Origin of the sequence: Psychroflexus sediminis (genome assembly GCF_900099815.1) — a bacterium.
Lineage (GTDB): Bacteria > Bacteroidota > Bacteroidia > Flavobacteriales > Flavobacteriaceae > Psychroflexus > Psychroflexus sediminis.
In genome coordinates this window covers 171,082-228,752 of record NZ_FNCW01000004.1, presented here as the reverse complement: position 1 = coordinate 228,752, position 57,671 = coordinate 171,082, and the positions used below count along the sequence as shown (strand labels likewise).

General features: G+C 38.7%; 49 protein-coding genes, 1 tRNA gene and 1 pseudogene (2 of these 51 only partly in view). 20 read left to right on the top strand and 31 right to left on the bottom strand.

Going from position 1 to position 57,671, the window contains the following annotated elements:
* Positions 1 to 781: the 3' portion of an Fpg/Nei family DNA glycosylase gene (locus BLP81_RS05515; RefSeq protein ID WP_093366741.1), read on the top strand. 2 nt of this gene lie to the left of the window's left edge; the window shows 781 of its 783 coding nt (coding positions 3-783); its start codon straddles the left edge of the window (only 1 of its three bases is visible, at position 1); the stop codon is at positions 779 to 781.
* A 231-nt stretch (positions 782 to 1,012) separates the two neighbouring features.
* Complete coding sequence (locus BLP81_RS05510) at positions 1,013 to 1,885, top strand: DUF808 domain-containing protein (protein ID WP_093366738.1); 873 nt, start codon at positions 1,013 to 1,015, stop codon at positions 1,883 to 1,885.
* 119 nt (positions 1,886 to 2,004) lie between these two features.
* On the opposite strand, the gene BLP81_RS05505 is transcribed toward BLP81_RS05510, so the two are convergent.
* The 3 genes from BLP81_RS05505 to BLP81_RS05495 are packed head-to-tail and all read right to left on the bottom strand — an operon-like array spanning position 2,005 to position 6,183.
* The gene (locus tag BLP81_RS05505; RefSeq protein ID WP_093366735.1) at positions 2,005 to 4,365 is read right to left on the bottom strand and encodes a DUF2309 domain-containing protein; all 2,361 of its coding nucleotides are present in this window, start codon (positions 4,363 to 4,365) and stop codon (positions 2,005 to 2,007) included.
* A gap of 4 nt (positions 4,366 to 4,369) precedes the next feature.
* Positions 4,370 to 5,833, bottom strand: a complete 1,464-nt coding sequence (locus BLP81_RS05500) for a proton-conducting transporter transmembrane domain-containing protein (RefSeq protein WP_093366732.1) — start codon at positions 5,831 to 5,833, stop codon at positions 4,370 to 4,372.
* Positions 5,834 to 5,880: 47 nt separating this feature from the next.
* Positions 5,881 to 6,183: a hypothetical protein gene (locus tag BLP81_RS05495; RefSeq protein WP_093366729.1), complete on the bottom strand. Its 303-nt coding sequence runs from the start codon at positions 6,181 to 6,183 to the stop codon at positions 5,881 to 5,883.
* 93 nt (positions 6,184 to 6,276) lie between these two features.
* On the opposite strand from BLP81_RS05495, the gene BLP81_RS05490 reads away from it, so the two are divergent.
* Together BLP81_RS05490 and BLP81_RS05485 are read left to right on the top strand one after the other, a co-directional pair.
* Entirely contained in the window at positions 6,277 to 7,203 is a 927-nt protein-coding gene (locus BLP81_RS05490) for a LysR family transcriptional regulator (RefSeq protein WP_093366726.1), read from the top strand.
* 61 nt (positions 7,204 to 7,264) lie between these two features.
* Positions 7,265 to 7,996 (top strand): flavodoxin family protein, encoded by a 732-nt coding sequence (locus BLP81_RS05485; protein WP_093366723.1) that lies wholly within the window; start codon positions 7,265 to 7,267, stop codon positions 7,994 to 7,996.
* On the opposite strand, the gene BLP81_RS05480 is transcribed toward BLP81_RS05485, so the two are convergent.
* The 6 genes from BLP81_RS05480 to BLP81_RS05455 all read right to left on the bottom strand — a co-directional run bounded on the left by BLP81_RS05480 (position 7,993) and on the right by BLP81_RS05455 (position 12,681).
* A complete protein-coding gene (locus tag BLP81_RS05480; protein WP_093366720.1) occupies positions 7,993 to 8,664 on the bottom strand; it encodes a haloacid dehalogenase type II in 672 nt (223 codons plus the stop codon). The two genes, BLP81_RS05485 and BLP81_RS05480, sit on opposite strands and share 4 nt — an antisense overlap.
* 10 nt (positions 8,665 to 8,674) lie before the next feature.
* Positions 8,675 to 9,463, bottom strand: coding sequence for an SDR family NAD(P)-dependent oxidoreductase (locus BLP81_RS05475; RefSeq protein ID WP_093366717.1), 789 nt, complete (start codon positions 9,461 to 9,463; stop codon positions 8,675 to 8,677).
* A gap of 161 nt (positions 9,464 to 9,624) precedes the next feature.
* The gene (locus BLP81_RS05470; RefSeq protein WP_093366714.1) at positions 9,625 to 10,455 is read right to left on the bottom strand and encodes an OmpA/MotB family protein; all 831 of its coding nucleotides are present in this window, start codon (positions 10,453 to 10,455) and stop codon (positions 9,625 to 9,627) included.
* 289 nt (positions 10,456 to 10,744) lie between these two features.
* The gene (locus BLP81_RS05465) at positions 10,745 to 11,200 is read right to left on the bottom strand and encodes a DUF2267 domain-containing protein (RefSeq protein ID WP_093366711.1); all 456 of its coding nucleotides are present in this window, start codon (positions 11,198 to 11,200) and stop codon (positions 10,745 to 10,747) included.
* A 237-nt stretch (positions 11,201 to 11,437) separates the two neighbouring features.
* Positions 11,438 to 12,112: a TIGR04283 family arsenosugar biosynthesis glycosyltransferase gene (locus BLP81_RS05460; RefSeq protein WP_093366708.1), complete on the bottom strand. Its 675-nt coding sequence runs from the start codon at positions 12,110 to 12,112 to the stop codon at positions 11,438 to 11,440.
* 68 nt (positions 12,113 to 12,180) lie between these two features.
* The gene (locus BLP81_RS05455) at positions 12,181 to 12,681 is read right to left on the bottom strand and encodes a DUF456 domain-containing protein (RefSeq protein WP_093366705.1); all 501 of its coding nucleotides are present in this window, start codon (positions 12,679 to 12,681) and stop codon (positions 12,181 to 12,183) included.
* A 76-nt stretch (positions 12,682 to 12,757) separates the two neighbouring features.
* Here BLP81_RS05455 and hemW point away from each other — a divergent pair, with 76 nt between their 5' ends.
* The 3 genes from hemW (at position 12,758) to BLP81_RS05440 (ending at position 16,311) form a co-directional block, all read left to right on the top strand.
* Positions 12,758 to 13,903, top strand: coding sequence for a radical SAM family heme chaperone HemW (gene hemW / locus BLP81_RS05450; RefSeq protein WP_093366702.1), 1,146 nt, complete (start codon positions 12,758 to 12,760; stop codon positions 13,901 to 13,903).
* Positions 13,904 to 14,091: 188 nt separating this feature from the next.
* Complete coding sequence (locus BLP81_RS05445; protein ID WP_093366700.1) at positions 14,092 to 14,460, top strand: MmcQ/YjbR family DNA-binding protein; 369 nt, start codon at positions 14,092 to 14,094, stop codon at positions 14,458 to 14,460.
* Between the two features lie 78 nt (positions 14,461 to 14,538).
* A complete protein-coding gene (locus BLP81_RS05440) occupies positions 14,539 to 16,311 on the top strand; it encodes a MutS-related protein (protein ID WP_093366697.1) in 1,773 nt (590 codons plus the stop codon).
* Position 16,312: 1 nt separating this feature from the next.
* On the opposite strand, the gene ruvC is transcribed toward BLP81_RS05440, so the two are convergent.
* Positions 16,313 to 16,867, bottom strand: coding sequence for a crossover junction endodeoxyribonuclease RuvC (gene ruvC, locus BLP81_RS05435; RefSeq protein WP_093366694.1), 555 nt, complete (start codon positions 16,865 to 16,867; stop codon positions 16,313 to 16,315).
* 28 nt (positions 16,868 to 16,895) lie between these two features.
* Between ruvC and BLP81_RS05430 the strand changes: the two genes are divergently transcribed.
* Both BLP81_RS05430 and BLP81_RS05425 read left to right on the top strand, forming a co-directional pair.
* Entirely contained in the window at positions 16,896 to 17,840 is a 945-nt protein-coding gene (locus tag BLP81_RS05430) for a hypothetical protein (RefSeq protein ID WP_245686417.1), read from the top strand.
* The gene (locus BLP81_RS05425) at positions 17,837 to 18,997 is read left to right on the top strand and encodes a glycosyltransferase (protein ID WP_093366691.1); all 1,161 of its coding nucleotides are present in this window, start codon (positions 17,837 to 17,839) and stop codon (positions 18,995 to 18,997) included. The genes BLP81_RS05430 and BLP81_RS05425 overlap by 4 nt, the downstream gene beginning before the upstream one ends.
* Before the next feature lies 1 nt (position 18,998).
* Here BLP81_RS05425 and BLP81_RS13620 read toward each other — a convergent pair whose 3' ends face one another.
* Positions 18,999 to 19,382: a hypothetical protein gene (locus BLP81_RS13620; RefSeq protein ID WP_245686416.1), complete on the bottom strand. Its 384-nt coding sequence runs from the start codon at positions 19,380 to 19,382 to the stop codon at positions 18,999 to 19,001.
* 111 nt (positions 19,383 to 19,493) lie between these two features.
* Positions 19,494 to 20,738 (bottom strand): glycosyltransferase, encoded by a 1,245-nt coding sequence (locus BLP81_RS05415; protein ID WP_093366686.1) that lies wholly within the window; start codon positions 20,736 to 20,738, stop codon positions 19,494 to 19,496.
* A gap of 132 nt (positions 20,739 to 20,870) precedes the next feature.
* Between BLP81_RS05415 and BLP81_RS05410 the strand changes: the two are divergent.
* Both BLP81_RS05410 and BLP81_RS05405 read left to right on the top strand, forming a co-directional pair.
* Positions 20,871 to 21,394: pseudogene (locus BLP81_RS05410) on the top strand (sigma-70 family RNA polymerase sigma factor).
* Between the two features lie 3 nt (positions 21,395 to 21,397).
* Entirely contained in the window at positions 21,398 to 21,646 is a 249-nt protein-coding gene (locus tag BLP81_RS05405) for a hypothetical protein (protein ID WP_093366683.1), read from the top strand.
* On the opposite strand, the gene BLP81_RS05400 is transcribed toward BLP81_RS05405, so the two are convergent.
* Positions 21,641 to 23,623 (bottom strand): putative porin, encoded by a 1,983-nt coding sequence (locus tag BLP81_RS05400; protein WP_093366681.1) that lies wholly within the window; start codon positions 23,621 to 23,623, stop codon positions 21,641 to 21,643. The genes BLP81_RS05405 and BLP81_RS05400 overlap by 6 nt on opposite strands.
* A 113-nt stretch (positions 23,624 to 23,736) precedes the next feature.
* Here BLP81_RS05400 and BLP81_RS05395 point away from each other — a divergent pair, with 113 nt between their 5' ends.
* Positions 23,737 to 24,336, top strand: coding sequence for a ribonuclease HII (locus tag BLP81_RS05395; RefSeq protein ID WP_093366677.1), 600 nt, complete (start codon positions 23,737 to 23,739; stop codon positions 24,334 to 24,336).
* 68 nt (positions 24,337 to 24,404) lie between these two features.
* A complete protein-coding gene (locus BLP81_RS05390) occupies positions 24,405 to 26,858 on the top strand; it encodes a hypothetical protein (protein ID WP_093366673.1) in 2,454 nt (817 codons plus the stop codon).
* Here BLP81_RS05390 and lipB read toward each other — a convergent pair.
* A complete protein-coding gene (lipB, locus tag BLP81_RS05385) occupies positions 26,855 to 27,559 on the bottom strand; it encodes a lipoyl(octanoyl) transferase LipB (RefSeq protein WP_093366670.1) in 705 nt (234 codons plus the stop codon). The two genes, BLP81_RS05390 and lipB, sit on opposite strands and share 4 nt — an antisense overlap.
* Positions 27,560 to 27,759: 200 nt before the next feature.
* Between lipB and lysS the strand changes: the two genes are divergently transcribed.
* Positions 27,760 to 29,451 (top strand): lysine--tRNA ligase, encoded by a 1,692-nt coding sequence (gene lysS / locus BLP81_RS05380; protein WP_093366667.1) that lies wholly within the window; start codon positions 27,760 to 27,762, stop codon positions 29,449 to 29,451.
* Between the two features lie 309 nt (positions 29,452 to 29,760).
* Here lysS and BLP81_RS05375 read toward each other — a convergent pair whose 3' ends face one another.
* Both BLP81_RS05375 and BLP81_RS05370 read right to left on the bottom strand, forming a co-directional pair.
* Positions 29,761 to 30,381 carry a polysaccharide deacetylase family protein gene (locus BLP81_RS05375; RefSeq protein ID WP_245686415.1) on the bottom strand — a complete coding sequence of 207 codons (621 nt, stop codon included), beginning with the start codon at positions 30,379 to 30,381 and terminating at the stop codon, positions 29,761 to 29,763.
* A 6-nt stretch (positions 30,382 to 30,387) separates the two neighbouring features.
* Positions 30,388 to 33,696, bottom strand: coding sequence for a glycosyltransferase family 117 protein (locus BLP81_RS05370; protein WP_093366663.1), 3,309 nt, complete (start codon positions 33,694 to 33,696; stop codon positions 30,388 to 30,390).
* A gap of 177 nt (positions 33,697 to 33,873) precedes the next feature.
* On the opposite strand from BLP81_RS05370, the gene BLP81_RS05365 reads away from it, so the two are divergent.
* Positions 33,874 to 33,946: transfer RNA gene (locus tag BLP81_RS05365), tRNA-Gln, on the top strand.
* 508 nt (positions 33,947 to 34,454) lie between these two features.
* Here the strand turns inward: BLP81_RS05365 and BLP81_RS05360 are convergent.
* The 4 genes from BLP81_RS05360 to rimP form a co-directional block, all read right to left on the bottom strand.
* On the bottom strand, positions 34,455 to 35,486 hold the full coding sequence (locus BLP81_RS05360) for an endonuclease/exonuclease/phosphatase family protein (protein ID WP_093366660.1): 1,032 nt from the start codon (positions 35,484 to 35,486) through the stop codon (positions 34,455 to 34,457).
* 249 nt (positions 35,487 to 35,735) lie between these two features.
* Positions 35,736 to 38,522, bottom strand: coding sequence for a translation initiation factor IF-2 (gene infB, locus BLP81_RS05355; protein ID WP_093366657.1), 2,787 nt, complete (start codon positions 38,520 to 38,522; stop codon positions 35,736 to 35,738).
* A 55-nt stretch (positions 38,523 to 38,577) separates the two neighbouring features.
* A complete protein-coding gene (gene nusA, locus BLP81_RS05350; RefSeq protein WP_093366654.1) occupies positions 38,578 to 39,813 on the bottom strand; it encodes a transcription termination factor NusA in 1,236 nt (411 codons plus the stop codon).
* Positions 39,814 to 39,820: 7 nt separating this feature from the next.
* On the bottom strand, positions 39,821 to 40,294 hold the full coding sequence (gene rimP / locus BLP81_RS05345) for a ribosome assembly cofactor RimP (protein WP_093366651.1): 474 nt from the start codon (positions 40,292 to 40,294) through the stop codon (positions 39,821 to 39,823).
* Between the two features lie 141 nt (positions 40,295 to 40,435).
* Between rimP and BLP81_RS05340 the strand changes: the two genes are divergently transcribed.
* A complete protein-coding gene (locus tag BLP81_RS05340; protein ID WP_093366648.1) occupies positions 40,436 to 41,272 on the top strand; it encodes a universal stress protein in 837 nt (278 codons plus the stop codon).
* 1 nt (position 41,273) lies between these two features.
* On the opposite strand, the gene BLP81_RS05335 is transcribed toward BLP81_RS05340, so the two are convergent.
* From BLP81_RS05335 to BLP81_RS05315, 5 genes are all read right to left on the bottom strand, one after another.
* A complete protein-coding gene (locus tag BLP81_RS05335; protein ID WP_143002813.1) occupies positions 41,274 to 42,725 on the bottom strand; it encodes an AsmA family protein in 1,452 nt (483 codons plus the stop codon).
* Positions 42,726 to 42,781: 56 nt separating this feature from the next.
* Positions 42,782 to 43,573 carry a universal stress protein gene (locus BLP81_RS05330; protein WP_093366643.1) on the bottom strand — a complete coding sequence of 264 codons (792 nt, stop codon included), beginning with the start codon at positions 43,571 to 43,573 and terminating at the stop codon, positions 42,782 to 42,784.
* A gap of 96 nt (positions 43,574 to 43,669) precedes the next feature.
* Positions 43,670 to 44,707, bottom strand: coding sequence for a response regulator (locus BLP81_RS05325; protein WP_093366640.1), 1,038 nt, complete (start codon positions 44,705 to 44,707; stop codon positions 43,670 to 43,672).
* Entirely contained in the window at positions 44,700 to 45,956 is a 1,257-nt protein-coding gene (locus BLP81_RS05320) for a PAS domain-containing sensor histidine kinase (RefSeq protein WP_093366637.1), read from the bottom strand. Before BLP81_RS05320 ends, BLP81_RS05325 begins: the two co-directional genes overlap by 8 nt.
* A gap of 16 nt (positions 45,957 to 45,972) precedes the next feature.
* The gene (locus tag BLP81_RS05315; protein WP_093366634.1) at positions 45,973 to 46,500 is read right to left on the bottom strand and encodes a hypothetical protein; all 528 of its coding nucleotides are present in this window, start codon (positions 46,498 to 46,500) and stop codon (positions 45,973 to 45,975) included.
* 74 nt (positions 46,501 to 46,574) lie between these two features.
* Between BLP81_RS05315 and era the strand changes: the two genes are divergently transcribed.
* Positions 46,575 to 47,492, top strand: coding sequence for a GTPase Era (gene era, locus BLP81_RS05310; RefSeq protein WP_262501425.1), 918 nt, complete (start codon positions 46,575 to 46,577; stop codon positions 47,490 to 47,492).
* Here era and BLP81_RS05305 read toward each other — a convergent pair.
* Positions 47,489 to 47,998 carry a hypothetical protein gene (locus tag BLP81_RS05305; protein ID WP_093366631.1) on the bottom strand — a complete coding sequence of 170 codons (510 nt, stop codon included), beginning with the start codon at positions 47,996 to 47,998 and terminating at the stop codon, positions 47,489 to 47,491. The genes era and BLP81_RS05305 overlap by 4 nt on opposite strands.
* A gap of 112 nt (positions 47,999 to 48,110) precedes the next feature.
* Here BLP81_RS05305 and der point away from each other — a divergent pair, with 112 nt between their 5' ends.
* On the top strand, positions 48,111 to 49,415 hold the full coding sequence (gene der, locus BLP81_RS05300) for a ribosome biogenesis GTPase Der (protein ID WP_093366628.1): 1,305 nt from the start codon (positions 48,111 to 48,113) through the stop codon (positions 49,413 to 49,415).
* 87 nt (positions 49,416 to 49,502) lie between these two features.
* Complete coding sequence (locus BLP81_RS05295) at positions 49,503 to 52,268, top strand: outer membrane beta-barrel family protein (protein ID WP_245686414.1); 2,766 nt, start codon at positions 49,503 to 49,505, stop codon at positions 52,266 to 52,268.
* Positions 52,269 to 52,411: 143 nt separating this feature from the next.
* Here the strand turns inward: BLP81_RS05295 and BLP81_RS05290 are convergent, their stop codons facing one another.
* From BLP81_RS05290 to BLP81_RS05270, 5 genes are read right to left on the bottom strand one after another with little or no spacing between them, the layout of a single operon-like run.
* A complete protein-coding gene (locus BLP81_RS05290; RefSeq protein WP_093366625.1) occupies positions 52,412 to 53,230 on the bottom strand; it encodes a TPM domain-containing protein in 819 nt (272 codons plus the stop codon).
* A gap of 3 nt (positions 53,231 to 53,233) precedes the next feature.
* Positions 53,234 to 53,668 (bottom strand): TPM domain-containing protein, encoded by a 435-nt coding sequence (locus BLP81_RS05285; protein ID WP_093366624.1) that lies wholly within the window; start codon positions 53,666 to 53,668, stop codon positions 53,234 to 53,236.
* Positions 53,669 to 53,680: 12 nt separating this feature from the next.
* Entirely contained in the window at positions 53,681 to 54,280 is a 600-nt protein-coding gene (locus BLP81_RS05280; RefSeq protein ID WP_093366621.1) for a LemA family protein, read from the bottom strand.
* Positions 54,281 to 54,295: 15 nt separating this feature from the next.
* On the bottom strand, positions 54,296 to 54,625 hold the full coding sequence (locus BLP81_RS05275; RefSeq protein WP_093366618.1) for a MerR family transcriptional regulator: 330 nt from the start codon (positions 54,623 to 54,625) through the stop codon (positions 54,296 to 54,298).
* On the bottom strand, positions 54,625 to 55,599 hold the full coding sequence (locus tag BLP81_RS05270) for a M23 family metallopeptidase (RefSeq protein ID WP_093366615.1): 975 nt from the start codon (positions 55,597 to 55,599) through the stop codon (positions 54,625 to 54,627). The genes BLP81_RS05275 and BLP81_RS05270 overlap by 1 nt, the downstream gene beginning before the upstream one ends.
* Positions 55,600 to 55,709: 110 nt before the next feature.
* Here BLP81_RS05270 and alaS point away from each other — a divergent pair, with 110 nt between their 5' ends.
* Positions 55,710 to 57,671 carry the 5' portion of an alanine--tRNA ligase gene (gene alaS / locus BLP81_RS05265; protein WP_093366612.1) on the top strand. 669 nt of this gene lie beyond the right edge of the window, so only the first 1,962 of its 2,631 coding nucleotides appear in the window; it begins with the start codon at positions 55,710 to 55,712; the stop codon falls past the right edge of the window.

Here is a 57,671-nt window from a genome sequence, read left to right as displayed (position 1 = left end):
GCCCGAACTACCAGAAGTAGAGAATTATAAAATTTATATAGACAGCACCGCTCTCCATCAGCGCATCACAGCGATGGATTGCCGGGACCAAAGATTGCTGAAGCAATCCAAATCTGATTTTGACTCACACCTGATCAATCAAGAATTTAAAGCAACACAACGCATTGGCAAATATTTGTTTGTGGAGACTACAGGTGAAAAAATTCTAGTCATACACTTTGGAATGACAGGCAGGCCAAATTATTATAAGAGTGAAGATGATCGTCCCCAATATGCTCACATTCAGTTAACTTTTGAAAATGGCTTTCATTTTGCCTTTGAGAACAAACGCAAGTTTGGCTGGTGGGACCTCACCAGTTCTGTCGCAGAATTTAAAGCAGAACACAATCTAAGCGATGATGCCAGAAATCTGAAGCTCGACGATTTTAAAGACTCTCTGGAAAACCGGAAGACCGATATCAAAAAGATTCTGATGGATCAAAGCGTGGCAGCTGGTGTAGGCAACTGGATGGCTGATGAAATATTATACCAGGCCAAAATGCATCCTACCAAAAAAGTGGAAGATTTGACTCCTGAAGATATAGAGCGTGTATTCGATTGCATGAAAACCGTGATTGAAGTGGCCATTGAAAACGACGCCCATTACAGCGACTTTCCGGAACATTTCCTGATGCACTTTAGAAAAGAAGGAGCGACCTGTTTTCATACCGGAGCCGACATCAAAAAAATAAAAGTAGGAGGGAGGACCACCTACTTCTCTCCCCAATGGCAGGAGCTCTAGGCTAGAAGATCCCTGGTTTCGAAATAAAAGTTTTGCTTAGATGTTCAGTTCCTCGCCGCTTAAATGTGTTTTCGGTAGTCTTAACTGGTATAGCTCAGATATCGATGCAGGTAGATTATGATAAGACTGGTCCTATAAAAGGGGTTTCATCAGAAGTAATTTTTGTGATAACCTGATTAATCAAGTTTTGCAGGAAGCCTTATCTTGCTGTTTCAATATTAAAACTCAGGTATGGCTTCAGGATTTTTTGCGCTATTGGACGATGTGGCTACATTGATGGATGATGTGGCAGCAATGGGAAAAATCGCTGGAAAGAAAACAGCAGGCTTGCTGGGTGACGATTTGGCTGTGAATGCTGAAAAAGCTTCAGGATTTATTTCTGCTCGGGAATTGCCTGTCATCTGGGAAATTACCAAAGGCTCATTTCTCAATAAGTTGATTATTCTGCCCTTAGCATTTTTATTAAATGCTTTTTTGCCTTCAGCCATAAGTATTATTCTTATCGTTGGCGGATTGTACCTTGCTTACGAGGGCGCCGAAAAGATTTATGAATATTTTGTTCCTCACTCCAATAAGAATGAAACTCCAAAGTTTCAAAAACTTTCGAAACAACAAATCTTAAGTCTGGAAAAAGAAAAGATAAAATCGGCGATTCTTACTGATTTTATTCTCTCTGTTGAAATCGTGATCATAGCTCTGGGGAGTATTGCCGATCAAGACGACTTACTTATTCAAATTCTTACGGTATCTCTTATAGCCCTGATTGCGACTGTAGGTGTTTACGGCCTGGTTGCGCTTATTGTCAGGATGGATGAATTCGGGGCTAAGCTGGTCTCCTTAAATAACAGTTTTTCAGATAAAATCGGTCGCTTTTTAATCAGTGCCTTGCCTGTAGTTATCAAAAGCCTGACGGTCATTGGGACTATTGCTTTATTATTGGTTTCAGGAGGAATTTTCACACATAATATTCATTTCATCCACGATCTTCTGGCAGGTTTGCCTTCACTTCTGGCAGAGTTTTTAGTTGGACTTGTGGTGGGGTTTATCGTTTTACTCGTTATCAACCTGGCCAGTAAACTTTGGAAAAAAGTTTCTGCTCTCTAGGAACCTGGTTTTTCGAAGTCTTGGTTAAACTCTAAAGGCGGAAACTTTAAAAAATTTCCGCCGATAAATAGCTAAAAATAAAAAACGGGCTTAGGATGAAGCCTTTAAGTGGGAAGTGATTACTGCATTCCAACTAATTTCTTTTCAACTCCTTTTTCAGTAGCTTTCCAGGTAAAATTCTGCTCGTATCGCTTGATCGTGTTAGAATCGCCAGGATCGATGACCAGGAGATAAATCCATTCGTTATCCAGCAGGGATTTAAGGTTCGCGTTCTTTTGTAAGATACCGTTAATTCTTTCTAAGGGAGCATGAATATAAACCGATAATCTCAAGGGTTGGTGATAGGCTTTTTGATCGGTTTCGTTGACAGATTGCAGCGGTAATCCTCTTTTTAAGTCACCTCCATTTCCCTGCATAACGCCAAATCGTCCCGTGACGTTATGCGTGATTTTGGAGCCTCCGCCGTAGTTGTCGTTATCCACCGAAGAGAAGTAGTAATGGTTATTGATCCACTGGGTCACTACCATAGGTCCCTGCATGATGCCTTCCAGCGCTTTGCCTTCCGAGTCCATTTCCCAGTCGTAAGAATGCAGGAAGCAATTTCCTTGCAGGTTGATGCTTTTTGACAAAGATCTGGGGCCGACGATAAATCCTGCATTTTTGGCAAGTCCCCATTCGGGTCTGGTTTCAGACCAGTCATTGGTTTTTATATGCGCTGCTTTAATGCTGTCTTCTGATTTTCCCAGACGTTCCGTGGTAGCTGAACCCTGAGCCTGATGCAGATTTGCTTTCAGGTTTGCCAGTTGCGCTTTGTGAGTCTCCGGCAATTCAGAATCGAAAATGAGGATTTCATCTGTTGTGGTGTTATGTTCTGCTCCCATAAAGAATGTAGAATCCGGTATGAGTATGTCGTGTTCTTTGAGAGCTCGTTTTACCTCTGGAAGATTGGCGAGTTTGGCTAGCATTCTGGCATTATGCCTGCCGGGACTGGCGGCACAGGCCCCGCAATCTAAACTGGACCCAAATGGATTGTTGGCAGAGTGGCTGCCGTGGCCTACAAAAAGGACTAAAGGGGAAAAATTTTTCCATCCCATCAGGTCAAAGGCAGATTTCACGATAGCTGTTTTTTCTTCCAGACTGATTTGATCTGAAGAGGAAGTATCGCTTACAGAATGTATGTGTGGACTGAAATAGCGCTCAAAAGATCGTTTTTCTACTTGTCTGGGATTGTAAAGTTTTTCCGGGAGAACGGTTCTTAGAAAAAGTGAAATTCCGTAAAAGAAGCCAGAGCCTTCTACATACCCGAAAGCAGAAGGAAGCATATGCTTCATGCGCTTTAAGAAATAATGCGTAAACTTTTCCTTTTCCTGGCGTTTGTGATATTGAGCGGCTTCTAAGTGTTTTTCTTTTTTTGGTTCTTCCGAAACCTTATAAGACGAAGCTACAATCGGCGGACATGATTTTTTGATGATGCCATCGCTTAGATTTTCATAGTCCATAGCAATTCCAAAAAAACCAGCATATCCGAAGGTTTCATAATTTCCTTTTGATTCGACATGCCTTCTTATCAATTCAGACCGGGTATCGATGCAAAAAACCAGTTGCGCATCTGGAGTTTCGCTGGCACTGACTGATGGACGGGTCGCTTCAGAAATTTTTAAAATCTGATCCAATTCTTTGGATAATTTATTCTGCCAACTTTTTTCCCAGGCCTTCAGCCAGAGGTATTGGAGGTTTCTTTCTTTGCTCTCCCCGTTTTCAATGGCCTTACCCGGACGTATTTCGAAATTCAAATGTTTAGTCATCCACAGCCTTACTGCTAGATAATCTTCCAAACTTATTTTGAATTTCTTTTGCCATTCCGAATTGGTTTCAGCTCTATTCTTGATGTAACCGGTCCAGCCTGGTAAGGCTGATAGGTGATATTCGAAAATCTTAATTTGATCTGCTTCAGAAAAGTCGCTTACTAAATCACTTATCAATTCTACACTCTCATCGGGGAATGCTACAGAAGATTTTAAATTGAGTTCCTGATCATACTTAGCCAGTGTTTTCCACGCCTTATAGAATCCTTTTTCTTTATTGGGCATGCTCCATTCTGCAAGACCTTCATCCATAAAAGCCATCAACCATTTGATGACAAGTCTATCGACCTCATGCGAAGGATTTTTAAACTCAGGAGATGAGGTTTGCATTTGGGCTAGGCTCTCTTCCGGAGAAAGTCCTATTCCATTTTTTTTGAAAAGCGCATCGATTTCAAGCCGGTCTATCTCTTCTTGTTCCCAGGCATTTATAAAGGTAGAAACCTGAGGGAGTAGTTGCCCGCCAACCAGTTGCTCTACTTCCGAAATTGCTTGTTTAAAATGTCTATTCTCATAACCGGTCAGCGGATTGGATGTCACGAAAGCGTAGAGGGGCCATGTTTTGCCAATCACATGGGAAGCTGAATCGATTTTTTGAAGAATGTGGTCTCGTTTCATAGACTTATTTTTTGTAGTAATGAATGGTTTTTTTATAAGGTTGTGACAGATTCAAGAGTTTGACATAGAGCCAGGGCGATTTGCGATGCACCCCCAGTTTCATGATAAAAAACCCGATCAAAAAGATAACTCCAAAGACAATTTGAAGTGTATCCAGGCTATGCGGAACCTGAATCATAGGCATTTCAGACATCAAAATTGTGATCCCGTTGAAAAGAAGAGCGTAAACACTTATTCCAACAATGAATAGGACAGCAGAAGCCACAAGTTTTTCTATGTAACTAAAACTTTTCTCTTTTACGATGTTATAAGTGGCTTGGCCTACGGTTATCGCTACAATTAAGGTAAGAAAGATACTGCTGTCGGTGGTATTGGTTTTGCCAGTGAGGTACGAAAATAAAAACGCTCCCAAAACCCCAAAGAGTAATACTGCAACAGCTTGTAAAAAGGTGATTTTTATGCGTGGAGATTCCTGTGGTGAACTTTGCATGACCTGTTCTCCCGAAGATAAGAAGAGGTAGGCTTTATAAAACCCGTGCAGGATCAGGTGAGCAATCGCCGCATTAAAAAAACCTAGTCCGCATTGCATAATCATAAATCCCATCTGGGCAATGGTGGAGCAAGCCAGCTTGTGCTTTACATTAACTTGTATCAATTTTTGAAATTGAGCAAGTATTGCAGTAATACCTCCTATGATAAATAAAATCCAAAGGGTATTGGACAGGATAAGCAAGGGCGCAAATAAGGTAAGCAATAGTCCTGAACCATTCACAAAACCTGCATGCATAAGGGCAGATGCCGGAGTAGGTGAAGTCATTGCCGAGAGCAGCCACCTGTGAAAAGGAAAAATAGCAGATTGAATGGTAGCTGCAATAATGATCAGTACGGTAGAGATGATTAAGATAGAATTACTAAATTCGTCAGTGATCATTAAGCCTTGTAATGTAAATTGATCGCTATCATAGCAGAGCAAGAGAATCCCGATGGTTAATACCAAAGCGCCAGATATAAAATATCTCAAAGAAAAAGTTTCCGCTTGTCTTGCTTCTCCCCAGGTTTTATTGACACCAATCAATTTTGCCATAAAATAGCCCATGGCAAACCATGAAATAAGCAAAGGCAGAATGTGATTTGATGCCACGAATAACATAACTGAAAGCGTAAAGCAAATGCTAAAAAGCGAGAAGCGTTTTTGGTACTGGAAACCGGTGAGGTAATTTTTGGAATAACTGCTTACAATCGAACTAAAGAAAAGTACAGTTGTCCAAATCAACAGTGTAAATCCATTTATTCTAAAAATGTCTAAATATTCCCAGTTGGGTGCAAATACCTGATAAAAAATTAAAGCTAAAATGCTTGCCGTTAGTAAAAACCAATGAAGTTTAGAAGAGATTCTGGAAACTAGAGGAATACCATTAGGTTGCTCTTCAGTTTGGTTTTCAAGGGTGGATAGAGTATAACTTTCCATAGTAAGTTTTTAAATTTGTTTGCATAAAGCCTGGCTTAGCTTTATGCTTAATCTATCGAATTCAAGGTTATAATGCCGTTTATGCTTATTTTTTTGCCCTCCTTTCTAATTTCGGAGATATAGCGATCAACAGCCTCTTTCTCTTTTTCTAATGCTTGAATTCTAGTGATAAACGGTTTAGAGTCATTGTTGTGATTTTGTTCCCAGTGCTGTAGGTTTTCAATTTTGTGATAGTTTATTTTCTGATCGATTAAGGCATTTAAAATATCCGAAGCCTGAGTGGGAGTAAACTCGCCGTCTACTAATTTTACCTTTTTGTTTTTGGTTGTCAATGTTTGATTTGCCTCCATAGTGAAAAATGATTTTGATTTGTGATGCAAATATTATAAATTAGATTCATAAATTTTTATTTATATAATTAATGCAATTCATTAAAATAAATTATGAATTATACTTTGCACCAGTTGCTCATATTTTCGGAAATAGCAAATTCTAAGAGCATTACAAGAACAGCTGAAAAGCTTCACTTAACTCAGCCAGCAGTATCTATACAGCTTAAAAACTTCCAGGACCAATTCTCGATTCCTTTAACTGAAATTGTTGGGAGGCAACTTTTCGTTACGGATTTTGGCAATGAAATTGCTGAAGCGGCCAAAAAAATCCTTGAAGAAGTAGAAGCCATTAATTATAAAACCAATGCTTTTAAGGGAAAATTATCGGGTAGAATCAAAATTTCTGTTGCTTCAACAGGGAAATATGTCATGCCTTTTTTCTTATCAGAATTCATGAATAAACATGCAGGTGTCGATCTCATCATGGATGTGACCAATAAAACTAAAGTGGTCAGAAGCATGGAAAAAAATGAAGTTGATTTTGCACTGATTTCTGTACTGCCCAAAAAGCTTAAAGTGAGTAGCCTTGAGCTGATGCAAAATCAGCTTTTTCTCGTAGCTGGACGACACTTATCTCAAGAACAACTTGCAAATAAAGAACAACTTTTGACTCAGCTACCCCTTATTTTTAGAGAAGAAGGGTCTGCCACGCGAAAAGCCATGGAAAATTATATTTCGAAGCATAATTTCCAGGTGAGAAAGAAAATGGAACTAACCTCCAACGAAGCTGTAAAACAAGCGGTAATGGCTGGCTTGGGAATTTCTATAATGCCGCTAATAGGAATTAAAAATGAACTCAAAGAAAAAGATCTCCAAATTGTACCTGTCCATAACCTACCCCTTTCAAGCACCTGGCAGGTGGTATGGTTGAAGTCGAAAAAACTGACACCTGTAGCCAAGGCGTTTTTAGACCACCTGGAACTTGAAAAGGAAAAAATTGCACAGGAGCATTTCTCCTGGATCGAGACCTATAATTAATCGTTTTAGGGTTTTAAGTATTAATTGATTAATTTTAGTACAAATCTGAACCTCTCTTCTCATGAATAGTTCATTTAAAGATGTAAAAGCCGTATTTTTAAACTGCACTTTAAAAAAGTCGCCCAGAAAAAGCCATACCCGCTCATTGATGAATATCTCTATAGACCTCATGAAAAAAGAAGGGGTAGAGGTGGAAATCATAAGACCTGTAGATTATCATTTGCCTGTTGGAGTTCAACCCGACATGGTAGAAGAAGGAGAGAAGCGTGATGATTGGCCGTCGCTTTATGAGAAGATTATAAGTGCAGATATTTTAGTACTGGGAACACCCATTTGGTTGGGTGAACGCTCTTCTGTGGCCTCCAAAGTGATCGAGCGCTTATATGCCATGTCCGGCTATCATAACGATAAAGGGCAGTATGTGTATTATGGGAAAGTTGGTGGCTGCCTTATCACGGGTAATGAAGATGGCGTGAAGCATTGTTCCATGGGGATATTGTTTGCTCTACAACACTTAGGCTATAGCATTCCTCCTCAGGCTGATGCGGGCTGGATAGGCGAAGTAGGACCTGGTCCAAGTTATGGGGATACAGAGTGGGGTGGCGAAAAACTGGATGAACCTGCAGGTGTAAATACTGAATTTACCAATAGAAACACCACCTTTATGACCTATAATTTGTTGCATCTCGCCAATATGCTTAAATCCAATGGAGGTTATCCAGCTTATGGAAACTCTCGTAAAGACTGGGATGCAGGCAAACGATGGAATTTTGAAAACCCAGAATATCGCTAAGCATCAACAGTGAGTTTCATATAAAGTTCCGTAAAATCTTTACAAATGAGCGGGGGTTTTTTACCTTTCGGATAGGGAAATTTACCAGGCCTTTTTATAAAAGCCGTTTGCATTCCTAGCTGTTGAGCTCCGGCAATATCCCAGGCATGTGCTGCAACAAGCATGGACTCTTCAGGGCTTGTTTTTTCCTTCTTTAAAACATGATGATAAGCATCTGGATGGGGTTTGAATTTCCTTACAGATTCGACACTATAAAAGCCATCAAATAGGGATTCCAATCCGGAATAATTCATCTGTTGTTCTAAAGTTTCCCGGCCGCCATTAGTTAGAGCAACAAGCCTAAAACCTTTAGATTTCAATTTTTCCAAAGCTTCTTTAACTTCAGGGTGAGGTTTTAATTCTTTGATGAGGTGTAATGTGAGTTTTAGATCTTCCTCTGAAATAGATTTTGAATGCTTCTGTGAGGTCATCGTTAAAGCAGCCGCTCCTATTTCACCAAAATCTGAATACTTATCTGTCAAAGTTTCAACCATTGCCATTTGGATCAATATTGAAAACCAGTCTTCGTAGGCATTTGGGTTCCCTAGTAATTTAGTAATGCCTTCTTTCATAGGTGAAAGATCCAGCAGGGTTTCATTCACATCGAAAATAAGCAGCTGTGGTGTCATAATTTTTGAATTACATGGCTCTGTGCGCTTCTGTTCTCTCTTTGTAAGCTTCGTAATTTTCTTTGACGGACTTATCGATCTTTAAGGGGTGGTTGAAATTCGTATCGATATCCTTTATACGCTGTTCACCACCCAAAATCACATTTATTTCTTTATTCAATAATCCATCAACAGATTTTTTGGCAACCAGCTCAGGACTATCCATCTGGTCTACCTTGGCACTGCTCATCATATCAGTATCGGTTGCGGTAGGATAAACCGTCATGACATGAATATTTTCAAAAATAAGTTCCCTTCGCATAGCTTCAGAAAAATGTCTCACGCCAGCTTTGGTGGCGGCATAAACCGAATAGAAAGGTTTGGCGATATAGCCCAAGCCTGAAGAGATGTTCATAAGTCCGGCTTCGTCGCTTTTTAAGAGTAAAGGCAGAGCCTTTTTGGTCAGTAAAATAAGCCCCGTAAGGTTAATGTTGATTTGATCGACGATGTCTTCATCAGTCATCTCCTGAAGAGAATCTGCGCTTACAACTCCCGCATTATTGATAAGCAAGTCGATATGGCTCCAGTTATTGCTGACCTCCTTTACAAAGTTTTCAATAGCATTCAATTTTGAAACATCACCAGGCACAAGTATAAAATTCACTTCTTCAAACTCTTCTGTGAGTGCATTCAGCTTGTCTTGAGACCGACCAATTACAGCAAAATCCTTAACCCCTTGCGTTATTAATTCTTTGATTAAAGCTTTTCCTATACCAGCACTTCCGCCAGTAATCATCACCTTTTTATGTTTAAGATCCATAGTTTTTATCAAATTTATTTTAAATTAAAGATAATGCTCTAAACATCAATGCTTTTAGCTTTATTTTATCGCTTTAGGCTATTCATATTCTCAGAATCAAAAAAAATCCTGATTAAATGAATAATCAGGATTTTAAGTATATGTTGGATTTTCCTCTGAAACTAGTCCTCACCGAGCATGGCGAAAAATTTATCTAAGTTGGGCATAATGACAATTTGAGTTCTACGGTTTTTGGCCATATTGGCTTTTGAATCGTTAGGAACAACAGGGTCATAACTAGATCTTCCCGCTACAATCATTTGCTCAGACGGCACATTGAATTTCTCTTCCAATCTTCGTACAACGGCTGCACTTCTTCTTGCACTTAAGTCCCAGTTGTCAACAATATAGCTGTCTTCTTTAACAGTTCTGCTATCGGTATGACCTTCGACCAAAACTTCTAAGGAGGGTTCTGATTTTACAACCTCTGCAATTCTAGAAAGGATGTCATCTGCATCGTTTCCTATTCTATAACTGCTATCCCCAAACAGGAGATTGTCATCTATATTGATCTTGACCATAGTTTCTTCAATAGATACATTGAGATCTTCTCCAGATTCTCCAATCTTTTTTGAAATGTTATGAGAAATAGCTATGTTCAAAGAATCTCTTAGCGAAGTTGCTCCTGCAAGCTTAGAAGCCGGAACATCTTTTAAAGTTCTCCGCATCGCTTCTTTATTTTTTTCTGACAGAACAATGCTTTCGTTGGGAACACTTACCATCATCCCTTCTTTTTCAGTTTGTAAAGAAGCAATTTTTGAATTGTAACGCTCGACACGCATTTCAATTTGATTCATTTGGTCTTCAAGTTCTTCCTTTTCAACTCGGGTTTGCATCAACTCTGATTTGGTTTGATCCAAATTAGTTTGCAATTCTGTGTATTTCTTTTTAGAAACACAGCCAGACATAATGACTGCCGTACTCAGGGCTAATACTATTTTGTTGGTCTTCATGTTTATTTATTTTAGTTGTTGTAAATAACGGAAGTTTGCTAGAAGATGTTGTCATAGCGGGTACATTTTTTTGTTAAAAAAATGGTTTAATCAACTGCTCGTAAAATTTGCGCTGATTATCAGGGCAATACCTTAAAAAAACACATTGAGAATCACCAAGTTTTAAAATACACTACTGACGATGTATTTATTTTGAGCTATAAATGAACCTGAAATCTACTTTTTGCCAATGTCCCGGAGTCTTATGCTTTCTCTTCTTTAAAAAAATCACAAAAGGTCTTCTGTTAGGTTATACTGCTTTCTTCAGGCTTTCTTTAATTTCCTTGGGCATTTGTTCTATGATGTGGCTTAACTGGTTTTCAGACATAAAATCCTTAAGAGAGTTCAGGACAATAGCAACAAGCTCTTCAGTGGGTTTTGACCATGAAAAATCTTCTTCACCGTACATGTCCTGATGTTTTTTCACCTGGTCTTTCATCTCTTCAAGAGTATCATAACTTAAGGATGGCTTTTCAGAAAAGGTCAAGCCTTCAACATAAATCCCTTTGAAAATCATGGGAAGGGGTTCTGTTATTTGAAGCGATTCTCCGATATGAATACGGTCTCTTATGGTGTGCATGACCGCACGCCACAACCTCAAGGTGCGATCTTTTTCTTCCGGGTGACCCAAATCTAAAGCTAATTTTTTAATATACAGGTTGGCATCTTTGGCAAATTTATCGAAGCTTAAGTTTGAATTTTTCATTGTTTATTTTTTTAAGTTAGTAAGCATTAATGCCTATAGTATTTTCTTAGTTACATTTATAATTTACAGATATTAAAAAAGCATGGAAAGGCTTTTTTATAATTTTAACCTTTTTGGTTCAACAAGTTGGTTTGATTTTTTTTGACTGCTCTTGGATTTATCCTCCGCAGGATTTAATACACCTGCTTGGTGTAAACAGGAGAGGCGCAAACAGGAACATCATATGCTTTTTTTGGATCAGTTATCCGGGTAATACCTCTTAAGTCGATTAGGAGAAACACCGATTTTAAATAAGATAACCAGTAAAACATCAGCTGTTAGTTGTAAAAAAATCCCGTTTTTCTGGAATCTCCTGTTGGAGGTCATCACGGCAGACTTTAGTTTTTTGAATTTACCTTGTCTTCGAAGTCGCTTTTGAATTTCGACATCTTCCATAAAGTCCATGGTTTTAAAACCATTTATGGTTCTAAAAGTTTCAGATTTGACAAAGATTCCATGATCGCCGTAAGTGAAAAATTCTAGGCTGAACTGGCTACACCACGTATAGAGTTTGAAAATAGGATGTTTGTCTTTCACTATCAATCTAAAGCTTCCACCTATGACTTTTTTAAGCCCTATGAATTCCATAATAGAATTATAAGCATCAGGTGGTAAAAAGGTATCGGCATGCAAAAAAAGAAAAACATCTCCATGAGCGTGATCGGCTCCATGATTCATTTGGTTAGCTCTGCCTTTTTTGGATCGCAAGACGTTTACAGTGTCGAAGCCTTTGGCTATGGCTAGAGTCTGGTCCTGACTACCGCCATCCACAACGATAACTTCAAAATGGCCTGGAAGGCTTAAGCTGTGTTCAAGCACCTTAGCAATATACTTTTCTTCATTTAAGGCCGGTATAATAATACTAATGAGCATAAGGTAAAATGTCTAAAGGGATGAAGTCGGCTTGTAACGAATTCGCCTGAAAAACGCGGACGGCCGGTTCAAAATAAAAACTCTCTATACTGAATCAATTTATAACTGAAAATAATAAGAAATGCCAAAGCTCCCATAAATTCTATAAACGTAGAGGTCAAAAAACCAATAAAAGAGCCGAAAGCTGCTCTTAGAGCCTGCTGACTTCCTTTTTTGGAATAATAGAGTTCTGCGATATAGGCTCCTAAAAAAGGAAAAACCAAAACGCTGAGCGGAATAGGGGTAAAGATGCCGACGACCAGACCAATTCCTGCTCCGTACATGCCATATTTACTACCACCATATTTTTTGACTCCAAACACAGGAATGATGTAATCCAGGATAAAAATAACAAAAGTGATCGCAAATGTGATCCACAGCATGCTTGAGCTCACTTCCACTTCAGGAACGGCATAAAGAAGCAGAATGCCGATCCAGGAGATAGGTAAACCGGGTAGAACAGGCAGAAAACTTCCGATAATACCTACAATACAGCAGATGAACCCTAAACTGATTAAAAGTATACTCATGTTTTTATTTGTCTAAATCGAACCTAAACTTAAAGAATTCACTTAAGTAAATCATACTTTTGAAAAAATAATTTCAATGAGTTCACTTTACATCCATATCCCTTTTTGTAAGCAGGCTTGCCATTACTGTGATTTTCACTTCTCGACCTCTTTAAAACACAAAGACAAATTGGTAAACGCGATTGGTAAGGAACTTGAAATGAGAAAAGACGAGCTTCCCGGAGTTGTTGAGAATATTTATTTTGGAGGAGGAACGCCGAGCCTACTCACCAAAGCAGATCTGACTTCTATATTTAAAACAATTTATGCGCATTATGAGGTTGTTGAGCAACCCGAAATCACTCTCGAAGCCAATCCGGATGATTTGGATTTTGGTTATCTGAAAATGTTGTCGGAAACCAAAGTCAACAGGTTGAGCATCGGTGTACAGTCGTTTTTTGAAGCGGATCTCAAAATGATGAACAGAGCGCATAATGCCGAAGAAGCTGAATCTTCTATTTTGCTGGCCAGGCAGTTTTTTGATAACATCTCGATTGATTTGATTTATGGTATTCCTCAGATGAGTGCAGAGCGCTGGGAAGCCAATCTGGCGAAAGCTCTGGAACTCGATATTCCTCATATTTCCAGTTACGCTTTAACAGTAGAACCCAACACGGCTTTAAAACATTTTATAGACAAAGAGATCATTCCGCCAGTGGATGATGACGTGGCTAAACTGCATTTCGATATTTTAGTAGAGACCATGCATACCCAAGGCTATGAGAACTACGAGTTTTCCAATTTCGGTAAGTCAGGCTACTTTTCTCAAAACAACACGGCCTACTGGACGGGTAAATTTTATCTGGGCATCGGGCCTTCAGCCCACAGTTTTGTGAACAGCAGGCGTAGCTGGAACATCAATAATAACCCTAAATACATCCAGGCCCTGGAAGCTGGTCAACTTCCTGCTGAGTTCGAAGACCTGTCCACGACAGATCGGTATAATGAATATATTATGACTCGTCTTAGAACCAAATGGGGTGTGGATTTGAAAGTGGTTGAAACCGAATTTGGATTGACTTACGCGGCTTATTTGATGGATCATATCCAGGAGTTTCAACACCAGGGTTTATTGAAACTTGAAGGCGATATTCTCAAAGTAACCGATGAAGGTAAATTTTTGTCCGATGGGATTGCTTCAGAATTATTTATGCTAAATTTAAAATCGCCCCGAGGTTCCTGATTAGGGCAGTCATTAACAAGACTGACCGCTTGTTTTTGCTCTCCGCCATGAGAAAAAATATAGGCTTATCCACTTTCTGTTGAATTTTAAAGATATGTGTTGAAGCCCTGTAGTTCACTCTGCATTTTTTTATTTTCTTTTTGGATGAGAAGACCAAAAACCACTCGAACCGATTTAATATATCAAAAATGAATATCGAAGAACTACGAGACTACTGCCTTGGCAAACCTGAAGCAACCGAAGACTTTCCCTTTGATAACGACACCCTGGTGTTTAAAGTGAAAGGCAAAGTATTTGCGCTTACTTCTTTGAAAAAATGGGAAGCGGGAGACCACAGCTTAAACCTAAAATGCGACCCCGAAAAAGCTATTGAATACAGAGAAAAATATCCGGATGAGGTCTTTCCGGGTTATCATATGAACAAGAAACATTGGAATACAGTGGTCGTCGATGGATCTCAACTTTCCAAAAAAGTAATTCAGAATCTCATCAACCACAGCTATGCGCTGGTGGTGAGCAAGCTTCCTAAATCTCAGCGTGAAGGTTTGCTGAGATGAAGCTATGTGATAAACTTCTTCATTTTTTAGTGACGAATAGCCCAATAACTCTATTTTTGCAATTCAATTTTTACACTTATGTCAACTCCAGGGTCTGTTTATTCTGAATTTATTTCCCGATATACCACTGATTTAAAAGCGGTAAAAACTCAGCTATTCTGGTCGAGTATGCTTCGCCTGGCCGTTTTTTTGGCAATAGCCTTTGCGGTGTACTTTTTCTGGTCATCCACAAGAATCGTCATCGGTTCCATCATCCTTGGAATAATCACCTTTCTCATTTTAGTCACCAGACACTCTAAAATTCAATACCAAAAGGCAAAGCTGAAAGCCCTGCTCCAGCTGAACGACACCGAACTCAAGGTTCTTAAACGCGAATTTTCGGATCTGCCAACTGGCGATCAGTACAAAAATCCAGAGCATGAATTTAGTCAGGATATTGATATTTTTGGTAATCATTCGTTCTTTCAATACCTGAATAGAACTGCTTTAACCGAAGGTGAAGAAAATTTAGCAGCTAAGCTTACGTCCAATTCTATCGATGATATCGCATCTAAACAACAAGCGATTCGGGAATTGGCTGAACAAGTAGAACTAAGGCAAAACTTCACCGCAGATGCTATGCTGGTCGATACCGAAACCAAAGCTAGCAGCATCGTCACCTGGATCAATACCTATAAAACATTTGTTCCCAAATGGATGTCCTGGTTTCCTGTGGTATTTTCAGTGATTTCATTACTTGTGATTGTAGCCTATTTTTTCAATGTGATTTCTGGAGCTCAATTGTTGCTCTGGTTTTTGATTGGCTTAGGAATCACAGGAGTTTTCCTGAAGCGCATCAATGAATTATCCAGTCATGTGAGCCAGGCACAAAGCACCTTTCAGCAATATTTTAAATTATTAAAACTGATTGAGGATGCTGAATTTGATTCGAATTTACTAACGTCTTTTCAATCCAAGATTCATTCAGATGCTGCGAAAGCCAGTCAGATTCTCCAAAAGCTATCTAAGCATATTGACGCTCTGGATCAGCGGAATAATATTTTTCTGGGGCCTGTTTTGAACGGCTTTATGTTAAGAGATTTGACGCAATCCTTAAAAATCGAAAAATGGATCTCAGCGCATGCTGATCAAGTCGAAAGTTGGTTTAAAGTGATTGCTGAGGTCGATGCTTACAATAGCTTAGCCAATTTCCATTTCAATCATCCCAATTATGTCTTTCCAGAAATAAAAGCAAACGGAAGCTTTACCAAGACGAAAGGGGCTGTTCACCCTTTAATCGATCCTAAGCATGCCGTAAGAAATGATTTTGAAATCAGAGACAATCAGTTTTTCATCATCACTGGCGCCAATATGGCGGGGAAAAGTACTTTTTTGAGAACGGTGTCCATTCAGATTGTGATGTCCAATGTTGGACTTCCAGTTTGTGCCGCTTCCTGTGACTATGTTCCGACCAAACTTATCACCAGTATGCGTACGGTAGATTCTCTGGCGGATGAAGCCTCCTATTTCTTTGCAGAACTGACCCGACTCAAATACATTGTCGACGCAATTCAAACGGATAAATACTTTATCGTCCTGGATGAAATCCTAAAAGGAACCAATTCTACCGATAAAGCCATCGGTTCAAGAAAATTTGTGGAGCGATTGGTGAAAGCCAATGCCATTGGAATCATCGCCACTCACGATTTGAGTTTATGTGAAGTCGCCTACGAACTGCCTCAGGTTAAAAACTATTACTTCGATGCTGAAATTATCGATGATGAACTCCACTTTGACTATACGCTAAAGCAAGGTGTATGTCAAAATATGAACGCCTCGTTTCTGTTGAAGAAAATGGATATCGTGGAGTAATTTATTTCTTCACGCGTTTTTCATTCTTTTTCACAAATGCATCCCAGCCGGTATAGGAAGTTTCAATATCTGGTTTTCCACTGTTGTAGAAATGGCATACTGCCGCCGCCAGTCCATCGGTAGAGTCCAGATTTTTGGGCAGTTCTTTTATTTTGAGCATTTGCTGCAGCATCTTGGCCACCTGCTCTTTGCTGGCATTGCCATTGCCTGTAATGGCCATTTTGATCTTTTTCGGAAGATATTCTGTGATTGGGATTTGTCTGGATAAGCCGGCCGCCATGGCCACCCCCTGAGCTCTGCCCAACTTCAGCATGGACTGGACATTTTTTCCAAAAAAAGGCGCTTCAATGGCGATTTCGTCGGGATGATAAGTGTCGATAAGCTCGATGGTCCGCTCAAAAATGAGCTTGAGTTTGGTGTAATGGTCATCATACTTTTTAAGTATGAGTTCGTTCAGCTGAACAAACTTCATTGTTTTGTTTTCGATTTCAATGACTCCAAATCCCATGATCGTGGTGCCGGGGTCTATACCTAAAATGATTCGTTCTGCTGCCAATCTCTTATTTATTTGTTATTTTGTGCACATGAAGTTGCCTCACAAAACTAATCAATTCTGGAGTTTAGCCATCAAGCTTTTGATGGTAAGTCTGAGTTTTGTAGTGATTTATAATGCCGTTCAGGCCATAAGCCCCATGCACTGGCAATTGATTTATGATTTTTCACATTTTGCAGATTTGTTATGGATTGGCTTTTTTTTCTCTTTGCTGAATTGGTCCCTGGAAGCTCTGAAGTGGAAACTATTACTTGGGAATACAAAATCGATGACACTTTCAAGTGCGTTTTCAGAGACTTTAAGAGCTCATGCAGTGAGCATTATTACACCCAATAAAATTGGAGAATTTGGTGCCAAAGCGAGTTTTTATTCAAAATCTGAAAGGCCTGAAGTTCTGAAACTAACGCTGACTGGTCAGGTCTTTCAACTCCTGGCGACTTGCCTTTTTGGGGTGGCGGGCTTGGCTGTTATTTATTCTCAACTGTCTTTTCAGACCAGGCTTTCTATCGGTATAGCAATGGGAATATTATTAATTTTCGGACTGACGTTGTGTTTGATCAACTTTCAAAACAAATGGCTTGTGAGCTTACAGGCTTACTTTGCTTCGTTAGCAAAACTATCTGACACAGTTCATGTTAACGTGTTGATGCTCTCTGTCCTGAGATATGTGTGTTTCAGTCATCAGTTTTATGTGTTGTTGTGGTTATTTCAGCCAGAATTGATTTATACGGAGGTCATGCCGGTCATTTTTTCAATTTATTTTATCAGTTCCTTTGTACCTACGGTTTTGATTCTGGATGCCTCTTTAAAAGCTGGTTTAGGTTTAGTCCTGCTGGGCAGTTACCTTTCTTCTGAATTTATCATCGCGGTGAGTTTGCTGATGTGGATATTCAATTTTGGAATCCCTGCTTTTCTTGGAAACCTTTTACTGTTGAAGCCCCGATGGCTAAGCAGTTACTATAAACGAATGTTATGACATGGATTCTCGGTTTTTATGTGCTTCTTGTGTTGTATCTGGTTTACATCCTTTGGATGACTCTGGGTTTTATCAGGTTTTTAAAGCCAGAGCCTCCGGAAAAAAGACCGCCCAATGCCAAATTCAGCATCACCATTCCCATGCGGGATGAAGCTAAAAACCTCCCCGATTTGTTCAACTCCATTTCAGACCTGTCTTATCCCACCTCCTTATTCGAAATTATTTTTGTGGATGACGACTCCCGGGACGACTCCTGGAAACTGGTCAGAGCCTTTCAGGCGGACCATCGCGAGATTAAAATCTATCTGGTATCCAGCCAGTCCGACCGCAACAATGAGGCAGGTTCGGAAGAAAAACTAAGCCCTAAAAAAAACACCATTCATAAAGCCATTTCCCTGTCGTCTTATCCCTATATCCTGACTACAGATGCAGATGTTTCGCTCCCAGAGCACTGGCTGGAAAGTTATAATACTTCCCTGCACAATTCGGTTGCAGACCTTGTAGCGGGTGGTGTTGTGATAGAGAAAAGCACTTCTTTTTTATCCAGGTACCAGCATTATGATATGCTGAGCCTGCAGGCTTTTGGCCTGGGGAGTTTTAAAGGAAGACAACCTGTGATTTGCAATGGCGCTAATTTGTGTTACAAAAAGCAGGCTTACCTGGATGCTGAGGTCAATCTCGGAACAGCGCATATTGCGAGTGGAGATGATGTGTTTACCCTGCAGGGTTTCAGAAAAAAAGGCCTTGAAATAAATTACATATCAGATCCTGAAAGTGTGGTGTGGACCAAGCCTCTGGAGTCTTTCGGGGAGTTGTGGCAGCAGCGCAGACGCTGGGCGCGGAAAATAAGTTCGGTCGACAGCGGGTACATAAAGGCGGTCGGGATTCTGGTCACGCTGATGCAGCTCACTTTGGTACTGAGTCTAATCCTGGGCTTCTGGAATCCGGAGTTTTTCGTGTTCCTGGTTACCGGGTTCGTGCTGAAATTTATGGTGGATGGATTTAGTTTATCCAGTATGGCGAAAGTTCAGGAGCTTTACTTTTGCTGGACGGATTTTCTAAAAGTCAGTTTGGTTTATCCTTTCTTTACTCTGTTTTTTTCCCTGACGAGTTTGTTTGGAAAATTCGAGTGGAAGGGCCGCCGATATTCAAAATAGTTTATTTCAAAATGATAGGAAGCTCGGTGCGAAGGGGGACTGGGACGCTTCTTTTTTGAGCGGGATAAACTTCGGGGAGTTGAGAAATAGCTTCTTTTAGCCAGTTACCGAGGTCGGGATTTCGGGAAGAAATTTCATCAGAAATGCTTATGGTTTCTAGTCTGGCTTCGCCTTTTTCGGTAATGAATAATTCTAAAATGACAGTGTCCTGAGCGGATGTGGAAGTGATGATTTGCTGCTGTTTTAAGCGATTGCTCACTGCTTTTTTAATCTGCGTTTCGAAACAGGCTTTGCTTTCTTCCTTGGAAGTGACCACCCCGCAATTTTGAAAAGTAGGATAAAAATCTACTTCTTCCCAATTGATGGATTTCAGTTCCTCTTGCATAATTTCCTCTGCAGATTGTTTTTTTAAATTGAAATCCTGACACGAACACAGTATTAAAGTCAAAAAAAAGAGAGTCCATAACTTCATAAAGTAAAGGTAATCAAAAGCTTTCTAAGTTGAAGTTTTGTTTTTGGATTCTATCCATAAAGACATATACTTAGTGCTTTGTGTGCTATGATGCATCAAAATCTGGCCTATAAAATTCTGTTGTCTGTGGGAGTCTAAATCCTTTTCAAGTTTTTTAAGACGTTTGAAGAAATTGGCTGCAAAGACCCGCCGCTGGAATCGCTGATTGATAATTTTAAAGCCATTTTTTTGACCTATTTTCCAGCGTTTGGGCATCCTGTAGAGCAATACAGCCTGTCTGGCAATTTCTTCCGGGGTGTTCGCAATTTCGCCGCACCAGGGCAAATCTCCACAAATGCCTTCGGCGCCTACAGTGGTTGTGATGGAGGGCGTTCCCGCCTGCATGGCATCTATAAACTTCCCTTTTAGTCCGGCGCCAAATCTGAGTGGCCCCAGTAAAACCCGAGCCTGCTTGATGGCTTCTATGGCGTTTGCTGCTCTGCCCTTTATTAAAAAGCCCTGTTTTGCATTGTGAAGCTGCTCAACTTTCTGTGAGGTATAAGCCCCGTAGACATGAAGTTCTGCTTCCGGTAATTCCTTTTTGATGAGTGGCCAGATCTCTTCTTTTAAAAACAGGGTTTTATCCCAGTTGGGCGCATGCAAAAAATTGCCGATACTGATAAAATGCCGGCGTTCCCCGAAGCCCGGAAGATTCTCAATTTCTTTATCTTTCAGGGGTTTTAATAAAAAGGGAAGGTAGAGAAGAAGGCTTTTATTGATTTTAAACTCCTGAACCAGCAGACTCATCTCAGATTTTGAGATGATCAGACTCAGGTCACTTCGCAGAATGGAAGCTATTTCTCTTTTGGCGATGTCGGTGTATAAATACTTCTTTTTAAATGCTTTTTGGTCTTTGTAGGCCTGTTGTCTGGCTTTTCTCAAAAAATGAAGATCTTCGGTGTCTAGAATCCGTAAAGCTTCCGGACAATGCTCGCTAACTCTCCAGCCAAACTGCTCTTCCATCATAAACCGGTCAAAAAGCACATGAGTAGGTTGTAGTGTTTTGAGGTAGTCATCAAAGTCTGAATTATTGACCTGTATTTGCTTTTGTGTAATCCCGAGTAGCTCCAGGTCTTCTGCATTTTCGGAAAATTTGGCCGGAGAGGCATATATGATTTCAAATTTTCGTTTGAGAAAAAGATCTATAATCTGCATCATCCGGCTTCCAGCAGCAGAAGAAGAAGGCTCCGGCCAGACAAATCCAATAATCAATAATTTAGCCTGATTCATAGCTGCAAATTTTAATTCGTTGCGAAAATCGATAATCTGTGTCTATTTTTTTAATGATACTTTGATTATTTTTTCAATACATTTGATTCAAATTAATGTACATGAGCATGGAGAGTCCAGCCCGAACTATGGGTGGATAAGTACGGCGATTATTTTTTCTATTTCACACTATCAAAAGTAAATGATAGAGAAGTTGCAAAGGATATTGTATCCGAAACCTTTTTAGCAGGACTTAAATCCATGACTAACTTTGAAGGTAGGTCTACAGAAAAGACCTGGTTATCTTCTATTTTGAATAGAAAAATCATCGATTATTACCGGAAAAAAACTCCAATAAAGGAAAGGCAGAAGTCAAGATGAATTATGTCGGTGAAGGTCAGGAGGGTTTCAGGCTGGAAGAACAGGTCGCAAACGCCAGATCTTCCTCGGCAGATTTTTCAATAGAAAACAAAGAGTTGGGAGAAGCTATTTTAGCCTGTCTGGAACAGATTCACCCCAAACATTCTGAAATTTTCAAAATGAAAACACTTCAGGGTTATGACAACGAAGTGATTTGTAATGAAATGCGAATTACATCGTCTAATTTGTGGGTGATTATCCATAGAGCAAGAAAGGCTTTAGCCAGCTGTTTGGATAGTTCCTGGTTTAAAACATAACAAATGGAAATTAAAAACATGAATAATTTACCGCGGTCCTGTCAGAAAGTAGCTGAGTATAGTGATAAACAGCAGTATGCCGAAGCCGGCTTTTGGGAAAAACTAAGGATTCAGATTCATATTTTGCATTGCAGACACTGTCATGCCTACCATATTAAAAACGAGGAACTGACGCGGCTTCTGCAGAATCATCAACTCAAGTTCCTTTCCAAATCAGAAAAAGAAGAAATTAAGGCCAGGTTGTCCTTATAGAAAGAAGTTCCAAACCAATCCAAATCGAATAGCGAAATCTCTGTAAGGCTGTCGGGGGGCGGCAAAACTGGTATTCCCCTCCAATAATGTTGTAAAATTTTCCAGCTTGAAGAATATTCTGGCTTCTCTCACTTTTGCATTCAGAAAAAAGTCAAGCGTGTAAAATCCATCGAGTTCTTGAAAATTTTGAAGAGCAAATTCAGAAAGAATAGGATCATAGGCTTTGCTCATAAAACTGGTGAAATAATTGAATGTAAGTCCTGTCTGAAGATATAAAGCCTTATCAAAAAGATAATTGTCGTAAAAGAGTGAATTTCTCGTCACGAATTCGGGGACTGGAAAGATGGACTCACCTTCCATGACATTTTGATACATCACAGTGTTCACAAGATTAAAGTGGCCGTAATTGAACTCTTTTTCAGCTTTTATTTTAAGATACCTCACTTGTAAATCAGCCTGGCGGGGGCGCAATAAACTATCTGCAGTTATCCCTTCCGGAGTGCTTTGGTATTCAAAATAGGCGTGATTATCAATTTGAGTAAGAGATGTAGTCAGCTTTCCATATACGTTAGACTTGGCTTCGATCCCTAAATGCTGAGTATTGACGTTTTCATAATTTGGGTTGTACCAGTTGTAGTTTTCATAATCACTTTGGTTTAAAATCCAATTGAGGTTTGGAGCTGAAGAACTCAAATCAATCCTTGCCGAAAACTGAAGAGAATCTGAAAGGCTTTTACTGATTTTGCCATGAATGTCATAGCCGTCAAAATCTCCGGTGATGTTGTAAGTGGCGTCCCCCTCGAGTTTAAAACCTTTATAGGTTTTTAAGTAGGTTCCTCCCAGACTAATCACATCGGTTTGTAAGAGGTTGGGAATTCTCTTGTCTTCCAAAACCACAATGGAGTTATAGAGGTAATTGATGTTGTTATGCATGGCCTTAAATCCTATTCTGCCCAGTTGGTTTTGCTTATAGGACAGAATCAGGGTATTGGCTACATTTTGGTATTCGACCTCATCCATAAGGTCTGTGTTTTCGAAGGTGGGACCAAAATATTCAGGAGTTGAACTCGCTTGTATAAATCTATATTCTTTATCTGTAAAGTCGAGGATGTGATTCAGACGAATTTGTCCGTTTTGAGTAGAGTCATTTCCAGGTCGGATGTTATAAAAATGATTGACGTAAAACCGCTTGGCGTCCATTTCTGTTTCAGCGTTATCCAGCCTGACTTCTGCTGCAGCTCGATTTTGAATTTCTTCAATTTCATTTATAAACTGCTGGTACGAGCGGTCTGTTAGCCCCCCGTTTTCCTGATTAAATATATCTTGTGCAGCGAAATGAGACCTTATAAAATAGCGGTTATTTTTGGTTCTGTAATTGAAGCCAATTCTCAAATTCCCTGTGCTGGTCAGCTCTCTCTGGTAATTCCCCAGCGACCTCAAACCCTTGTAAGCTATGGAGAGATTCAGGTTGGGTTTTACATTGGTGGTAAAGAGGGCATCCAGGGTCTGACCCTGTTCAAAAACAGTTTTAAAATAAAGTTCTGTCAGTGGAGTCGGCACTTCGTAGTAAGCAATATCTTCCACTTCCAGATAATTGAAATGCTTGGCGCGGGCGCCAAAGCGAGGCAACGCCTGCAGGTCCTGAAACGAATAGCCAAGTTGGGTATAAGGCCTTCCTACATTGGAAAAGGGCAGCAAATCAAAAGCATCTTTTCTCAAGTAGTTAAATTTATAGCTTTTTTGGATGCTTAAAGTGGTGTCCACATAGGTGGTATCATTGCTTATGGAGATGATTTTATATTTGGAAATATCGGGTTTTTCACGATCGTCTTTGACAGACCTCATGTCTTCACTCTGCTGATCTAAGCGTCTGTTTTGATCGCCCTGAGGGTCAGTGCCCCTAGTTCTTTTTAAGACTTGAGCCTGAGACCAGGTTGAAAAAAAGAGAATAAAAAAAATATAAAATACCGACTTCATTTGTAGTTTTAAAACGTGAACAAAAGTATCATTTTTAGTTTACTTTGGTTTTAATGTCCTTCATAATTAAATTAAGAATCTAAGATTTTATATTTTTGCTGCTGAATTTGATTATGCTTCAACTCAATTATCAAGATAAATACCTGGAATGCGGAACAGACGAGGCTGGTCGGGGTTGCCTGGCCGGACCTGTGACAGCCGCTGCTGTGATTTTACCCGTAGATTTTCAAAATGAAATCCTCAACGACTCCAAGCTTTTAACCGCCTCAAATCGGGATTTTTTAGAAGTGATTCTAAAAGATAGTTGTGTGAGTTTTGGCATAGCTCATATCGATATGGGCATTATCGATGAGATCAATATTCTGAATGCCTCTATCCTGGCGATGCACAAGTCTATTCAGAAACTGAAGCCCTGTCCGGAACTGATTCTGGTGGATGGAAACCGATTTAAGCCTTTCAAAAAAATCAGACACGAATGCATCATCCAAGGGGATTCTAAATTTCTCAGTATCGCCGCGGCCTCTATTCTCGCCAAGACCGCCAGAGATGCCTTTATGAAAAAAATCGACAAAGAATTCCCGATGTATGGCTGGGCTCAGAATAAAGGTTACCCTACCAAAGCCCACCGAAAAGCCATTCAAAGCTTTGGTCTTACTAAATACCACAGAAGAAGTTTTAAACAATTGCCAGACCAAATAGAATTAAAAGTATAAACCAAAGATTTTAAGTGCTTAGATTACATTTTTCAACTTAATTTTGTTTTTTTGAAATCCCTCAGTTTATGCGTCGACTAGTTTTAATTATTTGTGTTTTATTAGGCTTAAGTTCATGCGATTTCGATTCAAATGGAGTACAGGGAAAACTTATAGACTTTATTCCACCCAAGTCAGTTTTGATCCTGGAATCTGAAAATCTCTCTCAGTCTGTTAAAGCATTAACAGGCTCCAAATTATTTCAGAACAATGCCTCCTTACCCCTTTTCAAGAACCTTCAGAATAATTTTAAATTCACCAGTTATTTCGATCTTGATACTGAAGCATTTTTGGCGGTCACCCCTATCGGTGAACGTGAGCTAGCCACATCGTTGATTATCGAAGATAAATACTTACAATTGGATTCCCTTCAGCTTAAGAAGCAAACGAAACTTGACTATGCTGGCAAAGTGATTTCAGAATTTAAACTCGATAAAGCGACGTTTTATTCGACTCTAATCGACAAAGTTAGAATATCTTCAGAATCCAAGTTGATCATTGAAAACGTGATTAGAGCATACAATAATCAATTTAAGTTCGATGAAATCTTTTACAATGCCCATAAAGCAGCAACGGGAGAAACTTCAGTATTTATCAATCTTAAAGAAGCTAATTACCTCTATAAAAATGAGTTCAACTCCTTAAAGGCCAAATCTCTTAAAGGCTTGGGTAAATGGCTGAGTGTAGATCTTGAGGTTTCCAAAGGAAGTTACCGCTGGTCTGGAGCCATTTTGAGTGGGGAAGAATCCAAAAAGTTAGATTTATTCAATGGCATTTCACCGTCAACTTTCCGATTACATGAAGTTACTCCAGCGAATGCTTCTGGATTTTTAAGCTTGTCTTTTTCGGATTTTAAAAAGCTTCAGGAAAACAGAGCAACTCAGAATTATACTGCAAGCTCATCATTTAAATCTATGTTTCAAAACACCCGTGAAGTTGGGGCATTTGAAATGGAAAATGGGGCTTTAGTTTATGATATGATAAGTTCTGATGTAACAAAGACGCTGGACTCCTTATCTTTAATAACTCAAAAGGAAACCTCGTTTAGAAATCAAACCATTTATAGCTTTGCGCCTGAGAATGTATTTGCCGACTTTTCCCCCTTATTATCCAATCATAAATTTTCTGTGTTTACAGTTTATGACAGCCATTTTTTATTTGCAAAAAATCAGGAGGTTCTGGAAAGTGTTTTAATCAATATTAACAACCGGTCAGTTCTAAGTGAATCCTCATCATTTCAAGATGCTCTGGAAAAAATGAGCACTTCTGCACATATGGTCTGGGGTGGTCAGCTGAATGCTATTTTGGAACAATTGGAGAAATCTGCAGCAGAGGATTTTTTAGATAATCTGAAAAATTTTAAAACAGAAGGTTACAGTTCCTTGATGATGCAAGCGACCCAGGAAGATAATTTTGCATTTGTTCATGGAATTTTATCCAAAGATCAGGCAGAAACCAAATCTGATGAAGCTATTCAGGTCAGCCGAATCAAACTTGAAAATACAATTACCTCGGACCCTTATTTTTTCACCAACTGGAGAACTCGCCAAAAGGATATAGTCGTTCAAGATGAAACCAACACGCTGCATCTTATAGCCAAAGACGGAAAGACGATTTGGACCAAAGCTATAGATAGCCGGTTAGTTGGCGACATCCATACTTTCGATATTTATAGAAATACGAGATTGCAGATGGCTTTCACGACTCAAAATAAGCTTTATGTTGTCGATAAAAACGCCAATAATGTCGATCCTTTCCCGTTAGACTTTAATGATTTTATCTCTGAAGGACTTGCTATTTTCGATTATGATAATAATGGAAAATACAGGTTTGTAGTCGTTCAGAATGATGAAGTATTGATGTTTAATAAAGAAGGCAAATTAGTGAAGGGTTTCGATTATAAGGCGCAAGGCGATATTAAGAGAACGCCAAAGCATATAAGAATAGGCCGGAGAGATTATATTTTAGTAGAAAATGATAGGGGGCTTAAGATACTGAATAGAACAGGAAGTGAGCGTATAAAACCTAAGCAGAAAATCTTAACTTCTGGTAATGAGTTTGGTTTACACAACTCAAGTTTTGTAGGAACTAATAAAGATGGAGATTTACTGGAAATTTCTGAAAATGGAGCGGTAAAAACTACAGAATTAAACTTGTCCGATACTCATTTTATCACTGTGAGTTCAAAGCATATAGTCACTTTTTCTGAAAATAAGCTGAGTATCAACGGCGTAAGCAAAACCTTGGATTATGGTTTGTATTTGCCGCCTCAAATTCACGAACAAGCCAAGAGAACTTATTTTAGTATTGTGGATCAGCAGGCCAGTAAAGTTTATTTGTTTAACGAACAAGCAGAACTGGTAAGCGGGTTTCCGGTATTCGGAAACTCCCAGATTGACCTGGATTTAAAAGTGCCTAATGAAATTAATTTTATCGTCAAAGGCGACGATAATGCTATCCTGATTTATAACAAAAAGCTTTAAGACTCCATCAACTTTGCCTCAAATAACTCGGTGAAGTGTTTTTTGAGTTTAGCTTTCACTTCCTCCATGGGAATTTCAGCTTTACCAAGTTCCACGTTGAGGGAAGTCACTGCTTTGTCTTTAATGCCACAGGGTACAATATTGTCAAAATAGCCTAAATCGGCATTGACATTAAACGCAAAACCGTGCATGGTCACCCAACGCGACGCGCGAACGCCCATGGCGCAGATTTTTCTGGCGAAAGGTGTGCCTACATCCAGCCAAACGCCGGTTTCTCCTTCGCTGCGCTCCGCTTTTAAACCGTATTCAGCTAAAGTCAGAATCACCATTTCCTCGAGGAAACGGAGATATTTATGAATATCAGTAAAGAAATTTTCGAGATCCAAAATCGGGTAACCTACGATTTGTCCGGGTCCGTGATAGGTGATATCACCGCCCCGATTAATTTTGTAAAAGGTAGCACCTTTCTCTGCTAATTGTTTTTCATCTAGCAATAGATTGGTCAAATCACCACTTTTACCTAAGGTATACACGTGTGGATGTTCTACGAAAATCAGGTGATTTTCCGTAGGCAGATTCTTAGATTCACGTCGGTTTTGAACTTTTATATTGAGCACTCTCTGGAACAATTCCTCCTGAAAATCCCAGGTTTCTTTATAATCGCGCTGTCCCAATTCCAGGACTTTTATGGTTTTATTCATGGCTGTCTAATTCTGATACAAAGGTACACTTTATAGCTGAGACCTTGGTTATACTTTGACCTGCCTGACTGCATCACGCAGGCAGGCAGGTCAGAATAAAAAGAAAAGACTGGAACAAATCTTAAAATCTTTAATCCTTGGTTTATAAAAGAAATTGTTGGATTGTCTTTATCTTTGCGGCTTTAGAAAATTACACACTCATGCAATTATCAGAACAAGAACGCGTAAGGCGAGATAAACTGGCTACTCTTAGGGAAATGGGCATCAATCCGTATCCTGCTGCTCAATTTGATTATACCCATACTTCCAAACAGGTGAAGGAGAATTTTAAAGAGGGTGAAAAGGTAGTGGTTGCTGGTCGTCTGGTCTCCCGTAGAATCCAGGGAAAGGCGTCGTTTGCTGAGTTACAGGATGGGGAAGGCCGCATCCAGGTGTACTTTAACCGCGATGAGATTTGCACGGGCGAAGACAAGACTTTGTACAATGAGGTGTATAAAAAATTACTGGATATCGGTGATTTTATAGGCATAGAAGGGGAGTTGTTTACGACTCAGGTGGGTGAGAAAACCATCAAGGTCTTGGATTTTCAACTCCTGAGTAAATCTTTAAAGCCGCTTCCGTTTGCTAAAAAAGACAGGGAAGGTAAAGAATATGATGCCTTTCATGATGCTGAACAGCGGTACAGACAGCGCTATGCCGACCTGGCCGTAAATCCTACTGTGAGAGAGATTTTCAAAAAACGTTCGGCTTTGTTTACAGCGATGCGTGATTTCTTTAATAACAAAGGATATATGGAAGTAGAAACGCCAATCTTACAATCCATTCCCGGTGGTGCTGCGGCGCGTCCTTTTATTACGCATCACAATGCCCTGGATATTCCGTTGTATTTGAGAATTGCCAATGAATTGTATCTGAAGCGTTTAATTGTTGGTGGATTTGACGGGGTGTATGAGTTTTCTAAAAATTTCAGAAATGAAGGTATGGACAGAACTCATAATCCTGAGTTTACGGCGATGGAAATTTATGTGTCTTACAAAGATTACAACTGGATGATGGAGTTTACCGAGAACCTGCTGGAGCATTGTGCTATGAAAGTGAACGGAACAACGAAAGCTAAATTTAAAGAGCATCACGTCGACTTTAAAGCACCATACAAGCGTGTGACGATGACTGATGCTATTATAGAGTTTACAGGTTTTGACATCACGGGCAAGTCTGAAGAGGAGTTGAGAAAAGCGGCTTTAGACATGGGCTTGGAAGTGGATGAAACCATGGGAAAAGGCAAGCTAATCGATGAGATTTTTGGAGAAAAGTGTGAAGGCAACTACATAGAACCCACGTTTATCACCGACTATCCCAAGGAAATGAGTCCGTTGTGCAAAGAGCATAGAGATAATCCGGATTTGACCGAGCGATTTGAACTGATGGTCTGTGGTAAGGAAATCGCCAATGCCTATTCAGAGTTGAACGATCCTATAGAACAGCGTGCGCGTTTCGAAGATCAATTGAAGTTAGCCAAAAAAGGCGACGATGAAGCCACGGAGTTTATCGATTATGATTTCCTGAGAGCTTTGGAATATGGTATGCCGCCAACCTCCGGTTTGGGAATTGGTATGGACCGATTGATCATGTTTCTGACTGATAATCCGTCGATCCAGGAAGTTCTATTTTTCCCGCAGATGCGCCCAGAGAAGAAAAAAGTGGAGCTGACTGAAGAAGAAAAAGTGGTTATGGAACTCTTGAAAAAAGAATCTCCTCAGGAACTGGAAAGCCTTAAAGCCAAGTCTGAATTGAGTAATAAAAAATGGGATAAGGCCATAAAAGGGCTTAGAAGTAAAGATCAGGCCACCGTGGATAAAACAGACGAAGGTTTGTTGGTTAGGTTGTTGTAAAAAATTGCTTGAAAACTTAATGTTTGGTACGAGCGAGACGCCTGCCTTTGCTAGCAACGCAAGCAGGCTCGCACCGGCGGAGAGTTTAATATAATTCTGCGATGTAGCTTGTCATTCCGACAGAGAAGCTTTCTTCTGCTTCGATGAGGAATCTTTTTCAATTCGAGGCTATGAGTAATCTTATGTTTTTAGATAATGTAAGATTCTTCACTCCATTGCATTTCATTCAGAATGACAAGGGTTGTGGTTTTTATTCTATATGAGGATACTTCCGACTGTCGGACGAGACAGAGAATCTAATCCAGTCCTTTACAATAAATCAATCCTACTAAACTGGTAATCACTAAACGTCTCCAGGGTTTTCTCTAAAGCATATTTCATGTTCCTTTCCGCTTTTAGGCTGTCGTGAAAGACGATGATGCTGCCGGGTTTTGCTCGATTTTGAATACGACTAAAACAGCCTGCTTTGGATACCCTTTCAGAATAATCTTTGCTGATAATATCCCACATGATGATGTGCTGATGGTCTTTTAAAATGGCTCTGGCCTGAGCTGAGGTACACTTGCCGTAGGGTGGACGGAAGAGATTAGATTTAACTGAATTTGATTCCATTTCCTCCTGACACAACTTTACATCTTCCAGATAAACTTTAGCCGAAGTCTTCCAGCCATTGCTATGATGAAAGGTATGATTGCCGACCGCATGTCCTTCAACCAGGATCTGTTTAAAAAGCCGTGGATGTTTCCTGATGTTATCTCCAATGCAGAAAAAGGTGGCTTTTGCCTTGTGTTTTTTCAGCGTTTCCAAAACCCAGGGGGTCACCTCGGGGATTGGTCCGTCATCGAACGTGAGGAACATCTCTTTTTCCTGAGTAGGGATGCTCCACACGCGATTTGGAAATAATGGTTTCAGAAAGTCAGTGGAGCTCACATTTATCTATTCATTAGGAATTTGATCCGGCGATAATAAACTAATACTGTCGCTATCCTTTTCACCTTCTTCATTGAGTTCATCTAACAATTCCTGGTCCACATCTTCAGATTCTGTGTCCTGATAAAAATGACTGAATTTCTCCAGGTAGGAATTGAATTCAGCAGCTTTTTCCTTCACCATCTCATTGTCTTGCTGAATGATAAGAATATCGACTAAACTTCTGTATTTCTCGATTTCAGTAAAAATTTGCTCGGCATTTTCAACCTGATTCTCATAGGTCATCCCGGCGTAATAGTCCAGCCATTCCTGGTAATTGGTTGCGAGCTGCTCCCATACTTCTCTTGCTTTTTCTGGTTTGCCGATCATGTAGTACCCGGTGACAAAAGGTTCAACCAGCTGGTAATACTGGTAATGTTCTACCGGAATATGTTTCATGCCCAGGTCAAGAATGTCTTCAGCTTTATCAAATTTTCCTTTTTCAATCAGCTTTTCGACTAGTCGGGCAAGGTTGCTTCTGTAGGTTATGGCATTTTTTCGGGTTTCCGGATCGTGATAAATGTCGTCGCTACCGCTGTTTCCCCATTCCCAGTCCATAACGATCTCGTACATTTTATCTTCATCGATACGCCCCATATCAAACGGATTTTCCGGATTGACCGGGGTTTTGATAGGCACAAGCTTATACGTCACCCCTTCCAGCTGAAGATAATCTTTCATCCAGAGGTAATCCTCATCCCTAAAACTGCCTCCTGTGAAGTAGATAGGTCTTTCCCAGTCGTTATTGGCAAGTAAATCCAGCATCATCAGATTGGGTTTGTATATCAAATTATCTTCCAGATTAATATCGATATAAGGGACAATTAAGTCTGCATCTTCCGGCTTCACTATACCTGTTTTCAATACTTGTTCCTTGTCAACCGGAACTCTTATGTTTTTAGTTGGAAAGGTGTTGATGACTTGTCCGCTTTGTAATTCTGCCTTAGTGGTTTCGTTATCACTTTTGATGTATTTTATAAACTGGTCTATCACAAGTGTATCACCTACTCTGGGATCTTCCTGATACCAAACGGCATCGTTTGTACCGTATTTATAGTCATCATGTTTTAGAGTAGTTTCAATAGGTTCGCTTTCATAGGCTTTCCTTCTCATCTGGTCTATATACCAATCTGTCGCAAAAAGACTGGTATTGATGGTTCTAACGTCGGTTCTGTAGCCTTCGATTTCCTGGGCATACCATAATGCAAAGGTGTCGTTGTCACCAATGGTAAAGAGAATAGCATTCTTGTCTACAGAATCCAAATATTTTTTGGCCATCGCCAGGGTGGTATATTTTCCTGAGCGGTCATGGTCATCCCAATTTTCTGAAGCCATCAAAACCGGTACGGCAAATAAGCAAACCACACCTACGAGAGGGACTACTAATTTTGGGGTAATATATTGTTTTAGATAATGGAACAGGGCATAAACACCCATTCCAATCCAAATGGCAAATACATAAAATGATCCTACAAGCGCATAGTCTCTTTCTCTGGGTTCAAAAGGGCGTTCATTGAGGTAAATTTTCAGAGCTATTCCTGTGAACAGAAAAAATACGGTAAGCACCCAAAAGCGCTTAACATCTTTGGACGCATGAAAAAATAAACCGATGAGTCCCAGGATGAGCGGTAAGAAATAATAAGTATTACGTGCTTTATTTTCGGCTAAATCTGAAGGTAAATTCTCCTGGCTGCCTAATCTGTTTTCATCAATAAAATCGATACCGCTTAACCAATTCCCCTCCAAATTGCTGTATTTACCCTGATTATCATTTTGTCGCCCTACGAAATTCCACATAAAATATCTCCAGTACATATATCCCATCTGAAATTCGAACAGATAGTTGAGGTTGGAAGCTGTAGATGGTTTTTGTACATCCAGGTATTGATTGAATCGCTTTAAAAAGCTGATATAACCTTCAGAAGAAACTTCTCCTTCCCTGTAATCTGCTCTAAATGTGTTGATGATAGAAACTAATTCCTCTTCACCTCTGTATTCAGGTTTGATCGAAAACTCCAAGGGACCAGTAAACATCATGTAATTGGCGGCATGTTGTGTACTCCACATCCTCGGGAGGAGGGTCTTATGCTTAGCATCAGAATTTTGCTTGGCATTTTTGTAATCATTGATGATCACATATTTCCCTTTTTCCTCATCTTTTTCATAGATGGGGTCATCATCCAGGTAAGGATTGTCGGGATCCAGGCCTGCGAAGATCTCGGTAAACTGAGGTCCATAAAATAAATGCGTTTCCGGGTACTGGTCACGATTATAATAGGCGAGGAGTTGCTGAGCACTACTGGGATCATTTTCATTGATGACTGTTCCTGCATTGGCCCGGATAGGAAGCATAATCCAGCTGGAGAAGCCTATAAACACAAATAAAATACACAGCAAAACCGTGTTGATGTGGATATAATTTTTACGTCTTGTATACTTCAAACCAAAATAAAACCCAGCAATTACGAGTAGACCGGCTATGATAGTTCCGGAATTGAAAGGCAATCCAATGGCATTGACAAAGAATACCTCCATCTTGGCGAAAAAGGTTAGGGAGTAGGGTAGAAGCAGTTTAAAGATAAACAGCAAAATACCAACGACAACTAAATTCGCAACTATGAAGTTTTTGACTGTAATGGTTTTGTAATTCTTGAAGTAATATAAAAAACCGATGGCAGGAATGGTAAGTAATCCCATGAAGTGTACTCCAAAAGATAGGCCGATGATTAAACAAATTAAAATCAACCAGCGATTACCTCTGGGTTTATGCATATCTCTTTCCCAAAGCAATCCCACATAAAACATGGCAGCCATTAGGCAGGCGGCCATCGCGTAAACCTCTGCTTCTACAGCGCTAAACCAAAAACTATCTGTAAAGGTGAAGGTGAGCGCACCAATCAAACTACTGGCTAAAATAGCCATGTCTGAAGCCTGAGATTTAACTTCAATGTTTTTTGTAAGTTTTTTCAATAACAGGGTGATAGACCAAAACATAAACAAAATAGCAAAAGCACTTGCCACCCCAGACATGAGGTTAATCATAAAGGCTATCTGACTATCATCGGAGGCAAACATAGAGAAGAAAGCGCCAAAAATTTGATAAAAAGGAGCACCCGGGGGATGTCCTACCTGTAGCTTTGCAGAAGTAGCAATATATTCACCGGCATCCCAAAAACTGGCGGTAGGCTCTGCTGTGAGATAATACGTAATGAATGCTACTAAAAAGGCAGACCAACCTAATAGTTTGTTCCAAAGTGAGAAGGCGTGCTTTGTCATTGAAATAAAAATTTTGGACGAAAATAAACAATTAAGAAATCTTATAAACGCTTGATTTTGATTATTATTTACGACTTGAAATAAGGTTTTAAGTCAAACTTATTTTTTTCAAGAATAATTTTAAAAAAGAGCTTGGTCATATAAAAGTAAGTTTTATATTTGCACTCCAATAATTATTGGCCTATGGTGTAACTGGCAACACATCTGGTTTTGGTCCAGAAGAGTCTAGGTTCGAGCCCTAGTAGGCCAACTTTATTCGAAAACCGATTTCTTAATTGAAGTCGGTTTTTTTCTTTCTCGATATAACTTTCATGGGCGAGAAGTTTATGCTGAGTCCCGATGAATATCGGGATCGAAGTGAGCCCTAGTAGGCCAACTTTATTCGAAAACCGATTTCTTAATTGAAGTCGGTTTTTTTGTTTTTGAAGGAAAGCCATTGTGATTGAATCCAGATGCTTCCAGATCTCCTGTTGCTTTTGAAATAATGCTAAAAGAGACCTGGCAGGCTATTTTTTAAAAATTTCTTCTCAATCTATTTACAAAAGGTATTCCACTTTTGATTCAAGTCGAAAAAAACCACAATTTCTTGTTACCCATAGTTTCAAAATTTAACCCGAAACAAGATTTGTCTAGCTGAAATTATGCTTCAAAAGAATTAAGACGGTTTAGATTTAAACAGCCCTTTGCTTTTTTATGGAGCTGAAAGCTGATAAAAAAAATTTCTTTTGGGTATGAATCCGATTTCTTACTTGGTTATATTATCGATTACTTTTTTTGAATTGAATGACGATAGGTAAATGATCGCTTACTGCCTGCATTTTCTCATCTTCTAATAATTCAGGTACTTTAGCTGTTCCTGGTATATATTCGTCTTGCATATTCCCGTTAAAGAGTATGTAGTCCAGTCTTCGGGAAGGTTGATCTGAAGGATGGGTAAGGACTTCTTCAGGAAGGGGATCGAAGAAACTATTGCCTTCGGTATTACCTCTTTTTAGAGTTTTTATTTCTTGACTTCCCAGAGTGCTGTTCAAATCTCCTGCAATCAGCAGGTCTTGTGAAGCATTCCTGTCCACAAAGCGTGAAAACTGGTCTTTTAGGAAATTGATCTGTCCCAGTCTCATGGATTCGTTGCGTTCACCGCGTCCGGCTTTAAGGTGAAGACCTGTCAGTATAAAGTCATAATCTTTGGATGGAAAAACCTCAATAGACCACATTCTCGTGTTCAAATTATTCTGTGTTTCAGAAAGCCCTTCATCATTCTTGTAGTCAACTACCGGTGTGGTTACATTTCCATAAGCGTAAAGAATGCCCAGGGGGAATTTACTCATCAAAACGACATTCATATACCAGCCATCACTGGGAGCACTGGCGAAAAATTCATACCCCATCCCCGTCAAATGATCCTTGGCTATTTCTCGCAAAAACTTTGTGCTTTCAAACTCCTGTAGTACGATAATATCAGCGTCAGCATTTTTCAGGGCTTCAGCCAAATAGGCTAGCTTATTTTCCATTTCAGGAGTGGGATCATTCTCCCGGGAGGCATCAATATAAGGATCGTCGTAAGCATCTACAAAATGTTCCACGTTCCAGGATAATACTTTGAAAGTTTCGTCCTCTGGATACTGATAATCTGCTGGTACAACCTGAGGATCCGCTGTAGATTCATTGCTGCTAATATCCTGGGAAGATTTACAGCTGTGTAAGAGCGCTATAAAACAAAGTGCTACTAGAAATTTAAGTTTTGGTGTCCTGTTTTGTTGTGTTCTTCTGTTTCTAAAGTTTGAATTCATTGAGTTACTATTTTAAAACGAAGATATATAAGTCAAACCTGGTAAGGTGTCTATTTGTAAGTTATCTGCAGTTACTTAACCTTATCTTAAACCTGAATCCATCTCCATAATCCAAGATTAGTCAAATAAAAGATGAACATTAAAACTGCTTTAGAAAACCGGATCAGACTTTTTTAACACAAGGTTTATCCAAAATCAAAAAAGCTCCACAATGTCTTGTGGAGCTTTTAAATCATATAAATAAATAATTTATTTCAATTTCTTTTTCACTTCCACTTCCTGGAAAGCTTCGAGAATATCTCCTTCCTGGATGTCGTTGTAGTTTTTCAACTGCATACCACAGTCATATCCTTTGGAAACTTCCTTCACATCGTCTTTGAAACGTTTTAGAGAAGTTAGTGTTCCTGTATGAATGACGATACCATCTCGGATCAGTCTGATTCCAGAGTTTCTGTAAATTTTACCTGTCAATACCATACAACCCGCGATAGTTCCAATTTTTGAAATTTTGAAGGTCTCTCTGATTTCTGCCGTACCTGTAATCTCTTCTCTTAATTCCGGAGAGAGCATACCTTCCATCGCATCTTTGATGTCGTTGATGGCATCGTAGATGATAGAGTACATTCTGATATCAATTTCTTCGTTATCGGCTAGTGTTCTTGCATTTCCTGCAGGCCTTACGTTAAATCCGATAATGACAGCTTCAGAAGCTGAGGCCAGAAGTACATCACTTTCTGTGATGGCACCTACACCTCTGTGTATAATATTCACCTGAATTTCTTCGGTAGAAAGTTTCTGTAAACTGTCGGTTAAGGCTTCTACAGAACCATCCACATCTGCTTTCAGGATTATGTTCAATTCTTTAAAGTCTCCAAGAGCGATACGTCTACCAATTTCATCAAGCGTGATATGCTTTTGAGTTCGCACACTTTGTTCTCTTTGAAGTTGATTTCTCTTGGAAGCTATATCTTTTGCTTCACGTTCGTCCTGCATCACCTGGAAGGTATCACCAGCCTGAGGTGCGCCGTCAAGTCCAAGTATAGAAACCGGTGTCGAAGGACCTGCTTCTTTTACTTTGTTGCCTCGCTCATCCTGCATGGCTTTGATCTTACCACTTGTGGTTCCAGCCAAGACATAATCACCTATTTTTAAGGTACCTTTTTGTACCAAAATTGTAGAAACGTAACCTCTTCCTTTATCTAAGAAGGCTTCTACTACACTACCTTTTGCAAGTCGGTCTGGATTTGCCTTAAGGTCGAGTAGTTCTGCTTCAAGTAATACTTTTTCTAGTAATTCGGGAACTCCCGTTCCAAGTTTTGCTGAAATTTCCTGAGACTGAACCTTACCACCCCAGTCTTCGACCAGAAGATTCATGTTGGCTAAAGATTCTTTGATTTTATCTACATTGGCAGTAGGTAAATCTACTTTGTTTATAGCAAAAACGATAGGTACACCTGCAGCCTGAGCGTGAGAAATAGCCTCTTTGGTTTGTGGCATGACATCATCGTCTGCCGCAATCACAATAATAGCAATATCGGTAACCTGTGCACCCCTTGCTCTCATCGCCGTAAAGGCTTCGTGACCAGGTGTATCCAGGAAGGAGATGGTTTCACCAGTTCCTATTTTTACACTATAAGCACCGATGTGCTGGGTGATTCCACCAGATTCACCGGCGATGACGTTTTCTTCTCGTATGTAATCCAGTAAAGAGGTTTTACCATGATCTACGTGTCCCATGACGGTTACAATCGGAGCTCTTGGTTTAAGATCTTCAGGATTTTCTTCGATGACTTCTGTGGTATCTTCAACTTCTGCACTGACGAATTCCACTTCAAAACCAAATTCTTCAGCAACCACACTCAAGGTTTCCGCATCCAATCGCTGGTTCATCGTCACCATCATGCCAAGCGACATACAGGCTGATATGATTTTAGTCACAGGTACATCCATCATGGTGGCAATTTCATTGACACTTACAAATTCTGTAACCTTAAGGACTTTGCTTTCTTTTTCTTGCTGATCGAGATCGTCCTGAGAACGCTGTTTATGCTGGTCTCTTTTGTCTCGTCTATATTTTGCGCCTTTCTTACCAGAAGATCTGCCCTGAAGTTTCTCTAAGGTTTCTCTTACTTGTTTTTGGACTTCTTCAGGAGTTGGCTCTTCTTTTGGAGCAGCTTTAGCCCCTCTTCTGGAAGAAGGCTTTGCAGCCCCTTTTTTGAAACCAGGTTTGTTCGCCCCCGGAGACGTATTGGTTTTAGAAATACGTTTGCGTTTTCTTCGTTTGGAAGCCGCTTCTTTTTCTTTCTCTTTTTCCTTTTCCTTCTTGGTCGGTGTTTTTTTGAACTGATTTAAATCAATCTTTTCACCGGTGAAATTTGGGCCAGATAGTTTAGTATACTGCGTCTGGTGTTTAGCTTCTTCAGCAGTTTTTTCTTCTTCCTTTTCGGTCTGAGGTTTTTCTTCAGCCTTTTTGGAAGTTTCTTTAGAGGTAGTTGGTGCAACGGGTTTAAAAGACTTTTCAGGTTCTTCGGATGCTTTTTTGCTTGTGGGTTTGTTTTTCCTCGCATCTTCAAGTTCAATTTTCCCCACTTGCTTCAAGCCGGAAATTTTGGACTTAGACCTAATAGTTTCTTCTTTCTGCTGGGCAGCTTTCTTAGATTCTTCAGCCTTAGCTTTTTCTTCTTCTTCCTTAGCCTTGGCTTTGGCAGCTTCCTGAGCCTTTTTCTTATTCTCTTCGGCTTCTCGCTCTCTTCTGGCTTCGTCTTCTTTTTTCTTGTCAAGTTCCTGCTCCCTGGCAAGGCGCAACTCCTCTTTCTCCTTTTTTCGCTCTTCACTGACTTCTTTGGAAGCTACTTTCTTGCTTTTATCAGTTTCAAATTTATCTGATAAAACCTCGTAAACTTCCGAAGAAATTTTAGTTGTAGGTCTTGCTTCAATCTCGTAACCTTGAGTATTCAAGTATTCCACGGCACGATCCAGTGAAATGTTAAATTCTCTCAGTACTTTATTTAATCTTGTTTGTTTTGATTCAGCCATAAATTGCCTCTAATATTACCTCTTATATAATGTTACAAAGATGAGTTTAAATAATCTATTCTTCAAACTCTTCTTTCAAAATTTTGATCACGTTCTGAACCGTTTCTTCTTCCAAATCGGTTCTTCTCACGAGATCGCTTACGTCTAATTCTAAGATACTTTTGGCAGTATCCAATCCTATTCTGCTAAATTCCTTGATGACCCAGTCTTCGATCTCATCTTTGAATTCTGTTAATTCTACATCTTCCTCCTCAATACCATCTCTAAAGACTTCGATATTGAAACCAGTCAGCTGACCGGCTAATCTGATGTTATGTCCTCCTCGTCCAATGGCTTTAGAAACCTCTTCAGGTTTTAAAGTGACTTCAGCATATTTCTTTTCTTCGTCCAGCTTAATATTTACAATTTTTGCCGGGCTTAATGCACGCTGAATGTATAGTTGGGGATTGTTTGTATAATTGATGACATCAATATTTTCATTCCCAAGCTCTCTTACAATGCTGTGAATACGTGAACCTTTCATCCCTACACAGGCGCCTACGGGATCTATCCTGTCATCGTAGGTATCTACGGCGACTTTGGCTTTCTCTCCCGGGATTCTTACTGCATTTTTAACAGTGATTAATCCATCAAAGACTTCAGGAATTTCTTGCTCAAATAGCTTTTCCAGGAAAACAGGGGATGTTCTCGATAGTATAATGACAGGTTTATTACCTTTTAATTCTACTTTATCGATAACACCTCTTATACTGTCTCCTTTTCTGTAGAAGTCAGCTGGGATTTGATGTTCCTTGGGAATGATAAGCTCATTGCCGTCATCATCTAACAAGATCACTACGTTGTGTCTGACGTGATGAACCTCTGCGGTATATATTTCTCCAATTAAATCTTGAAAATATTTAAAGGTATTGGTACTGTCGTGTTCGTGAATTTTTGAAATCAAATTTTGTCTTAAAGCTAAAATGGCTCTTCGACCCAATTGAAAAAGCTTTACTTCTTCAGAAACATCCTCACCGACTTCAAAATCGGGTTCAATTTTTCTGGCATCTGAAAGTGAAATCTCCTTATTCTCGTCCTCAACTTCTCCATCGTTTACAACAATTCTGTTTCTCCAGATTTCTAAATCCCCCTTGTCCGGGTTGATGATGATATCAAAATTGTCGTCTTGTCCAAATTTCTTCTTCAAAGCGTTTCTGAAAACGTCTTCAAGAATGGCCATTAAAGTTACTCGATCAATTAATTTGTCGTCTTTGAATTCTGAAAATGAGTTGATCAAATCGATATTTTCCATAATATCTTTATTTGTTAAAATTTATTATAACTTGAGCTTTCTCGATATCCTCGAAAGCTATTTTTTTTTCCTTTTGTACTTTATGCTTGCCTTTTCCAACGGGTTTTGGCTCTTTAGCTGTCCACTTCAGGTGGATTTTACCGTTTTCAACGCCAACCAAATCCGCTTCAATTTTTTCTTCTTTAGTGACTACAGCTAATTTCCGACCTACATTCTTTTGATATTGTCTGGGATAGGTTAAAGGTTCTGTAGCTCCACAGGAAGCAACTTCCAGTGCGAAGTCTTCAATTTCTCTATCCAGATTGTGCTCTATAGCTCTGCTGATATTCACACAATCTGAAATGGATAAGTCTCTGTCACCATCAATAATTACCTTGATGTTGTTACCTCCAGTAATTTGTAAATCGATGAGAAATAGACCTTTATCTTCTTCTAAACCTTCTGTTACCAAGGTCATAACCTGCTCTTTCTCTAAAGCCATTCTTTACTTATAAAAAGAGGGGACTAATTTGTCCCCTCATATTCAAAACTTTGCAAATGTAATAATAATTTATCAGTTATAAAAGAGCCTGTTTTTTTATAATTTGAAGTAACTTGGATAAAGTTTAAAAAATTTTTCATTATGAAAAGAATACTTGTTCCTACGGATTTTTCACAGCAAGCCAATAAAGCATTGAAAGTGGCTGCTCAAATTGCCAGAAGATATGATTGTGAAATCTTTCTTGTTCATTTGCTGGATCTTCCTTTACAACTCATAGATCCAATGAACGAGGGAGTAGGTGGTGACCTCCCCGAGTCTTTATTTTTCATGAAACTTGCTCATAAAAAATTTTCAGAGACCTTTGATGAGATGAAATATTATTTGGAAGGTATCAAAGTTCACGAAACAGTAGAGTTTGATGAGGCTTTTGACGGAATAATTTCAATAGCAAAAAAACATAAATGTGATCTTATTGTCATGGGTTCCAATGGTTCTGATGGCTTACAGGAAATATTTATAGGTTCCAACACAGAAAAAGTGGTTCGCTTTTCTCAGATACCAGTTTTAGTGATTAAAGAAGAATTACCTGTTTTCAAAATAGATACTTTTATCTTTGTTTCCAATCTTTCTACAAGTAGCAGGAAAGCTTTCAGGGAGGCTTTGAATTTCTCAGAACTTCTTGGAGTTGAGCTTCAACTCGTTTATATCAACACGCCTCACAAGTTTAAGACTACAGCAGAGCTAGATACACTCTTTAATGATTTTACAAAAAACATAGAGTTCAATCCTTCCCAATTTCATATTTATAATGACGCAACTATTGAGCTAGGAATTCGGAATTTTGCCTTTAAGGTGAGTGCTGATTTAGTTGGAATAGGAACTCATGGAAGAAAGGGAATTTCTCACTTTATGAGCGGTAGTCTGGCAGAAGATGTGATCAATCATATGAAAAAACCAATCATCACCTTTAAGATTTAAATTATAATAATGAATTTTTTAAACCCTGGGAGTGAAATATCATCACATAATTCCAAAATGATTTTGTGTTATTTCTTTCAATATCTGATAATGTATGAGTTTTATCGACATTTTTATTTTTAATCAAAGCATTACTCAGTAAACTTGCAAAGCTGTTTTTAGAACCATTTTTATTGAGAATATCCAGTTTCAACTTATCATAAGCCATGCTGAACTCTCCATTCATTTCCGTATTATTACCATAGATTGCCGTTCTAATTTCTTTTATTTTACCATCCAATTCCATTTGCATATTAGGCCCAAAAAAACTATTGATAGAATTATCTTCTATTTGGGCCAAATAGGTAGAGACATAAAACTGCTCATGATCTGGGACAAAATTCAAATGAAATAAAATTTCAGAATTCTGAGAAAATTTTGCTTTAGCGGCAACTTTTATATCTGGTTGCTTTGCATTCAGGGAGTTGTGAATATTTGAAATATGCCCATGAATGGAATTGAATTTGATTTCTCCGGGTTTTTTTCGTTGATCTACTAATTCCTGATAGGTAAGGTCGAGTTCAGAGAATAATAATGAATCTACCTTAAGTTGAAAGTCAAGATCTCTTAGGGCTTGACTGTACAAGGGCTTATATGATGTGTCGTCTGCAATGGTTTTGTCTCTGTAAATATGAAAATCGGTAGTGTCAACCTGAATTTTATCGGAGAAAACATAAAGCAAGTCCTCTTTTTCAAGAAGCTCAATCCCGGAGATTTTTAAGAATTTAGACTTCAAATTCATCCAATCCTTTTCGGTTTGAATATGATGGATATATTCTGATTTGGTAAATTTAGGCTCTACCGAAACCTCGGATAATCTGAGGGATTTGTTTGAAAAATCCAAAGATTCAGTTTTGAAATCATGCAGAGTATCTATGCTGTATTTCAAATTTTTCGCCTCTATTTCTAAACTTTCATTGCTAAGCCATTCATAAGTTTTATCGAGGGGCCATTTGATATTCTCCGCTTTTAGATTGAGTTGAGCTATTTCAAACTTTGTTTGACCATCATTTTCAACTGTTATTTTTGAATCTTCTAAATGAAGTCTTCCGATATTGAGAAGGATACTTTTCTTAAATGTTCTGTTTTCTAAACTTGAATCCGCATAAATTTTCAAATTCAAGCCTTTGGTCTCGATGCTTTCAATACTGATTTTTCCTTCAGTTATATAAGGAATAATTTCTGCGTTGAGACGGATTTTTTCAATCCTGATTTCCTGACCGGCTTCATTAAATCTGACTTGTTTTAAAGTTAAATTTCCTGTGAATATATTTACGCTTAGACTTGAGTAGGAGAGAGCGGTTTCTTCTGAAATAAGTATTTTTATTTTTTTTGAGACGAAAAAGTTAGAAATAATAATACCCAAAAGAAGGCACAACATGAGAATAAAAGTATATCTAAAAAATGTTTTCATTCCAGTTGGGTTGGAAGCTTGAAATTACATAAAAACTTCTAACAAAACATCTTCTTTTACAACTTCCTTGTATCGTGCAGGAAAAGGATTGGGACTTCGGGTATGTATAGCGAAGCAGGGGAGGTGCTGAATAAATTCTGAAAAATACTTAAATTTTTTGCCATTACCATAACGAGATCAAACTCATTGATAAAAGCTGCTTTTGAAGAAAGCTTAATTTCTTTTACACTTTTAAATTCAAGTGAATTTACCGCCTCAGAAATCAAAGCTTTAGCGTGTCTTCTATTTGGTCCTAATGCTTTGTTTAGCCCTGTAGGGAGAAGAGAAAGCTCTGCTTGTTTGACAAAAGCAAGAGAAGTCAGGATATTGAAGATACTGTAATCTGAAGTGATGGAAAAATCTGTAGGTAACAGTACTGTCTTTGGCACTTTCAAACGCGCTTGCTCTGGAATTAAGATCACAGAGCATTTTACCTTTGTGATAATTTCCAGGGTTTTTTTATCAAAAAACAATCCTGTTTCGAAGACCTCTCTGCTAGAATTTCCAAGCATGATCATATCTATTTTGTTTTCGACAATAACATGTCGAATGCTCTCTATGAATGAACCCTCGATAAATAAGGTTTGAATACGTTCTTTATCAAAGCCGTGATTCATTAAGGTTTGCTGATTTTTTTTCAGTTTTTTATCAAAAACAAGGCTGCATTTTCCACGACAACCTTCTTTCAGGCAAGGTGATTTTACATGTAAAACGGTGAAGTTTACTTCCTGATTTTTGAATAGCATTGCAGCATAATCCAGCATATGAGTGGATAATGTTGAAAAATCAGATAGTAATACGACATTCATAGATCAAGTTCTATCAATGCAAAGGTATATGGAGAATGAAATTGAAAATATGATATAAATCAGATTCTCTTTTATTGGTTTTCTTGAAAAGGATTTTTAAACGATTCGCTCCAGGGCTTCAAAATCATTGATCTTTATATTTCTGCCTTCCACATCGATAATACCTTCCTTTTTAAAGGTGGAAAGCGTCCGGATTAAACTTTCAGAAGCAATACCTGCCACAGCAGCAAGGTCTGCTCTGGAAATACGGATTTGGCTCAACTTGTTTTTCTTTAAACGCTCAGAAAATAACAGAATACTTTGTGCCGTTTTCTTTCTTACAGAACTGTACGCCATATCCATGAGTTGAGTTTTGGTCTCGCTTAAGTGGTCTCCAAGCTGGTCTATAAATTCGAACATCACTTGGGGGTGCTGGTTGAAAATAGTTTTGACTTTTTCAGTAGAGATTTCAAACACGGATGTATTTTCCAGAGCTGAAGCAAATTCAGAAACACTGTTTTGTTTTGTAAAACTTATATCACCAAAAATATCATTCACTTTATGAATAGCTGTGATAAGTTCCTTTCCATTTTCTTCAAGCTTGTAAGTTTTAACCACACCTTTATCTATGAGATAAATTGAGTTTGAGGCTTGGCCGCTTTCAAAAATAAGTTCGCCAGCTTCAAAAGTCTTTATGCGTTCTTTCCTAAAAACTTCTTTTAAAGCCTCGAAAGACTGCAGGTTAAGGCTTGATACTTGATTGTTTTCAGAGGAATTTATAATGTCCGCTTTTGCCAATCTGCTTTCTATCGCATCTATAAGTTCTTCCTCCTCAAAAGGCTTGGTGAGGTAATCATCTGCTCCAAGATTCATTCCTTTCCTTACATCTTTGTGATCGGTTTTGGCAGATAAGAAAATAAAAGGAATTTTTTTTAAGGCGTTGTCTTTGGATAGATTCTCCAAAACTTGGTATCCATCCATCTCAGGCATCATGATGTCACAAACAATGATATCGGGCATAAAAACAGGAGCTTTTTCTATACCGATTTTACCGTTAGAAGCTGTCTCTACTTTATACTGAGATAATTCAAGCAGTTCTGCTGTATTTTCTCTTACGGTTTTGTCGTCTTCAATTAGTAAAATTTTACTACTCATGAACTTTAGGTATTTCTATATAAAATGTAGTGCCTTTCCCTTCTATGGACTCAAAACAAATAGAGCCCTTTAGATTTTCCAGATGAACTTTTGCAATATTGAGTCCAATCCCGGTCCCTTGGTTATTCAAAGCATTTTCTGCTCTAAAATACCTTTCAAAAATATGCTTCTGGTCTTGTTGTGGAATACCAATGCCCTCATCTTTTATTCTGAATTTAATCAGATTAGCTTCAGTGGTATCTACTTCAAAATAAATGCTGGTATCTTCTGGTGAATATTTGATGGCATTGTTTAATAAATTGGATAAAACGAGTTCTAAGACATGCTTATCTTGCCTTAAGCTTATGTCCTGAAGATTTTGAGGATAAAGGATTTCTTGACCGTCTTTTAAAGTAACATTGGCATTGTAGATGACTTCGTTGACAAGGGTAATCAAACTAAACTCCTCAAATTTGTAGGTGACTTTACCAGATTCTAAACGCTCAATGGAAAGAAAATCATATAAAATGCCTGTGAGATAATGCACTTTGTTTTTAATGGTGCTTAAGTGTCTCTCTCGTTTGTCCTGCTGCTCGGTTTGAGTGTATTTGCTAGCCAAAGTAGAGGAGGTTAATATTCCGCTGAGCGGAGTTTTAAACTCATGTGATACTAAGGATAGAAACTTGGTTTTAAGCTCGTTGAGTTCGATTTCTTTTTGCAGTGCTTTTTTGGTCTTGGATTCTGCTTGTTTTCTTTTATAAACTTCGCTCTCCAGTTTGGAATTGGAGTGTTGTAACTCCTGAATGGTCAACTTCAGTTCTTCAGTGCGCTTGTCGATTTTTTGCTCCAGATCCCTGTTGAGCTCCTCTATTTCCTGCTGCTGGGTTTTTCTTTGAGTGATGTCACTTATCAGAGACATGACGTAGCGCTCACCTTCAAATTGAAAGGGATTAAGCCCGGCTTCGACAGGAAAAATCTCCCCATTTTTTTTTAAACCATAGATATTTCTGCCATGTCCCATCTGTCGTTTCTCAGAATTATCTATAAATTTATCCACGTGTTTGTGGTGGTTTGATCTATAGTCTTTTGGGATCAGGACATCAAGATGTTTGTTGATGAGCTCTCCTTTGTTATAACCAAACATAACTTCTGTAGCAGAATTGACTTCAACCACATGCTGACTGTCATCTACTACAATAATTCCTTCGGAGATGCCTTCAAAAAGGAGATTGAAGATTTTTGAATTTTTTTGAAAATCGGTTTGACTCAAGATTAATCAGTTTAAATTAAAATCTGTATCCAATATTAAGGCCAGTTCTTAAAACGAAATCGAAGTTACGCTGAGAATTGTATTCGCTAAACAGGTTTCGGCCACCGCCAAGAAATACTTCTAAAACGATGCCGCTCTGAGATACTAGTTTGTAACCACCACTTAGCCCTAAAGCCAGATCTGTGATGTCTTCATCTCTACTCCCCCCTTCAATTTCAATGCTATCTTCTACACTGTTGAGATTGGCAAATATTTCGCCAAAGAAACCATCTGCATAGTTCTCTCCAAAATAAAATCTGAAGTAACCGGTGAAATTGGAATTGATGTTCCATTCCACATAATCGTCAAAAGGGATCATTAAATTAACTCCTACTCCAGTTTCTTCATTGATCAAATATTCGTAGGACACATCAAAGTTTCCCAGTATCAGGTAAGCAATATTGATTTTTGGTTCGTGAAATTCTGTGTAGGTAAACGTTGATTCAGTTTGAGCAATCGCATTCATAGAAAAAAATAGAACTATAGCAATACATAATTTTTTCATGACTTTTGGTTTTCTGCAAATATAGGGTTTCAAGCTAAGTCTGTATGCCTCAGGTTAAAATGAATTGCTTATTTTTGTTTAAAATTAAATCAATAATTATCGAAACTAAAACGCATAAAGCAGGATTTGTAAACATTATAGGAAATCCAAATGTCGGGAAATCAACACTGATGAACGCTTTTGTTGGAGAAAAACTTTCCATTATTACCAACAAAGCACAGACTACACGTCATAGAATACTTGGAATCGTCAACGGAGAAGATTTTCAGATGGTTTTTAGCGATACCCCCGGGATATTGAAACCGGCTTACGAATTGCAAAATTCTATGATGGATTTTGTCAAATCTGCCTTTCAGGATGCAGATGTTCTGCTTTACCTTGTAGAACTTGGAGAAAAGGCCTTGAAAGATGAAGCTTTTTTTCAAAAGCTTCAACATGCAGAAATGCCTGTACTTTTACTCTTGAATAAAATAGATAAAGGAAACGAAGCCTTGCTTTTGGAGCAGCAAAAGCATTGGCAGGAACAACTTCCGAATGCAGAAATTTTTGCAATCTCAGCATTAGAGAACTTTGGTGTAGCAGAAGTATTCAATAGAATTCTGGAACTGCTCCCGGAATCTCCTCCTTTTTATCCCAAAGATCAACTCACAGACAAGCCCGAGCGATTTTTTGTCAACGAAAAAATCAGAGAGAAAATCCTTATGCATTACAAAAAGGAAATTCCTTACAGCGTTGAGGTGGAAACCGAAAGTTTTGAAGAGTCCGATTCCATAATTCATATCAGAAGTGTGATCATGGTTGAGCGTGAATCGCAAAAGGCGATCATTTTAGGGCATAAAGGGTCGGCTATAAAACGAGTGGGGACTGAAGCCAGAAAGGATCTGGAGAAGTTTTTCGACAAGAAAATACACCTGGAAACCTTTGTGAAGGTCAATAAGAATTGGCGTAGTAACCCGAATCAGCTCAAGCGATTTGGTTATGACAACAGCTAGCCAATAAGCTTGGATAAGGCTTTGAGTAATTGCTTTGACTGTGGTGTTGCTTTGTGCCGATTTCGTCGGGCGAACATGTAAAGGGCTATCCATGATATAGCAATTATTGACATTAATATGTAGACCAGTGTGCTGGAGTGGCCTAAAGTCATATTGGTATAAAGCCATACAAGCAGACCTATAAAAGACAATCCTAAAAAAAAGTGAACAAACATAAACATGGTCCACAGACCTGGGTCGGGACCAAAGGTGCCATGTAAAACGTACTTCTCTTCTTTTTGTTCAATTTCGATATGCAAGCGCGGAGAATAATAGGTTCTGTCGGCTTTTGGAATGGATAACCAGATATGATCATCCAAGCGCTTGATTTCTGCTGCTAGAAAGCAGTCCACTTTTTTATAAACTAATTTTTTTTCAAGATTATGCAGGTCAGCCACTTCAACTTTAAAACTAGGTTTGAGTTGAAGCTGCTCATTTAATTCTTCAATACGGATCAGGTCGGCCATGATTTTTTAAAGGTCAAAATTTACACAAATTTTGTAAATTACAGCTTTTGTAAAGTATTGTACTCTATGATTAATTAAAGACGTAACTTTGCAAATTATTTAAAATACAAAAATGAATAGCATTGTAGCCGTTGTAGGCCGACCAAACGTAGGAAAATCCACCCTTTTTAATAGAATGATTAAGCGCAGGGAAGCTATCGTAGATTCTGTTAGTGGTGTGACTCGCGATAGACATTATGGAAAATCCGACTGGAACGGTCGTGAATTTACGCTTATTGATACTGGTGGGTACATAGTTGGCAGTGATGATGTGTTCGAAAAGGAAATTGATAAGCAGGTTGAGTTGGCTATAGATGAAGCAGATGTGATTGTTTTTGTAGTCGATGTGATTTCAGGAATAACGCCAATGGATGAGGATGTGGCCAAATTGCTTCGTCGAGTGAACAAACCAGTTGTGCTTTGTGTCAATAAAGTAGATTCCAATAAAAACAGAACCGATGCTCTTGAGTTTTACAACCTTGGTCTTGGTGAATATTACAGTATATCTGCCACGAGTGGGGGGGGTACCGGTGAATTGCTGGATGCGATTGTAGAAAAGCTTCCTGAACGCGAGATTGAAATTGATGAAGATTTACCAAAGTTTGCTATCGTCGGTCGTCCTAATGCAGGAAAATCCTCATTCATCAATGCATTACTTGGTGAAGAGAGATATATCGTTACCGATATTGCTGGAACAACAAGAGATTCTATCGATACACGTTACACAAGGTTTGGTTTTGATTTTAAACTTGTAGATACAGCGGGGATTCGTAGAAAAGCTAAAGTGAAGGAAGACCTTGAGTTTTATTCTGTCATGCGAAGCGTAAGAGCTATTGAAAATGCTGACGTTTGTTTGATAGTACTTGATGCTTCACGAGGTTTTGAAGGACAGGATCAAAGTATTTTTTGGCTGGCAGAAAAGAACCGAAAAGGCGTTGTGATTTTGGTCAATAAATGGGATTTGGTTGAAAAAGAAACCAATACCATGAAAGATTTTGAAGCTAAAATCCGACAGGAAATTTCTCCTTTTGTGGATGTACCGATTGTATTTATTTCGGTTTTAAATAAACAGAGAATTTACAAGGCTATTGAAACGGCTGTTGAGGTTTATAAAAACCGCAGTAAAAAAATAAAAACCAGACAGCTAAACGATGTCATGCTTCCCATCATTGCTGATAATCCTCCCCCAGCTTTGAAAGGTAAATATGTGAAGATTAAATTCATCACTCAGTTGCCAACCCCTCAACCTCAGTTTGCGTTTTTCTGTAATCTTCCTCAGTATGTGAAAGAGCCTTACAAGCGTTTTATTGAAAATAAAATGAGACAGGAATTTGATTTTAAAGGCGTTCCGATTTCTATTTACATGAGAAAAAAGTAGTTGCTTGGATAAATACTCTGAGTTTTTCAAAATCCAATTTAACAATTGGATTTTTTTTTAGTCTTAGGTCTGTTAACCGACAAACCTATGATGAAAAAAATCCTTTTAGCTTCTGTTTTCTTTTTTACTGTTTTTACGTCTTTTGCACAGGAATACACTCTTAAAGGTGAGGTATTCGATAGTGTTTCTAATGTTAGGTTAAGTTCAGCGACTGTTTTTGTGGAGACCTTAAAGGATTCAACATTGTTGAATTATACCATTACGGATAGCTCTGGCAAGTTTGAACTTTCAGTTAAAACAAAGGAAAACAGAGCGCGATTAAACATCAGTTTTGCAGGGATGAGGCCTTTCGTGAAAACCATTTCACTGTCGGATTCATCCATCGACCTAGGCATAATCAAACTTGAAGAGCTTACCAATAATTTGGATGAGGTGCTCATTAATGTGAATCGCGCCCCCATAACCATCAAAAAAGACACCTTAGAATTTAATGCGTCTTCTTTTGGCACTCGGCCAGATGCCAATCTGGAAGAAACCCTGAAGCAACTGCCAGGAGTAGAAGTCGATGCTGCGGGTAACATTACGGTCAACGGCAAACCGGTTCAAAGAATTTTGGTGAATGGAAAAGAGTTTTTTGGCAACGACCCCAAGATTGCAACCAAGAATTTACCTAAGGACATCATCAACAAAATTCAGGTTGTAGATACAAAAACCCAATCCCAGGAATTTACCGGGGAAGAGGGAGATTCTGAAAATAAAACCATTAACATCACCATAGATGAAGATAAAAACAAAGGGTACTTCTCCAGAGCTACTTTAGGTGGCGGTACAGATGACCGGTATGAAATGAGTGGAATTGCCAATTATTTCCAAGATGAATTGCGACTTAGTGTTTTAGCAAGTTCCAATAACATCAACAGCAGCGGTTTTACTTTCGATGAAGTTTTTGATGCTATGGGAAGACGAGCAAGATCCATCACAGTGAGTGGAGGAAGTTTTGGTATTAATGGACTCAATTTCGGAAATAATACGGGTATTACTAAGTCAGAGACAGCTGGTCTTAATTTTGTAAATGAATGGGGAGAGGAGTACGAGTTGGCTGCAGATTATTTTTTTGGAAATAATAAAACAGATACCCGGACGTCTACAAGGAGAGAGAATATTCTTCCAGATCGACGGTTTTTCACCAACTCTGAAAGCAATGCAACTAGAGATAACAATTCTCACCGAGGTAATGTGAATTTCACCTTTAAGCCAGATACGCTAACTAGGATTAACATCAGACCCTCAATAAACGGGAACACAGGAACAACAGAAAGCTCCAGTATTTCCCAGTCTTTAGATGAACAAGGAAACCTTATCAATACATCCGAAACTGAAAACAGAAATGATAACTTGAATTTTACTTTTAGTAATGATTTATCCATTACCAGGAAGTTTGGGAGTAGAGGTGCGTTTCTGAATTTTTCTTTTGAAAATGAAAACAACAAAAGTGAAAGCGACAACTTTTTCTTTTCCAGTAGGGAAACCTTTGGCGCTAATCCAAGCACACAAATCCAGGATCAATTAATTTCTGAAGATAACAATTCAGACACATATCAACTTGAAACTCGCTATCGATCTGTGATGACTGAAAATTTATTTCTGGATGTAGAATATTCTTATGAAATTGAATCCAGTAAGAATGAAAGAAGTGTTTTTGATTTTGATAATACTACCAATAGTTATTCAGATTTTAATGAAGACCTGAGTAACGAATTCAAAGTAAAAGGAGAAACTCATATTCCAAGTGTTGGTTTACGTTATGAAGGCGATAAATTGAGAACAGGCTTCAATCTTGGTCTGCTAAATACACAATTAAGAACTGAAAATTTAATTCAGAATATTGAATTCAATAATGACTTTAATAATCTGTTTGCAAGTGCCAATATTAGATATGAATTTGAAAGGTCCAAGCGGATAAGCTTATATTACAGGAATAGTAATAACATTCCATCCATTCAGCAATTACAACCGGTAAGAATACAAACGGATCCACTAAATATCATAGAGGGGAATCCTAATTTGAAGCCTTCTTTTAATCAAAACGTGAGTTTGAATTATAATAACTTTGATTTTAAATCGCGTTCAGGTTATGGTTTTTATATGTCTTATAATTACACCTCAGACCAGGTAGTGCAGGTTACAGAAACCAACGAAGACTTATTGAGAACAACTACTTATGATAATATTAGTGGAGCACAGAATGCAAATATTAACTTTTATTATAGCAAGCAAATTAAAGCAGTAAACAAAGACACTTATCGGCTAAGAGGAAATCTCTCTGGCCAATACGGTAAAAATTTAGGGTTTACTAACGGTCAGCAATTTGAAAGTGAAAATTATGTGGTCTCCCCTTATTTGGGTGTTACTTACGAAAAAGACCAAGTTATAACATTAAACCCTGGTTTTGGTCTGGATTATAACCTGAGGAATTTCAACATAAATTCCAATAGAAATGAAGAGTTCACCAATCTTAATTTTTCACTGGAAGCGACAACTTACTGGCCAAAAAATGTAGTTTTCGGTAATGATTTTACTTACTTCAAGTATGGTAATGTTGCAGCAGATTTCAGGTCAACTTCCTTGCAATGGAATATGAGTCTTGGTTATCAGTTTTTAAAAGACAATGCCACTTTAAAATTTAAAGTTTTCGATTTACTAGACGAAAATATTGGAACCCGAAGACAGACTGGAGATGACTTCGTTCAGGACACCGATCAGTTGATACTGGAACGTTACTTTATGTTGAGTTTTACTTATAAGTTTAGCAAGTTTGGAGGAAAAGATCCAAATTCCAGGCGTAGATTTTAAGACCAGTTCGGTGTAAATCACTGTTGGGTTATGAAAAAACCATCATGATGTAATCCTAGAAACCCTGTATTCTTCAGGAGAATGATTTTTTACAGGTAAAAAGAAGAGACTCTTTAAGACCCTTTTAGGCGCGGTAGCTTTTATTACCAGCTTCCGCCAGCACCGCCTCCGCCAAAGCCACCTCCGCCGAAGCCTCCACTAAAGCCGCCACCGCCGCCAAAGCCACCAGAAGATCCGCCGCCAAAACTACCGCCTCCCATACTTCTTCCCATACTTCCCAGAATAAGGAAATCGAGAAAGTCTGGACCTCCACGACGATTATTATTGCCTTTTCCAGAACCACCACCTTTATTTCTTCTTAAAATAAAAATGATGATAACTATAAAAATGAGTAAAGGGAAAATGGCAAAACCCCAGCCCACATCTTTGCTATTATTGGATTTTTTCAATTGAGACGCATCGAATTTTCCAGCAAATACATCAAACACAGCAGAAGTGCCCTGGTCTACTCCTTCATAATAATTGGCTTTTCTAAATTCTGGAAGAATGATGTTTTCAATGATGGTTTTACTGGTGGCATCCGTCAGATAAGGTTCTAAGCCATAGCCTGTTGAAAACCAAATCTTAGCTTCTTTCTTTGCTATTAGAATAAGTAACCCATTGTCTTCCTTTTGCTGACCTATTCCCCATTTTTGTCCCCACTCTGCAGCGTAAGTGCCAATATATTCACCGTTAAGGGAATTGATGGTAGCTACCACGATTTGAGTAGAAGTTGTATCGGCATAGGTTTCCAGCTTTTGTCTAAGCTTTTGTTCTTCTGCTTCCTCAAGTAGATCAGCAGCATCATAAACCGCCATTTCTTTGGATGGCTTTTCCGGAATTTCAATCTGTGAAAATCCAGTAAAACTGAAACCTAATAGCGTGAGTATGCTGAGTAAAACTAATCCTTGTAATGACTTCATAAATTATCCTTTAGAAATTTCGTTATCCAATTCGTTGGTATCATCAGATTGATAGGGGAAGTGCTGCTTGAGCTGCTTGCCTGCTTCCAGTATGCCATTGACAAGACCTCTTTTAAAATGCTGATGCTTAAACTGGCTTAAGATTTCATCTCTGGTACTTTCCCAAAAACCTTTGGGTACGACCTCATTTATCCCTTTATCTCCTAAGATCACCAACTGATGATCATCTATCGCGACGTAAATCAAAACGCCATTGGAAAGTTCCGTTTTATGCATTTCCAGCTTTTCGAAAATTTCCAAAGCCCTTTCAAATCTATCCTTAGGACATTTGTGTTCTATATGTACTCGAATTTCTCCGGAAGTATTGAGTTCTGCTTCTTTAATGGCTTCAACGATATCATGCTCTTCTGCTGGGTTTATAAATTCGGATACTTTCATAACAAAATGGGTTTAATTAAAGTCAAATTCTACTTCCTTTGCATCTTCAGAACCTTCATCGGCAGAATATCTGGACATTTCCTCAAAGCCAAACCAACCTGCAAAAATGGAGTTTGGAAATACTTTTATATGTGTATTGTATTCTCCAACAGCAGAATTGTAGCGATTTCTTTCGACATTGATTCTATTCTCGGTACCTTCAAGTTGGGTCTGGAGATTCATGAAATTTTGATTGGATTTTAAGTCGGGATAACGTTCTACGCTCACCAGCAATCTGGATAAAGCAGAGTTTAAGCCACCTTGTGCTTGTTCATATTGCTTTATGTTTTCTTCAGTAAGGTTATCGGCATTGATGTTTACTGAAGTGGCTTTGGCTCTTGCTTCGATAACTTCTGTCAATGTATTTCTCTCAAAATCTGCAGCACCCTGTACTGTTTTTACCAAATTTCCAATAAGGTCGTTTCTGCGCTGGTAAGCACTTTCAACATTGCTCCAGGCAGTTTTAGCTTCTTCTCTTAAAGTTACTGCGGTATTATTAAATCCTTTAGTCCAGCTATAGAAGCCAAACCCTACGACAAGGATTATTACAAGGGGAATTAACCACTTTTTCATACTCTTTTGATTTTATTAAAGTTGATTTTTGATTGCGATAAGTTCAGATTTAATAGCTTTCAATTTGCTTATCAGTTCAAATTTTGAAAGCGTTTCTTTTTTGTCTTCGCGTAAATGCGTTTTTGCACCCTCTAAAGTAAATCCACGTTCTTTTACCAAATGGTAGATAAAATCTATGGTTTTTAAGTCATCCTGGGTGAACTTTCTATTTCCTTTTGTGTTTTTTTTGGGCTGGATTTCATCAAATTCTTTTTCCCAAAATCGAATAAGAGAAGCATTTACATCAAAAACTTTGGCGACTTCTCCGATGGAATAGTAAAGTTTTTCTCCAAGCTGTTGTTTCATCAGTCTAGAGATTGGTTTTCAAGGGCAGATTGGTTTAACATGATGTCATATTCTTCTGCTGTCAGATCGCCATGATAGAAATTTATAGGATTCACCACTCTTCCGTTTTTATGGACTTCATAATGTAAATGTGGAGCTGTGGAAAGACCGGTATTTCCTACATAGCCAATAATTTCTCCGCGTTTTACCTTTTGCCCGGGTTTGACCTTAAATTCATTCAAGTGGGCATAATAGGTTTCATATCCAAAACCATGGTCAAGGACAATCAAATTTCCAAAACCGCTGGTTCGACGTGCTTTTTTTACCACAGCATTTCCCGTGGCAAAGACTTCTGTATTTGTAGTAGCAGAAAAATCCATTCCGTTGTGCATCTTTCTGTATTTTAAAATGGGATGCATGCGTATTCCAAAGCCTGAAGCCATTTTCTTTAAGTCATCGTTTTTTACAGGCTGAATAGCTGGAATAGAAGCTAATAGCGCTTCTTTGTTTTTTGCTAATTCTGCGATCTCATCCAATGATTTAGACTGGATAACCAGTCGTTTGGATAATTGATCCAGATTTTTGGTAGTTTCCGCAATAATTTCAGAATTTTCGTAACCTTCCAGGTTTTTGTATCGGTTAATCCCTCCAAATCCAGATTTGCGCTGTTCTTCAGATATAGGATTTGCTTCAAAATAAACCCTGTAAATATTATTGTCACGATCCTCCACATTCTCTAAAACATCCACCACATTTCCCATTCTTTTATTCAAAAGCTCATATTGAAATCTCATGTTTTCAATCTCTCTTTTATAAGCTCTTTCTTTTGGAGTTTCTAAATTCGGAATATTAAGGTAAATAAGCGCTAAGACAAAACTCATAGCAATAATACCCAATATAAATAAGGTGAATAAAGCAAAGCTTTTTCCTTTTTTCGGTTCGATTTTCCGATAGGATAAAGTTTCGCTGTCGTAGTAATATTTTACTTTACTCATTCTTTAATTTTATAGTATTTTTGCGCCGAAAGGGTTTCAAACTACTATTTTGGAACTAACAAATATAGCTTAAATTTGAAACACCTTAAAATAAATTCAGAACAGACTTTATGAACTCTAAACTTCTTCGACGTCAATTTTTAGAATTTTTTGAAAGCAAATCTCACGCCAAAGTAGATTCAGCACCCATTGTACTCAAGGACGATCCTACTTTAATGTTTACCAATGCGGGGATGAATCAGTTCAAATCCTATTTCCTGGGTAATTCTGAACCTAAATATACTCGTGTCACCAACTCTCAAAAATGCTTAAGAGTAAGCGGAAAACACAATGACCTTGAGGAAGTGGGTAAAGACACCTACCACCATACCATGTTTGAAATGTTGGGGAACTGGAGTTTTGGCGATTACTTTAAGAAAGAAGCTATAGAATGGGCCTGGGAATTTTTAACCGAAGTTTTAAAAATCAATACGGATAATTTATACGTTACCATTTTTGAAGGTGACGAGGCTGATGCTTTGCAAAAAGACACCGAAGCCTATGAGTTCTGGAAGAAACTGGTCAAAGAAGACAGGATTTTATTAGGAAACAAAAAAGACAATTTCTGGGAAATGGGTGATCAGGGTCCTTGCGGGCCGGCTTCAGAGATTCACGTGGATATACGAACGGATGAAGAAAAAGCTAAAACACCTGGTAAGGATTTAGTAAACCAAGATCACCCTCAAGTCGTGGAAATCTGGAACCTCGTTTTTATACAATATAACCGCAGAGCAAACGGAAGCCTGGAAACGCTTCCTTCCAAGCATGTTGACACGGGAATGGGCTTTGAGCGTTTATGCATGGTGATGCAGGACAAAACTTCCAATTATGATACCGATGTGTTTACGCCACTTATTCAAGAAATAGAAAACATCACTGGCAAAACCTATGGCACTACCGAAGAAACGGATATCGCTATAAGAGTGATTGCAGATCACGTGAGAGCTGTTGCTTTTGCTATCGCCGACGGACAGTTGCCAAGTAGCACCGGAGCAGGCTATGTGATTCGAAGAATTTTAAGGAGAGCAATCCGTTACGGATTCACCTTCTTGGATGTTAAAACAGCTTTTATATATCAACTTGTTAATGTGTTGGCAAAGCAGATGGGAGAAGCTTTTCCTGAAATTTTAACCCAAGCAGAACTCTGTAAAAATGTAATTCGTGAAGAAGAGAAATCCTTCTTGAGGACCTTAGAACAAGGTCTTGGTCTGTTAGATAATCTGATGCAGGACGCTTCATCCAAAACCATAAGCGGTCAAAAGGCTTTTGAACTTTACGACACCTTTGGATTTCCCATTGATTTGACCAATCTCATACTGAGTGAAAAAGGATACGATTTAGATTTTGAAGCTTTTCATAAAGAATTGGACAAGCAGAAAAGAAGGTCCAAAGATGCTGCGCAAACCAGCTCTGGCGATTGGACGGAAGTAAATCTTAAGGAAACAGGAGAGTTTGTTGGTTACGATCAAACTCAGGCTCATACTCATCTTATAAAATATAGGCAAGTTACTTCCAAAAAAGAGGGTGTTCAATACCAACTGGTATTGAACAAAACACCATTTTATCCCGAAGGCGGAGGTCAGGTTGGTGATAAGGGAGTTTTGGAGTTTAGTGATGGAAATAAAGTGTATATTCTTGATACCAAGAAAGAGAATAACCAAATCATTCATATTTCTAAGACTTTACCAAAAGCTCCTGACGAAGAATTCACAGCCAAAGTAGACGTTAATCTCAGACGAAAAACAGCGGCCAATCATACAGCAACACACCTGTTACATCAGGCTTTACGACAGGTTTTGGGGACGCATGTTGAACAAAAGGGCTCTATGGTCCAGCCAGATTATTTAAGATTTGATTTTTCTCATTTCTCAAAACTGACCGAGGAAGAAGTGGAGGCTGTAGAAAATTTTGTCAATTCCAGGATTGAAGAGAGTTTATCTTTTGAAGAAGAACGTCAAATCGCTTATGATGCAGCTATCGAAAAAGGAGCAATTGCTCTTTTCGGGGAAAAATACGGCGATAAGGTAAGGCTG

Bases quoted from the DNA above. Each gene is read 5' to 3' on its own strand.
- BLP81_RS05400 (WP_093366681.1), bottom strand. From the start codon at position 23,623: ATGAAGTCGGTATTTTATATTTTTTTTATTCTCTTTTTTTCAACCTGG.
- BLP81_RS05475 (WP_093366717.1), bottom strand. From the start codon at position 9,463: ATGGATCTTAAACATAAAAAGGTGATGATTACTGGCGGAAGTGCTGGT.
- BLP81_RS05395 (WP_093366677.1), top strand. From the start codon at position 23,737: ATGCTTCAACTCAATTATCAAGATAAATACCTGGAATGCGGAACAGAC.
- lysS (WP_093366667.1), top strand. From the start codon at position 27,760: ATGCAATTATCAGAACAAGAACGCGTAAGGCGAGATAAACTGGCTACT.
- BLP81_RS05305 (WP_093366631.1), bottom strand. From the start codon at position 47,998: ATGGCCGACCTGATCCGTATTGAAGAATTAAATGAGCAGCTTCAACTC.
- BLP81_RS05430 (WP_245686417.1), top strand. From the start codon at position 16,896: ATGAAGTTGCCTCACAAAACTAATCAATTCTGGAGTTTAGCCATCAAG.
- BLP81_RS05295 (WP_245686414.1), top strand. From the start codon at position 49,503: ATGATGAAAAAAATCCTTTTAGCTTCTGTTTTCTTTTTTACTGTTTTT.
- BLP81_RS05335 (WP_143002813.1), bottom strand. From the start codon at position 42,725: ATGAAAACATTTTTTAGATATACTTTTATTCTCATGTTGTGCCTTCTT.
- rimP (WP_093366651.1), bottom strand. From the start codon at position 40,294: ATGGCTTTAGAGAAAGAGCAGGTTATGACCTTGGTAACAGAAGGTTTA.
- BLP81_RS05500 (WP_093366732.1), bottom strand. From the start codon at position 5,833: ATGGAAAGTTATACTCTATCCACCCTTGAAAACCAAACTGAAGAGCAA.
- BLP81_RS05460 (WP_093366708.1), bottom strand. From the start codon at position 12,112: ATGCTCATTAGTATTATTATACCGGCCTTAAATGAAGAAAAGTATATT.
- BLP81_RS05485 (WP_093366723.1), top strand. From the start codon at position 7,265: ATGAATAGTTCATTTAAAGATGTAAAAGCCGTATTTTTAAACTGCACT.
- BLP81_RS05510 (WP_093366738.1), top strand. From the start codon at position 1,013: ATGGCTTCAGGATTTTTTGCGCTATTGGACGATGTGGCTACATTGATG.
- BLP81_RS05280 (WP_093366621.1), bottom strand. From the start codon at position 54,280: ATGAAAAAGTGGTTAATTCCCCTTGTAATAATCCTTGTCGTAGGGTTT.
- BLP81_RS05270 (WP_093366615.1), bottom strand. From the start codon at position 55,599: ATGAGTAAAGTAAAATATTACTACGACAGCGAAACTTTATCCTATCGG.
- BLP81_RS05495 (WP_093366729.1), bottom strand. From the start codon at position 6,183: ATGGAGGCAAATCAAACATTGACAACCAAAAACAAAAAGGTAAAATTA.
- BLP81_RS05390 (WP_093366673.1), top strand. From the start codon at position 24,405: ATGCGTCGACTAGTTTTAATTATTTGTGTTTTATTAGGCTTAAGTTCA.
- BLP81_RS05290 (WP_093366625.1), bottom strand. From the start codon at position 53,230: ATGAAGTCATTACAAGGATTAGTTTTACTCAGCATACTCACGCTATTA.
- BLP81_RS05425 (WP_093366691.1), top strand. From the start codon at position 17,837: ATGACATGGATTCTCGGTTTTTATGTGCTTCTTGTGTTGTATCTGGTT.
- BLP81_RS05330 (WP_093366643.1), bottom strand. From the start codon at position 43,573: ATGAATGTCGTATTACTATCTGATTTTTCAACATTATCCACTCATATG.
- BLP81_RS05440 (WP_093366697.1), top strand. From the start codon at position 14,539: ATGTCAACTCCAGGGTCTGTTTATTCTGAATTTATTTCCCGATATACC.
- BLP81_RS05505 (WP_093366735.1), bottom strand. From the start codon at position 4,365: ATGAAACGAGACCACATTCTTCAAAAAATCGATTCAGCTTCCCATGTG.
- BLP81_RS05285 (WP_093366624.1), bottom strand. From the start codon at position 53,668: ATGAAAGTATCCGAATTTATAAACCCAGCAGAAGAGCATGATATCGTT.
- BLP81_RS05340 (WP_093366648.1), top strand. From the start codon at position 40,436: ATGAAAAGAATACTTGTTCCTACGGATTTTTCACAGCAAGCCAATAAA.
- BLP81_RS13620 (WP_245686416.1), bottom strand. From the start codon at position 19,382: ATGCAAGAGGAACTGAAATCCATCAATTGGGAAGAAGTAGATTTTTAT.
- lipB (WP_093366670.1), bottom strand. From the start codon at position 27,559: ATGAATAAAACCATAAAAGTCCTGGAATTGGGACAGCGCGATTATAAA.
- BLP81_RS05480 (WP_093366720.1), bottom strand. From the start codon at position 8,664: ATGACACCACAGCTGCTTATTTTCGATGTGAATGAAACCCTGCTGGAT.
- BLP81_RS05360 (WP_093366660.1), bottom strand. From the start codon at position 35,486: ATGAATTCAAACTTTAGAAACAGAAGAACACAACAAAACAGGACACCA.
- hemW (WP_093366702.1), top strand. From the start codon at position 12,758: ATGAGTTCACTTTACATCCATATCCCTTTTTGTAAGCAGGCTTGCCAT.
- BLP81_RS05405 (WP_093366683.1), top strand. From the start codon at position 21,398: ATGGAAATTAAAAACATGAATAATTTACCGCGGTCCTGTCAGAAAGTA.
- BLP81_RS05325 (WP_093366640.1), bottom strand. From the start codon at position 44,707: ATGAGTAGTAAAATTTTACTAATTGAAGACGACAAAACCGTAAGAGAA.
- BLP81_RS05455 (WP_093366705.1), bottom strand. From the start codon at position 12,681: ATGAGTATACTTTTAATCAGTTTAGGGTTCATCTGCTGTATTGTAGGT.
- BLP81_RS05415 (WP_093366686.1), bottom strand. From the start codon at position 20,738: ATGAATCAGGCTAAATTATTGATTATTGGATTTGTCTGGCCGGAGCCT.
- BLP81_RS05490 (WP_093366726.1), top strand. From the start codon at position 6,277: ATGAATTATACTTTGCACCAGTTGCTCATATTTTCGGAAATAGCAAAT.
- nusA (WP_093366654.1), bottom strand. From the start codon at position 39,813: ATGGAAAATATCGATTTGATCAACTCATTTTCAGAATTCAAAGACGAC.
- BLP81_RS05370 (WP_093366663.1), bottom strand. From the start codon at position 33,696: ATGACAAAGCACGCCTTCTCACTTTGGAACAAACTATTAGGTTGGTCT.
- der (WP_093366628.1), top strand. From the start codon at position 48,111: ATGAATAGCATTGTAGCCGTTGTAGGCCGACCAAACGTAGGAAAATCC.
- BLP81_RS05315 (WP_093366634.1), bottom strand. From the start codon at position 46,500: ATGAAAAAATTATGTATTGCTATAGTTCTATTTTTTTCTATGAATGCG.
- BLP81_RS05445 (WP_093366700.1), top strand. From the start codon at position 14,092: ATGAATATCGAAGAACTACGAGACTACTGCCTTGGCAAACCTGAAGCA.
- BLP81_RS05275 (WP_093366618.1), bottom strand. From the start codon at position 54,625: ATGAAACAACAGCTTGGAGAAAAACTTTACTATTCCATCGGAGAAGTC.
- BLP81_RS05470 (WP_093366714.1), bottom strand. From the start codon at position 10,455: ATGAAGACCAACAAAATAGTATTAGCCCTGAGTACGGCAGTCATTATG.
- BLP81_RS05465 (WP_093366711.1), bottom strand. From the start codon at position 11,200: ATGAAAAATTCAAACTTAAGCTTCGATAAATTTGCCAAAGATGCCAAC.
- infB (WP_093366657.1), bottom strand. From the start codon at position 38,522: ATGGCTGAATCAAAACAAACAAGATTAAATAAAGTACTGAGAGAATTT.